The organism is Bacillus sp. AFS002410 (assembly GCF_002556365.1).
GTDB lineage: Bacteria > Bacillota > Bacilli > Bacillales > Bacillaceae_G > Gottfriedia.
In genome coordinates this window covers 115344-170680 of record NZ_NUEU01000033.1, presented here as the reverse complement: position 1 = coordinate 170680, position 55337 = coordinate 115344, and the positions used below count along the sequence as shown (strand labels likewise).

At 33.3% G+C, this 55337-nt stretch carries 38 protein-coding genes (1 of these 38 only partly in view); 26 read left to right on the top strand and 12 right to left on the bottom strand.

Annotated features, from left to right (window positions below):
* Both CN692_RS18565 and CN692_RS18560 read left to right on the top strand, forming a co-directional pair.
* Positions 1 to 7421 (top strand): InlB B-repeat-containing protein (locus CN692_RS18565; RefSeq protein WP_098120637.1); only part of this gene is annotated, 7421 nt, incomplete at its 5' end.
* 368 nt (positions 7422 to 7789) lie between these two features.
* The gene (locus CN692_RS18560; protein WP_098120636.1) at positions 7790 to 8689 is read left to right on the top strand and encodes a LysR family transcriptional regulator; all 900 of its coding nucleotides are present in this window, start codon (positions 7790 to 7792) and stop codon (positions 8687 to 8689) included.
* Positions 8690 to 8736: 47 nt separating this feature from the next.
* Here CN692_RS18560 and CN692_RS18555 read toward each other — a convergent pair whose 3' ends face one another.
* Genes CN692_RS18555 through CN692_RS18545 form a run of 3 tightly spaced genes read right to left on the bottom strand, consistent with a single transcriptional unit; the run spans position 8737 to position 12319 of the window.
* Complete coding sequence (locus CN692_RS18555; RefSeq protein ID WP_179874480.1) at positions 8737 to 9873, bottom strand: Ger(x)C family spore germination protein; 1137 nt, start codon at positions 9871 to 9873, stop codon at positions 8737 to 8739.
* Positions 9870 to 10940: a GerAB/ArcD/ProY family transporter gene (locus CN692_RS18550; protein WP_098120634.1), complete on the bottom strand. Its 1071-nt coding sequence runs from the start codon at positions 10938 to 10940 to the stop codon at positions 9870 to 9872. The genes CN692_RS18555 and CN692_RS18550 overlap by 4 nt, the downstream gene beginning before the upstream one ends.
* Positions 10937 to 12319 (bottom strand): spore germination protein, encoded by a 1383-nt coding sequence (locus CN692_RS18545; RefSeq protein WP_098120633.1) that lies wholly within the window; start codon positions 12317 to 12319, stop codon positions 10937 to 10939. The genes CN692_RS18550 and CN692_RS18545 overlap by 4 nt, the downstream gene beginning before the upstream one ends.
* Positions 12320 to 12623: 304 nt before the next feature.
* Between CN692_RS18545 and CN692_RS18540 the strand changes: the two genes are divergently transcribed.
* Genes CN692_RS18540 through CN692_RS18530 form a run of 3 tightly spaced genes read left to right on the top strand, consistent with a single transcriptional unit; the run spans position 12624 to position 16283 of the window.
* Positions 12624 to 14942, top strand: a complete 2319-nt coding sequence (locus tag CN692_RS18540; protein WP_098120632.1) for a xanthine dehydrogenase family protein molybdopterin-binding subunit — start codon at positions 12624 to 12626, stop codon at positions 14940 to 14942.
* A gap of 1 nt (position 14943) precedes the next feature.
* On the top strand, positions 14944 to 15777 hold the full coding sequence (locus CN692_RS18535) for an FAD binding domain-containing protein (RefSeq protein ID WP_098120631.1): 834 nt from the start codon (positions 14944 to 14946) through the stop codon (positions 15775 to 15777).
* Positions 15777 to 16283 (top strand): (2Fe-2S)-binding protein, encoded by a 507-nt coding sequence (locus CN692_RS18530; protein ID WP_098120630.1) that lies wholly within the window; start codon positions 15777 to 15779, stop codon positions 16281 to 16283. Before CN692_RS18535 ends, CN692_RS18530 begins: the two co-directional genes overlap by 1 nt.
* 12 nt (positions 16284 to 16295) lie before the next feature.
* Here CN692_RS18530 and CN692_RS26810 read toward each other — a convergent pair whose 3' ends face one another.
* Both CN692_RS26810 and CN692_RS18525 read right to left on the bottom strand, forming a co-directional pair.
* Complete coding sequence (locus CN692_RS26810) at positions 16296 to 16418, bottom strand: hypothetical protein (RefSeq protein ID WP_257144071.1); 123 nt, start codon at positions 16416 to 16418, stop codon at positions 16296 to 16298.
* A 13-nt stretch (positions 16419 to 16431) separates the two neighbouring features.
* Positions 16432 to 16869, bottom strand: a complete 438-nt coding sequence (locus CN692_RS18525) for a hypothetical protein (protein ID WP_098120629.1) — start codon at positions 16867 to 16869, stop codon at positions 16432 to 16434.
* Between the two features lie 604 nt (positions 16870 to 17473).
* Between CN692_RS18525 and CN692_RS18520 the strand changes: the two genes are divergently transcribed.
* Positions 17474 to 18511 (top strand): AI-2E family transporter, encoded by a 1038-nt coding sequence (locus tag CN692_RS18520; protein ID WP_098120628.1) that lies wholly within the window; start codon positions 17474 to 17476, stop codon positions 18509 to 18511.
* 500 nt (positions 18512 to 19011) lie between these two features.
* Here CN692_RS18520 and CN692_RS18515 read toward each other — a convergent pair whose 3' ends face one another.
* Complete coding sequence (locus tag CN692_RS18515) at positions 19012 to 19920, bottom strand: LysR family transcriptional regulator (RefSeq protein WP_098120627.1); 909 nt, start codon at positions 19918 to 19920, stop codon at positions 19012 to 19014.
* Between the two features lie 468 nt (positions 19921 to 20388).
* On the opposite strand from CN692_RS18515, the gene CN692_RS18510 reads away from it, so the two are divergent.
* The 5 genes from CN692_RS18510 to CN692_RS18490 all read left to right on the top strand — a co-directional run bounded on the left by CN692_RS18510 (position 20389) and on the right by CN692_RS18490 (position 26857).
* A complete protein-coding gene (locus CN692_RS18510) occupies positions 20389 to 21831 on the top strand; it encodes a spore germination protein (RefSeq protein ID WP_098120626.1) in 1443 nt (480 codons plus the stop codon).
* Between the two features lie 98 nt (positions 21832 to 21929).
* Entirely contained in the window at positions 21930 to 23924 is a 1995-nt protein-coding gene (locus CN692_RS18505; protein ID WP_098120625.1) for an alkyl/aryl-sulfatase, read from the top strand.
* Positions 23925 to 24656: 732 nt separating this feature from the next.
* The gene (locus CN692_RS18500; protein WP_098120624.1) at positions 24657 to 26144 is read left to right on the top strand and encodes an amino acid permease; all 1488 of its coding nucleotides are present in this window, start codon (positions 24657 to 24659) and stop codon (positions 26142 to 26144) included.
* Between the two features lie 257 nt (positions 26145 to 26401).
* Positions 26402 to 26590, top strand: coding sequence for a hypothetical protein (locus CN692_RS18495; protein WP_098120623.1), 189 nt, complete (start codon positions 26402 to 26404; stop codon positions 26588 to 26590).
* 12 nt (positions 26591 to 26602) lie between these two features.
* Positions 26603 to 26857, top strand: coding sequence for a spore coat protein (locus tag CN692_RS18490; RefSeq protein WP_098120622.1), 255 nt, complete (start codon positions 26603 to 26605; stop codon positions 26855 to 26857).
* Positions 26858 to 26892: 35 nt separating this feature from the next.
* Here the strand turns inward: CN692_RS18490 and CN692_RS18485 are convergent, their stop codons facing one another.
* The 4 genes from CN692_RS18485 to speB form a co-directional block, all read right to left on the bottom strand.
* A complete protein-coding gene (locus CN692_RS18485; protein WP_179874479.1) occupies positions 26893 to 27477 on the bottom strand; it encodes a TetR/AcrR family transcriptional regulator in 585 nt (194 codons plus the stop codon).
* A gap of 123 nt (positions 27478 to 27600) precedes the next feature.
* Positions 27601 to 29223 carry an amidohydrolase gene (locus tag CN692_RS18480; protein WP_098120620.1) on the bottom strand — a complete coding sequence of 541 codons (1623 nt, stop codon included), beginning with the start codon at positions 29221 to 29223 and terminating at the stop codon, positions 27601 to 27603.
* Between the two features lie 24 nt (positions 29224 to 29247).
* Positions 29248 to 30603, bottom strand: coding sequence for an APC family permease (locus CN692_RS18475; protein ID WP_098120619.1), 1356 nt, complete (start codon positions 30601 to 30603; stop codon positions 29248 to 29250).
* Between the two features lie 36 nt (positions 30604 to 30639).
* The gene (gene speB, locus CN692_RS18470; protein WP_098120618.1) at positions 30640 to 31584 is read right to left on the bottom strand and encodes an agmatinase; all 945 of its coding nucleotides are present in this window, start codon (positions 31582 to 31584) and stop codon (positions 30640 to 30642) included.
* A 253-nt stretch (positions 31585 to 31837) separates the two neighbouring features.
* Here speB and CN692_RS26230 point away from each other — a divergent pair, with 253 nt between their 5' ends.
* The 5 genes from CN692_RS26230 (at position 31838) to CN692_RS18450 (ending at position 37624) form a co-directional block, all read left to right on the top strand.
* The gene (locus CN692_RS26230; protein ID WP_172445460.1) at positions 31838 to 31987 is read left to right on the top strand and encodes a hypothetical protein; all 150 of its coding nucleotides are present in this window, start codon (positions 31838 to 31840) and stop codon (positions 31985 to 31987) included.
* Between the two features lie 275 nt (positions 31988 to 32262).
* Complete coding sequence (locus CN692_RS18465) at positions 32263 to 33591, top strand: spore germination protein (protein WP_098120617.1); 1329 nt, start codon at positions 32263 to 32265, stop codon at positions 33589 to 33591.
* Between the two features lies 1 nt (position 33592).
* A complete protein-coding gene (locus tag CN692_RS18460) occupies positions 33593 to 34672 on the top strand; it encodes a GerAB/ArcD/ProY family transporter (RefSeq protein ID WP_098120616.1) in 1080 nt (359 codons plus the stop codon).
* Entirely contained in the window at positions 34659 to 35729 is a 1071-nt protein-coding gene (locus tag CN692_RS18455) for a Ger(x)C family spore germination protein (RefSeq protein ID WP_257144070.1), read from the top strand. The genes CN692_RS18460 and CN692_RS18455 overlap by 14 nt, the downstream gene beginning before the upstream one ends.
* A gap of 362 nt (positions 35730 to 36091) precedes the next feature.
* Positions 36092 to 37624 carry a class I adenylate-forming enzyme family protein gene (locus CN692_RS18450; protein WP_098120615.1) on the top strand — a complete coding sequence of 511 codons (1533 nt, stop codon included), beginning with the start codon at positions 36092 to 36094 and terminating at the stop codon, positions 37622 to 37624.
* A 294-nt stretch (positions 37625 to 37918) separates the two neighbouring features.
* Here the strand turns inward: CN692_RS18450 and CN692_RS18445 are convergent, their stop codons facing one another.
* Entirely contained in the window at positions 37919 to 38530 is a 612-nt protein-coding gene (locus CN692_RS18445) for a TetR/AcrR family transcriptional regulator (RefSeq protein WP_098120614.1), read from the bottom strand.
* 208 nt (positions 38531 to 38738) lie between these two features.
* On the opposite strand from CN692_RS18445, the gene kynU reads away from it, so the two are divergent.
* From kynU to CN692_RS18410, 7 genes are all read left to right on the top strand, one after another.
* Positions 38739 to 40025, top strand: a complete 1287-nt coding sequence (kynU, locus tag CN692_RS18440) for a kynureninase (RefSeq protein WP_098120613.1) — start codon at positions 38739 to 38741, stop codon at positions 40023 to 40025.
* A gap of 38 nt (positions 40026 to 40063) precedes the next feature.
* The gene (locus CN692_RS18435) at positions 40064 to 41488 is read left to right on the top strand and encodes an amino acid permease (RefSeq protein ID WP_098120612.1); all 1425 of its coding nucleotides are present in this window, start codon (positions 40064 to 40066) and stop codon (positions 41486 to 41488) included.
* Positions 41489 to 42090: 602 nt separating this feature from the next.
* Positions 42091 to 42885, top strand: a complete 795-nt coding sequence (locus tag CN692_RS18430) for an alpha/beta fold hydrolase (protein WP_257144069.1) — start codon at positions 42091 to 42093, stop codon at positions 42883 to 42885.
* Between the two features lie 219 nt (positions 42886 to 43104).
* A complete protein-coding gene (locus CN692_RS18425; protein ID WP_098120611.1) occupies positions 43105 to 44406 on the top strand; it encodes a hypothetical protein in 1302 nt (433 codons plus the stop codon).
* A 171-nt stretch (positions 44407 to 44577) separates the two neighbouring features.
* Positions 44578 to 45768 carry a M20 family metallopeptidase gene (locus CN692_RS18420; protein ID WP_306659907.1) on the top strand — a complete coding sequence of 397 codons (1191 nt, stop codon included), beginning with the start codon at positions 44578 to 44580 and terminating at the stop codon, positions 45766 to 45768.
* A gap of 18 nt (positions 45769 to 45786) precedes the next feature.
* The gene (locus CN692_RS18415; protein WP_056473942.1) at positions 45787 to 45984 is read left to right on the top strand and encodes a DUF3311 domain-containing protein; all 198 of its coding nucleotides are present in this window, start codon (positions 45787 to 45789) and stop codon (positions 45982 to 45984) included.
* Positions 45984 to 47462, top strand: a complete 1479-nt coding sequence (locus CN692_RS18410) for a sodium:solute symporter family protein (protein WP_098120610.1) — start codon at positions 45984 to 45986, stop codon at positions 47460 to 47462. Before CN692_RS18415 ends, CN692_RS18410 begins: the two co-directional genes overlap by 1 nt.
* A gap of 54 nt (positions 47463 to 47516) precedes the next feature.
* Here CN692_RS18410 and CN692_RS18405 read toward each other — a convergent pair whose 3' ends face one another.
* Positions 47517 to 51644 (bottom strand): S8 family serine peptidase, encoded by a 4128-nt coding sequence (locus CN692_RS18405; protein ID WP_098120609.1) that lies wholly within the window; start codon positions 51642 to 51644, stop codon positions 47517 to 47519.
* A gap of 345 nt (positions 51645 to 51989) precedes the next feature.
* Between CN692_RS18405 and CN692_RS18400 the strand changes: the two genes are divergently transcribed.
* The 3 genes in view from CN692_RS18400 to CN692_RS18390 are tightly spaced (at most 9 nt apart) and all read left to right on the top strand, a layout consistent with a single transcriptional unit that may run on beyond the window.
* Positions 51990 to 53561, top strand: a complete 1572-nt coding sequence (locus CN692_RS18400) for a spore germination protein (protein WP_098120608.1) — start codon at positions 51990 to 51992, stop codon at positions 53559 to 53561.
* On the top strand, positions 53545 to 54738 hold the full coding sequence (locus CN692_RS18395) for a Ger(x)C family spore germination protein (protein WP_098120607.1): 1194 nt from the start codon (positions 53545 to 53547) through the stop codon (positions 54736 to 54738). The genes CN692_RS18400 and CN692_RS18395 overlap by 17 nt, the downstream gene beginning before the upstream one ends.
* A 9-nt stretch (positions 54739 to 54747) precedes the next feature.
* A protein-coding gene (locus CN692_RS18390) for a GerAB/ArcD/ProY family transporter (RefSeq protein ID WP_098120606.1) crosses the window boundary here: on the top strand, positions 54748 to 55337 show its 5' portion. The gene runs 508 nt beyond the window's last position; only the first 590 of its 1098 coding nucleotides appear in the window; its start codon is at positions 54748 to 54750; its stop codon lies beyond the right edge, outside the window.

Here is a 55337-nt window from a genome sequence, read left to right as displayed (position 1 = left end):
CAAATACGACGAATAATAATGATGCTTATTCAGCAAATGGGGTAGCACCTGATGTAGAGCTTCATGGTTATCGTGTTTTAGGACCAGGAGGACACGGAACAACGGAATCTGTACTAAGTGGTATCGATCAAGCTGCAAAAGATCACATGGATGTAATCAATCTATCACTTGGTGCAACAGTTAATGATCCACTATACCCAACAAGCATTGCGATTAACAATGCTACTTTAGCTGGAGTTGTGTGTGATGTTGCTGCTGGTAATAGTGGTCCTGGCCAAGCTACAGTCGGTTCACCAGGAACTTCAGCATTAGCAATTACTGTAGGTGCAAGTACAATTCCAGAAGATATTGCAACAATGACAATTAAGAATGGTTCTGCTTCATATAAAGCACGTTTATTTGGTAAAGACTTTTCTCAATCGGACGATGCGTATAAAGGTCAATCAATTCCAATCGTTGATGTTGGTCTAGGAAGTGAAGGAGATTATAGCGGAATTGATGTAAAAGGTAAACTTGTTCTAGTAAAACGTGGTGTTGATTATTTATCAACAAAAATGACAAATGCACACAATGCTGGAGCAGCAGGTATGATTATTTGGGATAATACGGATGATTCAGATACCCAAGGTTATATTCCTAGTTTCTTAGGTGTTAGCATGGATAATGTTTATTCAGTTTCTTTAACACAGGCACAGGGACAAGCTCTATCTGATGCAATTAAAAAAGACCCAAAAACGGCTAGCATTACGTTCCCTTCTACTCTGGATGCTCCTATTAGGAAGAATGGAGATGAACTGGCAAGCTTTAGTTCAACAGGTCCAGTGAAAGATTGGACAATTAAACCTGACGTTGTAGCTCCTGGTGTGGACATTTCTTCAACAGCCCCATACGATATTTGGGAGCCGCAAAACAATGGTACACATGATTATAAAGTTGCTTATCAGATTGAGTCTGGTACTTCAATGGCAACGCCGCACGCTGCTGGTATTTCAGCTTTAATTAAAGCTGCACATCCAGATTATACACCTGCAGATGTAAAAGCAGTGTTAATGAATACAGCTAAAAGTATTGATACAGATTCGAAGAGTTATAGTGTCTACCAAGTAGGTGCTGGACGTGTTGATCCTGCTCGCGCAATTGCTACAGATGTAAAAATTCAAGTGTTAGATAAAGCAGTTTCGGCGGATAATCCACAAGACGCTTCGACTCTACATGAAGTAGATAATCTTACTGGTAGCATGTTCTTTGGTTTTAAAGGAAGAGGAGAAGGTGCAACGAACGGATCAGATGATGTTGTTTCTTCAAAGGACTTTAACATTACAAATCAAGGAACTGGCAGTAAAACATTTAAAGTAAGTAGTGCGTTTATATCAACAAAATTTGCAGGATCAAATAAAGTTGGTCCAGGCACAGGAAATGATGTGAAAATCGATTTTTCTGTAGATGGCAAAAACGTAAATTCTATTAATGTTGGCGGAGGAAGTTCTGTTAAAGCAACAGCTAAAATTACAGTTCCGTCAAATTCATTAGATGGCACTTACGAAGGTTATATTAACGTAGTAAATGCAGCGGATTCGTCAGAGTCATATCGCGTTCCGTTTACAATTACAGTTGCAGAAAAAGGTATTAATAATTTCAAAGTCGCGATAAAGTCGACTGCAGTAGGAAATCTATCATCTTATAATTTCTCAGTAAATAACGAAATGGATAACTATTATATCCTAATAAAAGACAAAGACGGGAAATATATAGGGGTAGCAAATTCAATAGCAAACGGTAGTGATATCATCCCTGGTGTTCAATATGGCTCTCGTATCACTCTATTTAATGGATGGTACCTTCCATTTACAAAGGCATACGATGGAACGTATGATCAGTCTGGCATTTCAACAGACGTACAAGTATTACCAGAAGGCGCATACTCTCTTGAGATGGTTGCAACTGGTAAAGATGGACAACGTTACACATCGGAAGATACGCTATATGTCGACGGGACACCGCCAACTATGACGATGGATTCTGACTCTAAGGGCGGAATTTATGAAATTGATCCGACAGGGTATCTGCCTGGACAAGAAATTAAAGGATTCTCTGGTAAAGTATACGACTCGAACATAGATGTAATGAAAGCTAACGGAGAAACGTCAGTACCAAGTCCTCAGGATGGTAGCCAAGTTCCTGTTGATCAAGGCTTAAACAATGTTGTAGGGTATCAAGATAGTATGTTCCCAACAGTTTACTTTAAAACCGATGCGAAAGGTCGTTTCCATTTTGGTGTGACTGCTGAAGACCTTACAAATAAATGGGGAAGTCAATTTATTATTGATCCTGTTGATTATTCAGGTGAAGATGACTTGGATCTAAACAGTCAAACCTATTACTTTATTAAAAAAGGGAATCCATATGTTACTTTAACTGCATCTAATGGAGTAAATGCAGGACCAGGTAACGAAGACAAAGTGGTTGTTGATGCGGATAAACCTTTCAAAACGACAATTACAACTCACTACGGTGTTGGAATGACTGGCGGTAAATTTTTACTGAATGATAATAAGGTTTACAAATATAGTAATATCCGACTAACAGACGAGTATAAAAATTACCTTATTAGTAAAGGGATTGATCCAACTAAGGTTCTTACTGTAGGTCAGCCTTATGTTCATCCATATTATGGTGTTGGTTTAACAACAGATGTGACACTTTCTAATATAGGAGCAGCTGGTGCACTTGACCATGATATGCCAATAATTGAAGCGGATGTGACTTATTCAAGCCCTGATCCAATTACAGGACCATTCCCATATACAATGGTACAAGCGAATTTAACATTATCTGGTGATGATACAGAAATCGCATGGTTCCCAACGAATGTACCTACTGTAAGACAGAACATTTCTGTACTTAGAGGACGTTTAGCAGCGGAATCTTTCGCAAGAAATAATATAAACAATAACTATCCGCAATTCACAGTTGATTCAGGTGCAAAAATAACGGCGACGGATGATAAGGGTAATAAATTTACAACTGATCAACCGACATCTTTTAATAACACAATGGCCTATACGTTTATTAATCCATATTATGCTTTAACTATGGGTGTAAGTGACAAGCCATATTCTGTCGAAGCAAGTGTACCAGGACATTTTAAAGGATATGCAAAAACTCCGGTAATTGGAGAAAACAAATTTGGATATCAATCAGGTACTGTAAAAGATATTCCAGGTATGTTCCCAATCCTATTAGGTGGAGATGTAAATGGTGACAACGTCATCGATATGAAAGATTTATTGAAAGAAATCGATGTGTATTATCAATATAAAAACTTAGGTTATGTTGATAATCCAGACAATACTGTTGCTAAAAAGACAGCATTCTTAAACGATAACCGTGACGAGGATATTTACTGGATTAAACCAACCGGTTCAGGTTACGGGATTAATTATAACGATTTCTACTTCATCTTTAAAAACTTTGGCGTAAAAAATCAAAGTGCAATTGATGCAGGATTAACTGTTCCAACTGCGCAATTAACGGTAGATCAAGATACAACATTTAAAACTGCTTATGCAGGAGCCGCACCAACAATTACTTTAAATGCTGGAGATACAGTACAACAAGTACTACAAAAACTTAATTTCCCAGCTCCGGATATGAAAATCGAATCAACACCAAAGCTTCAAGACTTACAAAATGGTGCATCGATTTCACTTGTTCCTACAAATACAGTAATTGTAGATGATGTAGTATGGAGAAAAGCAATCACAAAAGTAATGTTAGGAACAACTGATGTGACAAATTTAGTGACAATTAACCCTGGATATATGTATGCTGACGCAAATGGTGCAGCACAAACAATGCCAGCTAAAATTACGTTCCCAGGATCGTTATTCCCAACGGCAACGAATTACACAATGACAGTGAAGGCAACAGGATATCCGGATGTAACAAAATCTCTAACAATCTCAACGGTTCCGATTCCGACACCAGCGATTCCAGTTATTACTGATCCAACAGTAGCGCATATCGGGAAGGATTTAGCTTTAAATTTCACAGAGGATGCGAAATGGAGAAATGGAATCAATAAAGTGATTGTGACGACAAATGGTGGAAAGAGTCTAGATATCACTAATTTGATCAATCCAGATACGAATCAAAAGTATTATGACATTAGTAAGCCTGGAAAAATTACGTTTAATGCGAAAACATTTATGACGAATTCAACTCTTAATCCGACTGATGGTTCGACATATAATAAAGCAACTGTAGACCCAGGTGGAACAAGTTATCTGCCACAACTTTACAAATTTACAATCAGTTCACAAGGTGCAGATGGCACTGTTTATCCAGATGTAATTGGTGGTTATGATCCTGCTTACACAGCTCAACAACCAGTTGGATATACGATTACGTTTGATAGCCAAGGTGGAACACCAATTAATCCAATAGCAGTAGGATTTAAAGCGGGCTCAAGTAGATCGAATGGTCCAAATAGTGATTTGATAAGTAATGTGACTCCTGCACCAACGAAACAAGGATATAAGTTCCTCGGTTGGTATAATGAAGCATCAGGTACAACATTATGGGATCCAATATCATTTCCTTCAACAGCAGACAAAACGGTTTATGCAAAATGGCAAATGAATACAACTCAAAATTATTCACCTGTCGATAAAGCAAACCCGAATGGATTGAAATTCGATGGAAGTAATGGAGGTATAACTGGAATTGGATGGGTGCTTGGAGAAGGAGATTTGAAAATCAACATCCCTGATTATTTAACAAATGTTTCTTGGTTAACAGGAAAAGATAAAATTGCAAATATTGAAACGACGTTCTATGCAATGAAGAGCGATGGTTCAACAGATGGAGTACCGACAAAGTATACGTTAGACCCAAGCACTTATGGCTTATCGTCTAACGGAAATAACGGAATCCTATCATTCACAACGGCAACACATGATCAAGCTGTTCAAGCAGGTCAAACTAAACTTGGTGAAAAGTTTGCTTTCAGTGAAATGCCAACTCTTGGGAATGCTGGCGCGATTAAAGGGTATAACTTAACGATCACTTCTACAACAGGAGAAACGGTTACAATTCCAAATATTCTTCTTAGTTATAGACGCCATATTGATTTAAATGGTGGTACGTTAAAAAATGCAACTGACACATTCTTTGCTGATGCGTTAATAAATGGAAAAACAAATGCGCCAAATATGTCTACAGGTGCAACACATGTAATTAATGGTAATTTAACTATTAGTCCAGACCTTTATTTGGATGCAGCAAATTCAAGTGACAAGAAGTCTGATATTACAACAAATCCGAAAGTCTTGACTGGTAATTCTATATTCTTTGTATGTTGGATGAAAGTTCCTCCTACAGTGAATAAAGACGTTGTTGGAAACATTGTTGGAAGCGACATTACTTTACCATTTACAGATGATGGAACATGGAAAAATAATATCAAATCTGTGAGCATAGGTACTAAAACTTTAGTTCTTAATAAGGATTACACGATCACAAATAATAGTATTATCCTTAAAGCTGCTCTTTTCACAGCTGGACAAAAAGTTAACGTAACGATTGTTTCAGAAGGTTATAAAGATGTGACAGTTGCTGACCAAGTAATTGGTTATACAGTGACGTTTGATTCAAATGGTGGAGATCCAGTTTCAGCTCAAATCGTAGACCGAAATGCGACTAAACCAGTTGATCCAACTAAAGTTGGCTACAAGTTCTATGGTTGGTATACAGATCAAAATTTAACTAATGCTTATGATTTTGATAACATTGTAACAAAACCAATTACCCTTTATGCGAAATATGCATTAGCTGGTTCAGTTGTAACAGCTGATACAACAGATAACGCTGTAGGAAACGATATGGTATTAGAGTACAGCGACAAAGATTGGGCAAATGCGATTACTGGCATTAACATCAACGGTCTTGCAATCGACGCATCGAAATACAATTTAGATAAAGAGAATCGTACGATTACTTTAGATAAGAGCCTGTTCTCAAGAGCTAAAGATTATACGGTTACAATAAAAGCTAAAGAGTACGCTGATGTGACATTAGTACAAAAAGTTCTAAATGGATATAATGTTCATTTCGTAATGCCAAAAGATGCTCCTGCAGTAGTGAAGGATGCAACGAAAGATTCAATAGTAGTACGTAGAATCACAGCACCAACTGCTCATGGTTATGATCTAGCTTGGTTCGCTGATGAAGCATGTACAATCCCTTGGGATTTCACAAATTCAATCTACTCTACAAAAACGATTTACGGTCAATGGAAACCAGCAAAATACACTATTATCTATGACACGCAAGATGCTGGACTAGCAGTTTCAGTGAAAGCTGAATACAATTCTTTACTTGATGAATCAAAACCAACAAGAACTGGTTACACATTTGTTGGTTGGTATAATGATGCAGAAGGTAAAACAGCATGGAACTTTGCAACAGATAAAGTAACTGATGACATGGTTCTATACGCTAAGTGGAATGTAAACTCTTATACAGTTCACTTTAATACAAATGGCGGCAGCCAAGTAGCTGACAAAGCTGCAAATTATAACACAGTTATCTCTGCACCGACAACAACGAGAACAGGCTACACATTCGTTGGATGGTACGAGGATGCTGCAGGTGATCTACCTTGGAACTTTACAAAAGATAAAGTTACAAACAACACTACTTTATATGCGAAATGGAAAATCAATTCGTATAAAGTAAGTTATGTAAGCAATGGCGGTTCTACAGTTCCTGCTCAAACTGCGAATTACAATAGCGTTATTAATTTACCAAAACCAACAAAAACGGGTTATACATTTGCTGGATGGTATAAAGATGCTACATTAAAAACAGCAGTAGGAAGTTCTGTAAAATTGGCAAGCAACATCACGCTTTACGCAAAATGGAACATTAGCACGTATACTGTTAAATTTAACAGTAACGGAGGAAGTTCAGTTGCTTCTAAAACAGCAATTTACAATGCAACAATTAGCCAACCGAAGTCTCCAACTAAAAAAGGATATGTATTCCTTGGATGGTATAAAGATGCTTCTGGTAAAGTAGCTTGGAACTTTGCGAAGGATCACGTTACAGCAAATACTACAATTTACGCTAAATGGGTAGCTATTCCAGCTAAACCATCACATGCGAAAGTATCAAAAGCTGGAAGTAGTTCTGTGAAACTAACTTGGTCAAAAGTATCAGGTGCAACAGGTTATGAAATTGTTAAAGCAACTTCAAAAACAGGATCATACTCTCACTTAACAAGTGTGACAACAACTGATTACACAAACATTGGATTAAGTAAAGGTAAAACTTACTACTACAAAATCCGTTCTTACAAAATGGTTGGATCACAAAAAGTTTATGGTGACTGGACAAGCGTAATGTCGATTAAGCTATAAAAAATGAAATAACAAGCAGTACAAATTTACTTAAAAAAATCAAAAAGGGTGCTTATGAAATCAAGAAGATTGATTAAACACCCTTTTTTGAAAGAACAACGATTAGATCTTTTTTCAAATTAAAAACTTTCCCTTAAAATATTAGAAGACAAGAATACGATTTCAGTAGTATTCTTGTCTTATTTTTTAGTTTAAATAAAAGTAATTTACTCAAAAGGGCTTTAAAAAATTTCAAATCAATTATTACGCATGTCGATGTTAAATATGTTAATAATAAGAAATAATTGATTTTTTTTAAACCGGTAATATAAAATTGAAATCATTACAAAAATAATAGATTTAGTATTCTTAAGGAGCAATTGTAAAAAATGAATTTTGAACAAATGGAGCATATAGTATATGCAGCAAGAGAAATGTCAATAACGAAGGCTGCTGAAAAATTATTTATCTCTCCTTCTGGTATGAGTCAATCAATTACTCAGTTAGAAAATGAGCTAGGTATAAAAATATTTAATCGATCAAAACAAGGTGTTTCACCTACTTTTGAAGGTAGAATCGTTATTTCAAAAGCAATTAATTTATTAAGTACAATTAAAGAACTTAATAAAGAAATTTATGAAATTAAAAATAGAAGTAATGATCATTTAAAAATCTTAACAGCACCTACTTTTACATATCCTCTTCAAGAAACAATGGTCAAGTTTAATGAGGAACAAGAAGAAGTTTCATTTGAAGTAGTGGAAGAAAATCCAGCTACAATGATTCAAAATTTTATAAAACAAGATTATGATTTTGCACTTATTCCAGCTACACAAGAAGAATTAAAAAAAGAAAAATTCATTGAATTTGAACACTTACATAACGGGCATATTTGTATTGCAGTTGGCAAGAAATCACCATTTTATCATTACGATTCGATATCTCCATCAGACTTAGTGAATGCAAAAATCGTAATGTACAAAAACTCGGATTATAAAAGGTTGTTAAAAATTACGAAAATGAATCCTAAAAATGTTGTTCTAAAATCAAATCGAAGTAGCTTACTGTTTGAATTAGTTAAAGAAAGCCAGGCTATTCTTTATCTACATGAATTTTCGATTCGAAATCGACCAATGGTTATTAATGGAGACGTAAAAATAATTCCTATGAAAGAAGAGGCAGTTTTCGATCTTGATTTTTGGTTGATTTATTTACAATCGAAACCATTGTCACCTTTAGCGAAAGAATTTATTGAGAAACTTAAAGAGAAATTTATTACTGAGAATTAAAAAAGATAGTGAAGGCAGATAAAATCTGACAATCACTATCTTTATTTTTATTCTTCCAGTTGAGACTCTTTACCTAGTGTACCTGTACTTAATACGGAAACGCTAATCTTTGGCTGGATTTTAATAGTTGGATAGACTTTTTCCCAATCAAGCTTTTTCCATTGTTCAGGTTTATGTTCCTTTAAATATCGACCAATGCCAATGACATCACTGTTAGCAAGTTGAATTTCTTTTACGACTTCTTGAGCCCTTTTATTTAAATCATCTTTGATACTCGACTCCATTTCTTTTTCTTCAATCATTTTAATTGTTGTTATTTCGTTAATTCTTACATATACATGTATTTTTATATTCGCTTTTATATGATTTTTAGATGTCGAAATGAATAATTTATTTGAAGGGCGTATAATTTCATATGAAATTGTATTATAAGGTTCTTTATGTTTTTTATTTAGTTTCGTAATAAAATTGCCTGTATTACCATATTTTCCCATCATCATTAAAAGTAGTGGTGATTGATCTGATGGGATGAAATGACCAGTATAGATATCATTATGTATTAAGCCAGTACCTATAACTTCTACACGATCATTTGGAGTAATATCTAATACAGGTAAAGTAAAGTCAATCCCGTTGTCGGTGGCATATGTGAAAACGTTATAAAGATCCATTTTTTGTGAAAGTGAAGTTGTTTCAGCATTATCAATTGTATCCTTTAACATAAATGATAAAGGTTGTGATCCAACCGTTTTTAAATTAATGATTTTTTTTGCAGGCATTTTGTTTGCTATTGCGACTGAAACATTTAGATTTGAAAACGGTCTTCGCCTGAAAGTACTTAATAGATGTATAAATTTTGTTTTTGAGAAATCTTCACCCAATATCAAAATTCTAGTTTTAGATGTTGTTATATCTCCAGGTAAAAATGATTGCAAATCCATTCCAGCATGAGATACGGAGTCTTTTATTGAATTGACAGATTCATTTTGAAAATCGAATACACCAGCACCTTTACCGATAATATCCAATATTAATGCATTGATCTCAATTTTCTTATCTTTATCTAAGTCAAAACTAATCCCATTTACTAATGATTTTTCAGTAATTGTTCTCGTATCCCAACAACCTGTAGCTAATAAAAGAAAGAAAAATAAATTAAATACAATTAAACATTTACGAATCAATTTAATAGCCCCCTAACTTTATTAATAAGTAACAATAGAAATGGGATAATGATAATAAATATAGGGTCCAAAAAAGATCCAAAATGAACGATTGTTTCTCTTTTTATAACACGCAAAGAGATTAGCGGATAAAAAGTAAATATCAATACTATGAGAATTAGTAGTATACTTTCCCTATTTTTTACAAGTAAAGATAAACGTTTGTGTACATCTTGACTAACGATATAGAGATAGTTAACAACTGTTGCGCAAATAACAATGGTCCAAATGCTTAAAAATATTGTATCTAGACTTTCAATCATATCGGAATGAAAGGTTTTAAAAATATAAAGAATTGGGTCTATGATATAACCATTTTCTTTATTACTTAATCTAATATAGGACGTGAAAATAATAAAAGTATACATAATTGTTGTAAAGAAATTTGCGAAAGTTAAAGTGAGCAATTTCTTTTTAGTATCTTGAAAGCTTGGCGATATAAATAAAAAGATTTCGAAACCTAACATTTGAAGAAATGATGAATACGCACCAGAGCCGATTTTTTTAATGGGATTGTGACCAATAGGTAATATTCTTCCAATATGCACATTGTCATAAGCAGATAGTAGAAATAAGATAAAGATCAGAAAGATAAAAGTACAGAGTATATACGTTCTCGCAATTGTTTGGATGTCATTTTTTGCGACAACATACGCTGTTACTAAAAATAAAATAAGAATTAGCCAAGAAGGACTTTTTGGAAAAATCCAGATAGTGATAATATCAGAAAATCTCATCGAAACTACGAGCACCACATACAAAAAATAAATGAAATAGCTAATATTTATACAGGTTCCTATGAATGGATTCGTAATTATTTTTGTGTAGTCAGTAAAGCTCATGTTAGGAAATTTCTTATATAAACTGTAATAAAGGAAGATTAAAATTTGAACAATTATGCCACCTATAAGCGTAGAAATCCATCCATCATGACCAGCTATTTTATAAATATTATTAGGGAAGCTAGTAATGGCGACGCCGAATTGTGTAAATATAATTAAATAGAATAGATGTTTATTATTAATCATGATGTTTTCCCCTTTTTATTTTTTAGCAAAATAAATTCGGAGAAACCTGGATTTTCTACATATCGATAACTAAATGCTTTGATTTTAGAAAGGTGAGCTAAAATCATAAAGACGCCTAAGCTAATGCCAATAAATCCAAATATTGATGCAAGAATTAAAAGTGGAATTCCCATAATTCTAGAAGCAACTGACATTTCCTTTGATGGAAGTGAAAATGATGCAACCGCAGTGACTGCAATTACAACGACCATAGAATTTGAGATTAAATTCGTTTGTACGATAGCTGTCCCAATGACAATCGCTCCTACAGTACCAATAGTTGATCCAATAGCATTAGGAAGTCTTAAAGCTGCTTCCTTCAATAGTTCTAAAATAATAATCATCGAAAATGCTTCGATTAATGGTGGAAGTGGGACATTTTCAATTGATAGCTTTAAAGTATAAAAAATTGAAACAGGTAAAATATTCGAATGATAAGTGGTAACAGCAATATAGATAGAGGGTAGTAATACTGCTATCCAAAAGGCGAATATTCTTAAACAATAGAAAAATATCCCAAAAAGCCATCGGAAATTAAAATCGTCTACAGCACGAAAATAGCCATAAATATCATGAGGAAATAATAGGGCATTAGGATCATTATCAAGTATTATGGCAGGTTTTCCTGATAATAAATGACGAACTGTACGATCAGGTCTTTCAGAGAACATCACTTGTGGAAAAGGAGATGAAGGATATTCTTCTATAGCATTTTGAATATGAACTGGCTCAATCATTTGCCCGGGCTCAACTTTCCCACTTGACTCAAGCTTTTTTATTTTCTGTTCAATCGTTTCAATCATTGATTGAGGTGTCTTGTCGTTTAAATAAAATATGGAAATTGATACTGGATACTTTTTACCAACTGTTATATTTTTAATGATTAGTTCTTTCGTTCGTAATCTTTTTCGAATTAAAGTGGAATTTATTTTAAGACTCTCAACAAAACTATCATGGGGACCTAGTGTTACAGTTTCAGAACCTGATTCTGAAATTGAACGCTCACTATTATTACTAGGTGCAGAATATGACTTTGCTTTATTTTTATTGTTATCATTAAAAACAATGACATTTCCAGATAAAATAGCTTCTACGCAATCTTCCAGTGTATATGTATCATTAGAATTTAATATAGTTGTTATAATTCGACCTGATTCATCTTTTGAAACAACCCGTTCTAAAATATGTGTTTGAATTATTTCTGAATCGATCATTGTATCTAAATAACATAAATGAAGTGTAACTTCCCCAATTGAATATTTTTTATATTTAAAATCTGAACTTGATTGAAATTCGCCTTGTAATTCTTCTAACATGGAGGTTTTTTCATTTAATTCCATTTAAACCAACTCCTTAAAAACTCCTCAAAGATATAAGTATTATTCCCTTCTGTAAATTGGATATGTATGGAAATTAATCCTACAAATAACAAAACGCTTAAAATTAAAGATTGTGAAAAAGAATGGTATTTATATAATTACAAATTTACTTATAGTCCCGATTTATAAAGATGCTTGATTCTCCAATCCGGGCATTTTTTTTGTCATTAAAACATAAATTTTAAAAGTATCTCATATAAAAAGACAGTTTCGATTCTTTATAATCATTGGGAAATGTTGTTTAAGAAAGGGGTTGAGAAACTTCGTGCACATAATCGGAAAAGGCATACCCCGCAAAGAATCTTTCGAAAAAGTTACAGGCTATGCTAAATATACAGACGATTTTGAAACGAATGATATGTTACATGCTCAATTAGTAACAAGTCCATATGCGAGTGCAATGATTAAAAGTATAGATTCAACAGAAGCACTTAAAATCCAAGGTGTGAGAAAAGTAATATGTGGCGAGAATTTACCTTTAGTAGGAGAAGGAATACTTGACCGGTATCCAATAGCATTTGATCGAGTTCGATTTTTTGGTGAAGTTGTGGCAATCGTTGTAGCAGATACAAAATATGCTGCAAACCAAGCTGCTAATTTAGTAAAAGTACAGTATGAATTATTTCCCGTTGTAAATTCTCCATCAGATGCACTTAAACAAGATGCACCACTTGTACACCCAAAACTAGGAGAATATGAAGTTACTGAAGGAGTTTATCCAGAACCGGGTACTAATATAGCTACTAGGATAAAAATTCGTAAAGGAGATTTTAACAAAGGCTGGAGAGAAAGTGAAGTAATGGTTGATGAGAGTTTTGCATTTAGGCCATCTGACCATTCTGCTATGGAGACTAGATGTTCGTTTGCCCAAATACATCATGACGGAACAATTGAAATTACTACATCATCCCAATCGCCATTTATGGTAAAAGACTTAATTGGGGAGTACTTTGACATAAAACCCGGAAAAGTTATTGTAAACACCCCGTTTGTAGGCGGAGGTTATGGTGGAAAAGGAGCAATCCAGTTAGAACTTTTAGCCTATATTGCTTCACGGGCTGTAAATGGTAGATTAGTCAAAATATATAATACTCGTGAAAATGATATGCTTTCATCACCTGGACATATCGGGCTTGAAGCGAATGTAAAACTAGGATGTACAAAAGATGGAATGCTTAAGGTTGCAGAGATTCAATATTTATGGGACGGCGGGGCTTATGCAGATAAATCGATTGATTTAACGAGGGCAGGGGCAGTTGATTGTACTGGACCTTACAATATTGAAAATATTTGGTGTGATTCTTTATGTATGTATACGAATCATCCTTATCCTGCACCTTTTAGAGGATTTAGCCATTCGGAAGTCCATTTTGCATTCGAAAGAGCGATGGATATTCTTGCTAAAAAACTAAATATGGATCCGATCGAACTACGCGAAAAAAATGCTATTAAACCTGGTGATACTACTCCGACTCAAGTTGTATTAAATTCTAGTACAGTTGGTAATCTACCAAAATGCATAGAAAAAATGAAGGAATTAATCAATTGGCAGGAAGGTCAAGTAATTGACTTAGGTAATCATAAAGTTAGAGCAAAAGGTATTAGTTGTTCCTGGAAAACTTCTACAATTACACCAAATGCAAGTTCAGGTGTCATATTAATCTATAATGCTGACGGAAGTATAAATTTACTTTCAGGTGTTGTGGAACTTGGCCAAGGTACTAAAACAATCCTTGCTCAAATGTTAGCTGAAATCCTAAGGATGGATGTGGATGATATACATGTACAAATGAATATCAATACATTAAATACGCCTGAACATTGGAAAACCGTTGCAAGTAGAGGGACATTTATGGCTGGTAGGGCATTATTAGCAGCAGCCGAAGATTTAATGAAACAATTAAAAGATTTAGCTTCATTTATATTGCGTGCTCCTGTTGAGGATTTAGAAGTTGGTTATGGGAAAGTATTTATAAGAAATGATCCAGATACAAATATCCCAATTGAAAAAATTGCTTACGGATACACATTTCCAAATGGAAATTCCATTGGTGGACAAATAATTGGTAGAGGACACTATATTTTAACAGGCTTAACCCGTATAAATCGAGAAACTGGGGCGGGAAAACCGGGTCCAGAGTGGACGGTTTGTGCACATGGTGTAGAAGTTGAAGTTAATATGAAAACATATGAATATAGGATTCTTAAAGCTGTTACAGCCGTTGATATTGGAGAAGTACTTAACATTAAGACTGCAACTGGGCAAGTGAAAGGTGCTATGAGTATGGGATTATCGTTTGCAGGACGGGAAACTTTTACATTTGATAAGCAGGGAAAAGTACTAAATCCGCAATTGCGTACTTACCGACCAATTCGTTTTGGGGAGAATCCTAAATATGATGTAGCATTTGTTAAAACACCACAAGTTGATGCCGTATTTGGTGCAAGAGGAGTAGGAGAGCATGGTTTACTTGGTATGCCTGCTGCTCTCGGAAACAGTCTTTCTACAGCACTGTCGGTTAACGTCAATAATTTACCAATTATCCCTGAACTATTATGGAAAGTAAAAGAAGGTGGGATATAGTTTGTTATCTTCTAATATAGAATACTATAAACCAGTGAATATTAAAGAGACATTGGAGCTTTTTTATTATTTGAAAGGTAATAATAAAAGGCCAATTTATTATGCTGGTGGAACAGAAATCTTAACACTTGGTCGTTTAAATTTGGTCGAAACAGATGCACTCATCGATATTAAAGATTTAAAGGAGTGCCAAATGTTTGAGTTTAATCAAGATTACTTAATAACAGGTGCCGCTATTTCACTTACTGATATTGAAGAGAAAAACCTATTTTCACTACTCTCTAAAGCGTCTATGGAAATAGCTGATCGCACTGCACGGAATAAAATAACGCTAGGTGGAAATTTATGTGGTCAAATTTTTTACCGTGAAGCAGTTTTACCATTTCTACTTTGCGAAAGTCAGGTAATCATTGCTGGGTATAATGGTGTAGAGGCTTTTCCAATCGAACAAATCTTCAATCAAACCTTACAACTTCAAGACGGACAACTTCTAATCCAACTATTAACAGAGAAGAAATATATAAATCTACCATATATGAACATTAAAAAACGTCAGCAATGGGATACAGGTTACCCACTACTGACGATTGCTTCTATTAAAATAGATAATCAATTACGTTTTGCTTTTAGTGGACTATGCCCTTTTCCTTTTCGCTCAAAGCAAATGGAAGCCGAGCTAAATAATACGAACGTGAGTATTGAAGAAAGAATATCAAAAGCACTTCAATTCATTCCTGGGGAAGTACTTGATGATGTGGAAGGGTCAAAAGAGTACAGATTATTCGTATTACGAAATACATTAGAAAAGATTATTTCTGAAATGGAGGTAAGGTAATGGACCAGTCTCCAATAAAAAAAATAAATGTTTCATTAAATATTAATGAAGAAATCCGACAAGTGGAGATTCGTCCAGCGGACACTCTCCTTTATGTGTTAAGAACAAATCTTGGTCTCACAGGTGCAAAGCCAGGCTGCCTAAACGGAGATTGCGGAGCTTGTTCAGTCGTTATGAATGGTACTGTATATAAATCATGTATAATGCTTGCCATTGAGGCAAGTGGGCAAAATATTACAACAATTGAAGGCTTAAAAGATTCACCTATACAAAAAGCCTTTGTTGAAAATTTTGCGTTTCAATGTGGATATTGTACTCCTGGATTCATCATGAATTGTCATTCCCTTTTAATGAATAACCCAAATCCAACATATGAAACGATGAAAAAATGGTTATCTTCGAATATTTGTAGATGCACATGCTATGAAGAAATTGAAGAAGCTGTTTTATCAGTTATCGAAAATAGAGAAAAAACAATGAATAATGAAACAGAAGAAGATGGATAGGTATCTACCTAATTATTTAGTTGAGTCACTAGGTTTTCGTTGTGTAAAGAAGAAAATAAACGAAATTACTGAAATTGCCATAAGAAAAACTTGGGTATCAGTAGGTCTTACCGTAGGGATATCTGTTAAAGACATAATCACCATTCCTTTATTTACTAAAGATTCGCGGGTCAATATCAAAATGTTTCGAAACAATTTTTTTACAAAAGTAATATGTTTTCTTTAGGAAAGGTAGTGTCGGTTCGCTAACTGGTGCACCAAAAATGGGACCACTCACATTTAGTGAGAATCTTCCAGGTCCTATGACGGAGCTTACGACGCGAACTTCATCAATTAATAATAAAGTAGCAATTATAATATCGATTACATCAATGAGAGTATTCGTTAATTGATCTCCAAATTTACTTTCTATACGTTCTCTACCTAATAAGGGGCCACTTAGAGAAAGACTAAATTCACCTGACGTTACAAAAACACCTATTATCGTAATTTGGCCAGTTAATAATAGTGCAGCAGCAGCGACATTTAAATCTCTTTGAAGAGTAGCAATAATTCGGAGATCTTCTTTAATCTTATAGTCATTCATGGCATCACACCCTCATGCCTATAGTATTCATTCAGTGCCCAAGTGTGAATGCAGATTAGTAGTAATATGATTCCTAGAAAAATCTTCATTTTTGAAGATTTTTTTTATTAGAATTTTAATTAGTACTAGGGTAAAATTATCGTTTTTTAGTTAAGCATAAGTAATAAACCAAATGAACGAAAAATAACTTCTTGAGTCGGTTCAATGATTCTTGAAGAATACGAATTTTTTCACTTAACAAGAGGGTTGATAAAATTTCATTCTTTGTTACTTTTTCGACTTCGAATCAAAAATATCTATTTCTGTTAAGAACAAAAATCGCCTTGTTTATATGCATTTGTAGCGAATTATTGTCCATTATGTATCAATAAAATCGGAAGTTTCAAAGAAAATGAAAAAGTTCATGTATTTCTATTGGAAACGATTTTGATTATTGTATATAATCATAAGAAGTGTCTTAATAAAATAAAAATTAAAGAGAGGGAAGTTTAATCTAACTTTAATAGAAAATATAAATGAAATAAAAGTATAAAAGTTAGTTTAAGTTTTTACTTGAAAAGACCAATCTACTACATAAATATAAAAGAAAGTGAGGGGGTGTGTAATGGAGGTCAAAAAATTTTTTCAAAGTAGTACGTTTAGGCGACTAGCGATGATTATTTTTATTGTTCTTGTTTTAATCCTAATTCGAAAAATAATAAATTTAGTCCTACTAATTTTCATTTTTACTTATTTAATGGATCGTGTCCATAAATTTATTGTGAATCGATTGAATAAGATTTTGCCGGTTAATCGGCTAGTAGTTGTTTATTCATTGTATATAGTTATTGTGGCAGCTTTAGTGTTCGGAATATATAACTACTTACCTATTATTACAACTCAAGTTGTTCAACTGATCGTGCAAATCAAGACGTTTTATATGAATCCGCCAGACGAGAAAATTATAAATTATATCGTTACTGCAATTAAAAAGGTTGAAATATCAGGGTATACTGAGCAAGGATTAGATTTTTTATACAAGTATGCTTCTAATATTAGTCAATGGGGAATTGAAGTACTAATTGCTCTGATTCTGAGTTTCTTTTTCCTACTTGAAAAGCCTCGAATTATAACATTTACAAGGAAATTTAAAAATAGTAAAATATCAGGCATATATGGTGAACTGGCTTATTTTGGAGAAAGATTTTCTCGTTCATTCGGGAAAGTGATTGAGGCTCAGTTTTTAATTGCGCTTGTAAATTGTTTCCTATCTGTCATTGCATTAAAATTCATGGGCTTCCCACAGCTAATCGGTTTAGGCTTTTTGATTTTCTTACTAGGACTAATTCCGGTTGCAGGAATGTTTATCTCGTTAATTCCACTTTGTACGATTGCATATACTATTGGTGGAATGACTCACATCATGTATATTATCTTGATGATTTTAGTTTTACATGCTCTTGAAAGCTATTTCTTAAACCCAAAACTGATCTCAGCTAAAACGAATTTACCAGTTTTTTATACATTTCTAATTCTTGTATTCTCTGAACGATTTTTTGGCGTTTGGGGTCTTATTATCGGGATTCCAGTTTTCATCTTCTTATTAGATGTACTAGACGTAACAAATAACGATGATCCAACAGAATTAGAAGCAAAAGAATAAATAAAAAAGATGATACCTAAAAATGGGTATCATCTTTTTTTGCGCTGATCAAACCTAAAATAGTCAATAGTCAATAGTTACTAAGTAATCTATTTAATGGTAAATTTTTTTAATGGTGTTATTGATTAGTTTTAATAAATAAATTGTTTGGAAATGCCATTAAACTTAAGGAATGACTCTTTTTCAGAAAATCATTATCTAAGATGCTATTAGTTTGTAGAACATATTCAATTATTAGTTTATAAATAGACGATTTACCGATATTACCCAAATAAATGATTAATTAATTTCTATTATTTACTATCTAAAAGGGATTAGTAAGGTTCTTTATTGCACACTTTTTTTATTTTGAAGAAGTTGATTGGAACGGAGGGGTTCTCGACTCCTATGGGATATGCGGGAAGGCTCAGGTCTCGCCCCATGGAAAGCGNNAGTGGAAATCAACTACATACTGCTTATTTTACATTGAAAATTTTAATGGATAATTGACAAGCTCATTTTTAACCGACATATTCATTCATTTCTGATTTAATATATTTAATTAATTGTTTTTCAATTGGAGATAATGACTTCTTTTTTAATCGTAAAAGTCCAAGGGTCACATTTAAAGGTCCATAATTTTGTAAGTCAACTTCAACAATTTTACCTTCTAATAAAGCAGGATTATTTTTTAAAATAAAATTTGGTGCAAGACTAACTGCCATTCCACTAGAAACTGTTCGAATAATTTCATCGGAGTGAGTGGAAGAAAATAATATATTCATATTTCCGTATTTGTGCTGGAAATTGTTACTAAACCATTTAATATATTCACCGTTGTAGAGGATCATTTTTTGCTGAAGTAGTTCTTCGGGCGTTATCGTTTTAGTAACTGCAAACAATGAGTCCTTGCTTACATATACTTTCATATTACCTTTTTGCAAGGTATCGCAAATTAACTCATCATTTTCTTCTAAAAATTCACCGTATAAACAAATAACTCCGAAATCGATTTTATTTTGAATGATATTATCCATCGTGCGAATTGCAATATTTTCTTCAATTTCAATATTAATATTTAAATGTTTGTTTTTAAATGCTAATAGAGGTGTCATCAAATAATTAGTAAAGGCTGGGAGTGCTGATACACTTACATTACATATTTGCTCAACAACGCTTTTCCTAGCTTCCTCTCTTAATTCTTCATATTTTAAAAGGACTTCCTTCGATTTTTTTATTATATTTGCTCCTTCTTTTGTTACTGTTACACCGATCCGTGAGCGGTCGAAAATTTTTAAGCCAAGATCTTCTTCAATAATTGCAATCGCTTGGCTAATGCCTGATTGACTCACATGAAGATTTTCAGCGGCGGCTGAAATTGAGCCTGTTTTAGCAACCTCAACTAAAAATTCTAATTTTTGTATTTGCATGATTGTCACCACCTAATGTAAAACATTCTACTATTAAAATGGTGGAATTTATTGAAATCCCTCTAATTTCTTCTATTAGAATTTTGGATATTACTATTAGAAAATGTGAAGCATTGTAAAACTATGTTGAACTAAGAGGGAAAATCACTGGGAATGATTAAACCTTGTGATTTTTACGTTTTTCATGAATTACGGCTTTGTTTACTCAAATTGTGGGGTGTTGATGATTGCACTTTAGGCGTTTATGAACAATTTTCAGTGTTTTATGAACAAAAATCCAGATTTTATGCACGAAAATCATGACCTTATGCACGAAGTTCACAACTTTATGCACAAACTACACAAAGCGTTCGTATTATTCGATTTGAATCTCCTTTTTCATAACCTCTTCCTAAATCCAAAGTTTATTTAACATAAATTGGATAGTCCCGGACAAACTAAACAAAAATATGTTTAAGGTGATCTCGATTGAATAAAACAGAACAATCTACTTTATTAGTAAGTTTAGAAAAGAATATTCATTATCTAAAAGAAAAATTTAATAACTCTACTGATTTGAAAATTAGACCATTAACAGTTAATGATGAGGTGATTCGTGATGCTGCGGTTCTATATTTAGATGGCATAACGAATACACAAACTATTCAAGAGAATGTTCTTTCCCCGTTGCTAAGAATTATAAAATTCGATAGTATCGATGCCATTATTACTCGTCATCTTTTAATTGCGGATGTAATCAAGGTGACGTCATTAGAAGAGATTCTGTCAGGATTATCAAGAGGGAAGACGCTTATTTTAATTGATGGTTATGATGAAGGAATACTGGCCGACACTGCAGATTGGCAGATGCGTTCGGTCACTGAGCCAGATACGCAAAGAACGATGAAGGGTTCTTTAATAGGTTTTAATGAGCAACTTAAGGTAAATGTTAATGTTCTTCGTAATATTGTACAGTCCCATAAATTATCTATTGAAAACCTACAAGTTGGAACTGAAGTAAAAACGGATGTTTCAATCGTATATATGGATGGTTTTGTCGATCAACGGATTTTAGAAGAAACACGTAAAAGAATAAAAGAAATAGATGTTATTTATTTATTAGAAGCGAGAGTAATTGAAGATGCGCTCGAAGGTAAGAAAACGTTATTTCCTACGGTCTTTACAAGTGAACGTCCAGATGTAACTGCGTCTGCATTATACGAGGGACGTGTTGCAATTTTCGTTAACGGAATTCCATATAGTCTAATTGTTCCAGCACTTTTTCTTCATTATTTCCATCAACCAGATGAATACAATCAAAAGTCAGGTCGCTTCGGTTACAGATTTATGCGTTTATTTAGTTGGTTATTTTCAATTATTTTATTAGGGGTATATGTCACAATCATCCGTTTCCATCAAGATTGGGTATCTCCTCACTTTGCAAAACTCTTTTTTAAGAAATCAGATACTCTGGTACCTCCTTTTGTTGAAATTATATTCGTCATGTTACTATTCCAATTATTAGTGGAAGCGTCGTTACGAATACCTAAGTCGACTGTTATTATTGTTTCACTTATAGGAGCGATTGTTGTCGGACAAACCGCAGTAACAGCAAAGCTTATTCATTCAATGACATTAATAGTCGTAGGTATTAATTTTCTAGCGAATATTTCGATTTCTGCTGGTGGACTATATGGATCGGTTTTAATATTACGATTTATATTTTTAGTATTAGGTTTCTTTTTCGGATTAAAAGGCCTACTTGTTGGATTTATTCTTATGATTGTTTATATGGCGTCAATTAAATCAATGGGTGTTCCATATTTAGCGCCATTTATCCCATTTAATGCTAAAGAAATGAAAGATGCACTAATTAGGGGAGATTTAAGAAAGTTAATTAATAGTAAACATACGTACCCTCATAAAAAATGAATTTGGAACAAAGAGTAACGCTTTGGAATTTTTTACGTTGCTTTTTGTTCCAATTCTATATGCCTATATGCTGATGACGAATAAATAGGAGTAAAAACATGTTAGAAAAATTAATTTCAAAAAAATGGACCACTTTTTTTATATTACCAATGTTTATGTTAGGTAGCTTTCATACAAACAAAGTATTTTCACAGGCCATGCCACCTACTTTGGATACTATTAAACTAAATGAACAAATGTATAGTGAACTAAATTTCAACAATAAACAAGATTTCAATGACGCTCATAAAGGCTTCATAGCACCACTTAAGCAAACTCAAATTAAAAGTTCAGAAGGTGCTGTCATTTGGGATAGCAGTCAATATTCAATCATAAATCAAGGTACTGCACCATTAACTGTTAATCCAAGTCTATGGAGACAAGCCAAGCTATTAAATACTCCCGGACTTTATAAAGTAGTAGATGGTATATATCAAGTTCGTGGACAAGATATATCGGTAATGACAATCGTAGAAGGGAAAACAGGTTTAATCATCTTAGATACTTTAACTACTACTGAAACTGCTAAAGCTGCAATGGATTTATACTATGCCAATCGACCTAAAAAGCCAGTAAGTGCAATCGTAATTAGTCATAGTCATGCTGATCATTTTGGCGGAGTTAAAGGAGTCTTACAATATGCTTTAGATTCTAATAAAGTACCGATTATTGCACCGTTAAATTTTTCGAAGGAAGCAGCAAGCGAAAATTTACTTTTAGGTAATATCATGTCACGAAGAGCAGGCTATATGTTAGGAATCTTACTACCTTCAAGTAAAAAAGGATACGTAACAAATGGGATTGGTCCTAGAATAAGTGCTGGTACAATAAGTTTTTTGCCACCGACAATTGAAATAAAAGATAAAATTAAATCGATGGAAATAGACGGCATCAAGTTTAAGTTTTTACTAACTTTAAATACAGAAGCTCCATCGGAAATGCATTATTACATAAATGATTATAAAACATTAATGGTCGCTGAAAATACGGGGCATTCGATGCATAATTTATACACATTAAGAGGTGCTAAAACGCGAGATGGTTCAAAATGGGCAAAAGCATTGGATGACACAATCAAACTGTTTGGTAACGAGGAAATTGAGACATTAGTTACAGCTCATAGCTGGCCTTTATGGGGGAAAGAAAGAGTATTAGAACAACTTTCAGTTCAACGAGATTTATATAAATATATTCATGATCAAACAATTCGCCTAGCAAACCATGGATACACAGAGGATGAAATTGCAGAACAAATAAAATTACCTAATCGACTTAATCAATATTGGGCGAATCGAGGTTATTACGGAAATTTGAAACAGAATGCAAAAGCGGTTTACAATTATTATTTAGGCTATTTTAATGGAAATCCATCTGATTTGGATCCCCTCCCACAAGAAGAGACTGGAAATAAATACGTTCAATATATGGGAGGAGAAAAGAAAATCTTAAAGCTTGCAAAAGCAGATTTTAAAAAGGGGGAATATCGTTGGGTAGCACAGGTTTTAAAAAATGTAATCATGTCTAATCCGAATAATAAAGAAGCAAAAGAATTACTTGCTAAATCTTACGAACAGTTAGGATATCAAGCGGAATCAGCATCGTGGAGAAATTTTTATTTAACAGGGGCGCAAGAATTGAGAAAAGGTGTAGAAAAAAAGGCAGTTACACAAACAATCAATACTGTAGACCAGCAAACACTATTAAATATGGATGTAAATGACTTCCTGGATTATATATCAGTTACTTTAAATGGTCCAAAAGCAGAAAATAAAAGCTATACATTTAATATAAATTTTACAGACTTAAAAAAGAATTACTCAATTGATATAAGAAATTCTGTTTTTTATTATGATCAAGATGCACAGGTTCCACATCCAGATGCATCTTTAAGTTTAGATAAAGCAACTTTTTATTTAATAATGACTGGAAAACTTAATATTGATCAAGCGATTGCAAATAATAAGCTAATGATGAGTGGTGATAAATTGAAATTTAATGAAATGTTAGCTTTGTTTGACCACTTCAATGTGTGGGTCAATATTGTTACTCCTTAAGAATAAAAATGAAAAAACATCCTTCCTATACATAGAAAAGGATGTTTTTTTTTGGGTTTTTTATTCTAAAAATTCAGAAAAATAACTTGAGCATTTTATTCATTTCTTTGCATAGAGCGAATTATTTTTAAAGGTATGATTCTAGGAAAATAAAAACTGAATAGTGATGATTTTCAGATCTCATTTAATCTCATTTAGAAATCAAAAATAGGTCTAGGTACTTATTATTAAAGGAAAACCAAAATTACAAAATAACGAAGCGCTTTCAAAATGTGATTTTTCTAATCTAAAAATTAATCCTTGTATTAACTATAACTTAGGATTTAATATATATTTATTGTCTCAAATAAATATACGGTTTTTGGAAAATATACTATTCTTAAATAACTCCAAATTATCTAAACAATGAAAAAATTCCTGTTATTTTTCGTCATATTATGATAATTTAAATTAAGTACAACTTTATGACGTAAGCAAAAAAAATGAAAACGTTATCAATAGTGCAGGTATAAGATTTATTGATTCGTTAGGTTTAGAAGGGAGTATTTACATCTTTACACTGCTCGCCTTCAAGGATTAGTATTAAAATAGGTAATTTAGACTGTGTTTTGCAAAATATTAACAGAAGTACACTCTATTCAACTGTGGATCGACTGGAACCTGGGCTCTTAAAATGTTAACAGTCTTATTCGTCTTAGGAGAAATTTCAATTTAAAATAAAGAGGTGTATTCATGCAAAATACAAACCGAAAAAATGATTTCACTATTGAAAGTAACGCGCCTAAAAAAGAGCAATTAGAGAGAAAACTAAAAACAAGACATTTAACAATGATCGCTATGGGCGGTACGATTGGTACTGGGCTATTTTTAGCAAGTGGAGCAACGATTAGTCAAGCAGGACCCGGTGGTGCACTTGCTGCATATATGATTGCTGGTATCATGGTTTATTTCCTTATGACAAGCTTAGCGGAAATGGCAACTTTAATTCCTATTTCTGGTTCTTTTAGCACATATACTGCAAGATTTGTTGATCCGGCACTAGGCTTTGCTGTCGGTTGGAATTACTGGTATAACAATGCGATTATCCTTGCATTAGAATTATCAGCTTCGGCGTTAATTATGAAATATTGGTTCCCGCATGCCCCAGGAATTATATGGAGTGCAATATTCCTATTTTTAATATTTGGTTTAAATGTACTTTCCGTAAAAGGATATGGAGAATCTGAGTTTTGGTTTTCTACTATTAAAGTAGCAACAATCATCATTTTTATTGTAGTTGGATTATTAATGATATTCGGCATTATGAGTGGTCATACTGGTGGATTTGATAATTTCACAAAAGGAGAGGCACCATTTAAAGGTGGTTTCTTATCGATATTTAGTGTATTTATGGTTGTAGGATTTGCTTTCCAAGGTACTGAAATGGTTGGAGTAACTGCTGGTGAAAGTGAAAATCCTCAAAAGAATATTCCTAAAGCAATTAAGCAAATTTTTTGGCGTATTTTATTATTTTATGTATTAGCGATTTTTGTGATTGGTTGTTTAATAAGCTATAACGATCCTAATTTATTAGGAGGAGATGTAGATGCTATTGCGATTAGTCCATTCACATTAGTATTTAAACATGCTGGACTTGCGTTTGCTGCAGCTGCGATGAATACAGTAATTTTAACGTCAGTTTTATCAGCGGGTAATTCAAGTTTATATGTTGGTTCTCGTGTATTATGGGTATTGGCTGAAGAAGGAAGAGCACCAAAATTCTTACGAAAAGTAAATAAAGGTGGAGTTCCTGTTACTGCCTTAATTGCGACAACTTTGATTGGTATGCTTTGTTTCTTAACTTCATTATTTGGTGATGGTACAGTATATTCTTGGCTGTTAAACGCAGCAGGGTTAGCAGGATATATTTCTTGGCTAGGTATTTCTATTACACATTACCGCTTCCGTAAAGCTTATATTGCCCAAGGAAGAAAATTAAAGGATTTACCTTATTTAGCGAAATGGTTCCCACTTGGTCCAATTTTAGCGACAGTATTATGTTTAGTTGCAATGCTAGGTACGAATTATGAAGCATTTACTGGTGGGAAAATTGACTGGTATGGAGTTTCAGTATCTTACATCGGATTACCATTATTTATAATTGGTTATATAGGCTATAAGGTAATTAAGCGAACTAAAATGGTTAAATTAGAAGAAGCTGACTTTAGTAGTGAGTTATAATTTAAGATAAGAATTTTTAAGAGGGTATCCGAAAAGGGTGCCCTTTTTTTATTTGTAAGTTTCAAATTGAAGAAGAAGTCCCTTACTTGGGAGGTGCGAGGAAGTGCAATTTTCTAAGCGAATGCTCAGCAATAGTAGGTAATGAATAAACAGTAGTTAATCTTACTTAAGATTAAAACTGATATTTTTAATGTATTTTTTTACAGAATTTAGGAAAATTAATAAGGTAGTTTTTTGATCGAAAGGAGAGATTAGATATGAGCAATTCATTAACAGAACTTGAATTAGAAAATCTTCGTCATATTATTGGAGGGCATAGTACGATTGCTAATAAATTAGAGGCGTATGCTCAAAATTGCTCTGATCCTGAATTAAAAGCATTATTACAAAGAGATGCACAATCAGCACAGCAATCTAGACAACAACTTTTAAATTTTTTAGGATAAGGAGGTACAACTATGTTTCAAGATAAAGATATGGTAAATGATTATTTAGCTGGACTAAACGCTAGTTTAACAGCTTATGCTGGATTCATTAACGAATCTAATAATAATGAATTAAGACAAACATTAATTCAATTACGCAATCAAGATGAAGCACGTCAACGTGCATTGTACAATTATGCACTTCAAAAAGGGTTTTACAAGCCTGCTGCACCTGCCTCAGATGATATCGTAGATCAATTTAAAGCTGAATTGACTTCAAATCAGTAAAGTAAAAAAGGCATTCGAGTCTTCGAACGCCTTTTTTATTGTTCATTTTTAAAGCCGTACCAAAAATTTCTCCATATATTCGATATTCTTGGTTTCATCTTTTCAGCACCATAATAAGAAAGTTCAATAAAAATCCCATCAATTAAACAGTAAAAAGACATGACGAAATCTTCAACATTACCAACGCGAATTTCCCCATCTTTAATTCCTTTATCGATCACTGATCTTAAAATTGTGGACATTGCTTCTTCAGATTCCATGAACTGAGTATGTAATTGTTCTTTTAAAGATTCAGGTGAAAAAAAGACAGCTCGATTTAGGAAAGTAGACTGTTCTTCAAACTCAATATAATATTTAAATGTTACATTAAGAATTTGATAAAGTTGTTCTTTTGCTGATAACTCATGGATGTTTTCCATTAACTCTTCTACTTTTTTCACATGAAGCCATAAAATATTTTCATAAATGGTAAGAAAGATTTCTTCTTTACTTTTAAAATGGTTATAAATCGATGGCTTTTGAATGCCAACTGCTTTTGCAATTTCAGTCAAACTTGTGCCTTCATAGCCATTTTTGGAAAATAAGGCGAGTGCTGCTGCGATAATCTTATCCTTTGTCATATTCATCCTCCGAAACTAACTGTTGTTAGCTAGATTATAAACTGGAATCACAGTTAAGTCTAAATAATGTTGATATTTAATGCAAAAAAGCTCTGCTTCAAGATGGCAGAGCTTTTGTTTTTACTAATTTTTTGAATAGGCCTTTTGCTTAGAGTAAACAATCTTTCCGTCACAAATCGTCATTAGAACGGAAGCATCTTTGATTTCTTCGGGATGAACTTCGAACAGATTTCTGTCTAATACAACAAGATCAGCAAGTTTTCCTTCCTCAAGTGTACCAAGTTCATGTTCTCTAAAAGTGCCAAAAGCAGGGCCAAGAGTATAGGCTTTTAGTGCATCAGTGAGCGAGATTCTTTCTTCAGGATGCCAAACTTCCTTTCCACTACTGTCGATTCGAGTAATCGCTCGGTAAATTTGAAGCATTGGATTTAAAGAATCAATCGGAAAATCTGTTCCGAAAGCAAGCTTTGCGCCAGCATTTTTTAAAGAGTTGATGACAAACACATATTTTTCACGTTCACTACCAATTCGTTCAGTATAGGTCGATCTTTCTGATAATGCAAAATGGTCTGGTTGCATCGAAGCCATCACGCCTAAAGAAGCAAATCGAGAGATATCATTTGGGTGAATTACTTCGATATGTTCTACCGAATGGCGTGAATCTCTTTTTCCGTTTACTTTTTGTGCATTTTCATATGAATCAAGCGCTAAGCGAATTGCTGCATCACCAATTGCGTGGAAACGAATGCTAAAGCCATATCGGTCTGCTTCAATTACCCAATTTTTTAATTCCTCAGGTGAATGGGCTGGTAAGCCAAAGGTATCAGGAGCATCAGAGTACGGCTCAAGCATATAAGCAGTACGACTTGTTACTACACCATCGATAAATTGCTTTAAACCAGAAACACGTAGTTTATCAGAGCGATATTTATCTCTTAAACTTAAAGCTTCATCCATATCACCATTTAAGGCAGGGTAGAGATGCATTCTTACTGAAAGTGCTTCTTCGTTCTCAAATTCTCTAAATACCTCGAAGTCATCTAATCCGCTTAATGTTTCAGTTCCGTATAAATTGTTTATCGATGTAACTCCATTTTTACCTGCTTCAACTAAAAAATTTTCAAATAAATCTCTTTTTTTCAACTTGGAAAAATCGTAAGCAAATTTAGTAATGAGTGCTGATGCTTCTTCAATCAAAATTCCTGTCGGTTCACCATTTTTATCTTTTTCAATCAAGCCGTTAGGTGGATTTTTAGTTTGACTGTCTATGTTAGCTATTTGCAATGCTTTCGAATTAACCCATGTATAATGCCCTTCTGCGTGAAATAAAACAACAGGGCGATTTGGAAATATTTCATCAAGAGAGAAACGAGTTGGGAATTTTTTATTGTCCCAATAGCTTGAGTCCCACATGAAACCGATAATCCACTCATTTTCAGGTATAGTTTGTGCATACTCCTGTACTATTTTGATAGCTTCATTTTCAGATCGTGCAGAAAAGAGATTTGCACATTCTAAAGAGAGGCTCCCCATCATTGCATGGACATGGAAATCGTGGAAACCAGGCATAATCATTTGATCACCGAAGTGTTGGACAATTGTATTTTCACCAATTAACGATTCAATTTCTTCAATCGGTGAAACTGCAATTATACGATTATCTAAAATTGCGATTGAGAGTTTTCGCGGTTCTTGATCATTTCCAGTAAAAACAGCGTTACTCGACAGAACAATATCAGCTTTCATACTAATCTCCTTCACAAGTAAATTTTATATTTGTACGTCTAAATTTGCTTCATTAAAGTCAAATTCAGGAGGGCGTTGTCTGAAAAATTTCGTTAAATAGAGCAAGTAAACAAGACCGATAACTAACCAGACTGAACCTAATACCATTGAATGAACGTCTAGTTTTGTCCAGAATATAGCAGTTACAATAGCTCCTATGAATGGGACAACTCCATATGAGATGATTGCCTTTATACTACGTTGTTTTTTTCTCACGATAAAATGAATCATTACCGAGATATTAACGAATGTAAAAGCAAATAATGCTCCAAAGTTTATAAACGCAGCAGCTGTATCTAAATCTAAGAAAAGAGCCGTTAATGCAATAAAACCAATGATAATTATGTTGAAAATAGGTGTTTTAAATTTAGAAGATAAAAAGCCAAAAATACGAATAGGGAGGATATTCTCTCTACCCATTGCATATAAAACTCTAGCACCGCTTCCACCAGAGGCTACTGCTGAGGCAATAGCTGCGACAACTGTTACACTTAGGAAAAATGCATTTAAGAAATTCCCACCAACATAGATAAATAATTCTACTGTTGCAGAGTCTGAATCTTTAAAGGAAGAGAAATTTGGAAAAATAACCTGTGCGAAATAAGTAGATGCAACAAATAAAATTCCACCAATGATTGTAATTAAATAAATCGCTTTTGGTAATGTTTTTTTCGGATTTTTTGTTTCTTCAGCCAATGTCGTTACTGCATCAAAGCCAAGAAAACTAAAACATAACAATGGAACAATTGATAAGATATTTGAAAAATGAACTTTAGGATCAAAGAAAGGAGTAGTTGATAAAATTTGTCCAGTTCCTTTCCCAGCCATTAAGCCTTTTATGCTAAAAAGACAGAATACAACGATAAAAAGTATTTGTAACGCTAGTAATATAGCGCTTACATTTGTAGCAAACTTAATTCCCAAAATATTAATGAATGTAATGATGACTACAAATGTAATAATACAAACTGATACTGGAATAATTGGTAAATACGCGTGAATAAAAATCCCAAATAATAATGCACTAATCATCGGGCTAAGCAAATAATCTAATAAAATAACCCAACCTACAAGAAAACCCATTGATGAATTGATTCCTTTTTGGACATAAGTATAAGCCGAGCCAGTCGTTGGAAATTCTTTCACCATTTTTCCGTAGCTATACGCGGTAAATAACATGACAACTAGTGAAATAATGTATGCTGTAGGAATCATTCCATTTGTTGTTTTAATTGCGATACCATAAGTTGTAAATACTGTGATGGGTGCCATAAATGATAGTCCGAATAAAATAACATGCCCTAATGATAATGAACGATTTAATATAGGAGGCTTATTCATTCAATTTATCAACTCTTTTCGATGATATAGTTATTTTTACTTTAGTTTTTCTTTATTGATTTTCAATGTTGCTAAACTAGCAAATTCATGAACAAGAGTTGCAGCTAAAAGTGATGTAATTTGAGTAGGGTCATATGATGGAAGTACTTCAACAACATCAAAACCAATAAAATTAAAGTCAGTTAATGAACGAATCATTTTTAATGTTTCCATACTATTGTAGCCACCTACTTCAAGAGTCCCAGTTCCAGGTGCACAAGAAGGATCAACAAAATCAATATCAAATGTTAAGAAACATGGTGTATCACCAATTACTTCTTTTATTTCTTTTAAAATATCCTCAAATCCACGTTCATACATTTCAGGAGTTGTAATTACATTGTAACCAAGCTCATGGCTAGCATCTATATCTCCAGGATGGTTCAAAGTGCCTCGAATACCTAATTGGAAAACTTTATTTGGTATTAAAAGTCCTTCTTCGTGAGCACGAATGAAAGGTGAACCATGCCAATATTTTTCGTCGTAATATGTATCCCATGTGTCCGTATGAGAATCAAAATGAATCATTGCAACTGGACCATATTTCTTAGCAGCAGCTCTTAAATTCGCTAAAGTGATCGAGTGGTCCCCACCTAAACCAATTGGAATAATGTTATTATCCATCAATTCAAACATTGCGTCTTCCATTATTTTATAGCTTCGATGAATATTATGAGGAATGACCGACACATCTCCAATATCGATCGCATTACTGTCGTCAAAAGGGTATACCTTATGAATTGGGTGATATGGAAATAGTGTCATAGAAGATTGACGGATTGCCTGAGGTGCAAAACGTGCACCAACGCGGAATGAAGCCGCAGTATCAAATGGCATACCGACAATTGCAATTTTTGCATTTTCTCGTGCAGATGGTAATCGCATAAACGTTCCAGTTGTACAAAATTCAGGTTTTACATCAGGTGAAAGTGGATATTTCATAAAAAATCATCTCCTAATTTTTAAGTTTATTATTTATTAACTACCGGTAGTTAGTTTAATATGATTATAGTTCTGTAAATCTGAATAGTCAAACTATTTTGTATTTATTTTTTTAGTTTCTGATAAATATAATCTTAATCCGAATAAGAAAGACCTTTGAATCTTAATATGAAAATACATAAAATTCTCGGGATACACTTATCCTTTTTGCAAATAATAAAATTGTTAAAACAACAAAAATAGGAGGGGTATTATGCCAAAAAATCAACAAGGTAAGCAAAATATGGGTTCTAATATGCAATCAGGAACTAATCCACAAAAAGTAAAACAACAAATTCAAACTGATGTAGCCAATGGACAAGGAGCAATGACTTCTCGCGAGGCAGGGGCTATGCGCGATTAAAAAACCACTTAGTGTGGTTTTTTTGCACATTAATAAAGTATAAATTGGCAGCGGTGAGGATTAGTCGACGTAGATGCCAATTTTAGGTATAAGTATAAGTGCAACTACCCCTCTGTCTTCACCTAAAGGCTCGCCAATCGGCGAGTTTTCTTTATTTTTTGAAATTATCATGCTCCAAGATTAAAACTTTAGTTTTCCAGAAAATGTATATAAAGAATAAAAATAACAGAAAGGGAAAATTTATAAATATGTGCTTTTTAGGAGGAAACTAAGGTATGCAATCAATATTGGAGGAAATTAAAGATCATTTTAAAAATGACGATGATTTCTTTATTTTGAAAGAGCATTTTGTTAATGCACCGGTTGTCCTGTTAGGTTTTAAAAGTCTAGTTGACATTCCAAATACATTAGAAGCAATTCAAAATAAAATAGAATCTATTTTTCTAATCGATAAGACCTTTGATCAATTAATGCATTGGATTGGGTTAGTAAAGGAAAATAATTTGAATGAAGCAATTTCAGCATTAGTAGAAGGGAATTTATTAATACTTCTCCAAACAGAAAACGATAAATATGTAATTGTAGAACCAGTCTCACAATCTCTAAATCGTGCAGTAAGTTTACCTACGAATGAAAATGTCATTCAAGGACCATTAAATTCATTCACAGAAGATATTAATACAAATATTGGGATTGTACGGAAACAAATTTCTTCAGAGAAATTGCATACTAAATCGTATTCTGTTGGAACAAAGAGGAAGAGGAATCTATCAGTTTTATATTTTGAAAATAATGCTAGTATGGCAATTTTTAATAATATTGAAAAACAGATTGAGAAGAATCTTAATATTGATATTAACAATCTCCAAGATTTTTCAAAAATGTTAGGTTTCTCTCCTTGGATAGCTGTCTCAAAATTTAACTCAACTGAATTACCCCAAGAGGCTACAAATGCCTTATTAAAAGGAAGAGTAATTGTATTTGTAGATAGAATAGCATTAGCACTAGTGCTTCCAGGATTATTTTGGGATATGTTTGCACTTGAAAATGATCGGAATTATCCAATTCCTCTAACAATCACAATGCGTTCTTTAAGAATAATCGGTTTTTTATTAGCACTTATTTTACCAGCCCTTTACGTGGCTTTAGTAGCCGTTAATCCAGAAGTGTTAAGAATTGAGATTGCTTTATCCATAGCTCAAAGTAGAAATGGTGTCCCATATCCAGCCCTAGTGGAAATTATATTAATGCTCATTATTCTGGAACTAATTATTGAGGCCAGTATAAGATTACCAAAGAGTGTAGGGCCAACGATCACAATGGTTGGAGGGATTATAATCGGACAAGCAGTTGTAGAAGCGAAACTAGTAAGTAATCTCTTAATTATTATTCTTGCTGCTACAACGATTGCCAACTCTACGATCGTTGGATTTCAAAATTCTTATTCGATTCGATTGTTTAAGTATGTAGTAGCCATTTTAGCAGCTTTCTACGGTATATTGGGCATTATGGCAGGTATTGTGTTGGTTTGCACTTACTTATCTGGAATTAGTACATTCGGAATCCCATATCTTTCTATAAATTCGGCAAAGGAAGAAAATTAAAATGGATAGAAGTTGGCAAGTGGTCGTTATGTATATTATGACTCATCTAAGTCTTATTTTCTTTTTATATCCAAGAAATATAATTGCAAGCAGTAATGAAGGTCACTGGATGTTAATAGTCGTAGGGCTGATTATCCATTTTATTATTATTACCGTATATACGAAAGGTCTTAATTACTGTCCAAATAAAGACATAATTTCGATCTATCTTGGAGTTGGTAAGGGGGTTGCTGTACTATTTTTGCTGCCAATTACTGTTTTTTTTATCGCGATCAGTATCATTACTGTTCGTGCTTATTCTGAAATCATATTAATAACGTTTTTATCGAAAACTCCATTATGGTCAATTTTGACTTTATTGTTTTTAGTATCGGCATATTTAGCGTCTAAAGGAGTAGAAGTTATTTTCAGAACCGGCGTTTTAATTGCTTGTTTATTTTTTCCGCTAATCATTCTAATTTTCTGTAGTTCATTTCAGAATACTGATTGGCACTATGCTTTCCCAATTATGAATAAACAATTTTCATTTTTTACTAATTCTTCATTTTATGTTAGCTTTTTTGCGATTGGAGGAAGCTTTTTGTTTTTAGGTTTTATTCAACCGTTTTTAACCTTTCAACGTAAAAAAATATTCTTAGGGGCCATAATACTTATACCTTGTTACATCCTTGCAGTATATATTCCACTTCTTACATTTGGACAAAATACTGCTTCCACTTTAATGTATCCATTAGTAATGGCATTGGATACAGTGGAATTGAATTGGTTAATGTTTGATCGAGTTACTTCTTTTTTCTTGTTGAGCTTGATAACTTTTACTATGCTATTTATCTCCTTATTTCTTTGGAATACAGTTAGAATCTTCAATACATGCTTTCCGTCAATTAAACCTATATATTTTATTCTTTCAATTACGATTTTTAATTTTATCATTAGTTTATTGATCCCAGATTGGGATACAATTGAAAAACTTTTTGTATGGAACTCCTTTTTACGATTTTTTGTCATGTTTGCAGTCCCAATTTCAGTCTATTTTTGTGGTAAACGGTTATGGAGGGAAGGTAATATTGGAAAGATTTAAACAGTCTGCTAAATTAATATGTTTAGTGCTATTCATCTTAACACTTAGTGCTTGTTGGGATAATAAAGACATTAATCATAGAGTACTGCCTGTTATTTTAGGCGTTTCTAAAAAGAGCAATAATTATATGGTATACCTCCAAATTCCACAACCATATCAAGATACTATGAAAACGAAAGTAGTTATTGGAGAAGGTAAAACAATTACACACGCAATAGATAATATAAGTACGAATATGGAAAGTAGTGTTGACCTACTCCATTTAAAGGTAATCGTTATTGATAGGAAATTAGCGGAAAATGGGATGAAGGATATTATTTCGGGTTTTGTAAGATCAAGGGATGTATCGCCAAAAACGTTAGTCGCAATTAGTGAAGGCGATATTGGTACGTTTTTTTCAAAAATGAAAGAATCATCAGAACCAGGTGGAACTGCTCTTTTGGATTATTTTGAAAAAAGTGCTGGGTGGACTCCTCAAATTGCACTAACTAGCGTATGGAAGACTTACCGAAGTTTTCATACTACCACTCAAGATGTTGCCATTCCAATTTTAAGAGTTGGCAAAACAACGTTGATTGAAATTAATGGTGCAGCAGTCATTAAAAATGGAAAAATGATAGACCAAATTACTCCAGATGAAACACTTTTATTTAATGCATTTAATGATGAAAGTACGACAGGAAAAGTTGAAATCACTGATGATGGAAGTGTATTGATTTTAACTAATACGATGAAGCATGATAGTAAATTTAGGAATCACAGGCCTTATTTGGAGAGTAAGATTAATCTAAAGGTGAGTATACTTGAAATTAAAGATCATGTATCTGCAAATTCAATTCGAAAAGATATGGAGAAAGTTTTAACCGAACGATTTAATAAAATGTTTACTAAATTACAGGAAAATGAATCTGATATTTTAGGGCTGGGACAGTTCTTTAGAAATAAACTTTCTAGAAATGAGCTAAATCATTGGCGTACAAAATACTATCCAAATTTAACATTAGATTTTAAAGTTCATGTAGTTGTCCAAAACGGAGGGAATTTAGTTACTCAATAAGAGGAAATCTTTTTAGCAGTACTTACTTCGACATTGCTTCTTAATTATTTTAAAGTCATCCTCACCTGAGAATGGCTTTTTCTTGATTGCCGTATTTTAATTAGAATCAAATCATCTTGCAAATATAACTATTAATACTCCATAATAATTCCCCTGTATAAAGGAGAGAGAATGATTAACCTAGAATACATAAAGAAACTAAAGAGATGGAGTGAGGGAATGTATTAAATGGTAGAGAAACTATCTGTTTAATAAATTGAAAATTCTGTATTTTAAGTCCTTTTACAACTATGATTCACTTATATTAAGAGTTTTAAGGTCCATTGATTAAATTCTAAATTATTATAACCGGGGGTAAGTAAATGAGTATCGGAAACGTATTATCGTTAAACGCACAAAGACACCCAGATAAATTAGCATTAGTCTATCAAGACCGTACATACACATATAAGGAATTCAATAAAATTGTTAATCGTTTTGCATGGGGTTTACAGAAACTAGGCTTAAAAAAAGGTGAGAAACTAGCACTTATGATGGCGAATTCTGACTTGTTTGCGATTAGTTACTTTGCTGGAGTAAAAATAGGTGCGGTTGTAGTTCCTGTTAATTTCAGACTCGTATCTCGTGAAGTTGAATATATTTTGGAACAGTCGGATAGTGTAGTGGTAATTTGTGATGCCGAATTAGAACAAGTCGTTTTAACTGCTTCAAAATCAGCAACTAAAGTAAGAAACATAATTACTGCTCCAATAAGCTCATCGCCGAATTGTTTAAACTTTTTTGAGGTTATGACATCAATTGATGGGGATCCACAAGTAGAGATTTCAGCCGACGATGATTTTCATTTACTTTATACTTCTGGAACAACAGGTCAGCCAAAAGGTGCACTTTTCGACTTTAAAAGAATTGAAAAATTAATAAATGGTTTTGGTGCAATAATGGGACAGAGCTGCGATGATCGATTTTTGCATGTTGCTCCATTATTCCACTGTGCTCAACTTGTAATCTTCCTTTTACCAGGTATCTATTTAGGTATGACAAATATTGTTCATCGAGAATTTAACCCAGTAAATGTTTTAAAGGATATCGAAAAATACAAAATTACTTTATTTTTCGGTGTCCCTACAATGTATAACTACTTGCAGCAAGTTCCAAATGCGAAATCTTATGATCTGTCATCCGTTAAAAGATGCGCATACGGTGCAGCCCCAATGCCACCAGAAATTTTAATGAAAAGTATGAAACTATTTAATACAAATCAATTTTTCAGTTTATGTGGACTAACAGAAGGAGGACCTACAGGCTTTTATCTTTCTCCTGATGATCATGAGCAACACTTTGGTAAAACAGGAAAAACACCTTTTCCTTACACAGTCATTAAAGTAGTTAATAAAAAGGATGAGGAAGTTGTATCTGGTGAAGTTGGCGAATTAATCTTAAAAGGTGAAACAATTATGAAGGAATATTATAAAAAGCCAAAAGAAACAGCAGAAACGATTAAAGATGGTTGGTTGTATACTGGAGATTTAGCTGTTGTTGACGAAGAAGGATACCTCACATTAGTGGACCGTAGTAAAGACATGTTAATTTCAGGTGGAGAAAATATATACTCGGTTGAAATTGAGAATGTTTTATACGAACATGATTCTATTTTAGAAGCGGCAGTAATCGGTACTCCTGATTCTAAATGGGGAGAGGTCGTAACAGCCATTGTCGTATTAAAACCAAACCATCATTTATCTCTTGAAGAAATTCAAGCTTTTTGCCGTGAGCGGGTAGCAGGTTATAAAATTCCTAGACAAGTAGAATTGATTAATCAACTTCCTCGTAATGCTTCTGGTAAAGTTCAAAAGTTTATATTAAGAGATACGTATTGTAGCGCTAAATCGAAATAGTTTCTCGTTTGTGGTAATAACCTGCGAGGAGGTTCGGCTTCCTTGCGGGGTTTTTGTGCTGTTCAAACAATATCAACAAAAATCATTGTTATATCAACAAAAATCGGTCATATATCAACAAAAATACCTACTATATCAATAAAGTTCACAGCTTTATCAACAAAATACATAATTTGTTCGTATTTCTGTTAATCCAATCAGAGAATTCGAGCACTAAGAAGGGAGTAGTTACTCCACACGCCAAACAATAAAAAAACTGCCTTCAAAGTACATCAACTTTAAAGACAGCCACTACTAATAAAGACCAGTAGTATATAGTGATGTGATTGTTTTTGCAATTTCATCTATCGAATAATGCTGCTCATTTCGAACGATTTCCCATAAGTACATCTCATTTGTAAAAAACCAAGCTCTTGCGACAAGTTCAGGGTTTAACTCTTTTCTTGCTAACCCTATTTCTTGCGCGTAAGAAATATCTAATGATATGCGATTAATAAATTTTTCACGGATCGTTTTCCACTTGTCAGAGATTACATCAGATATTCCAATAGCTTGTTCGAAAATTTGCATCATATTTCGCTCATCTTCTGCCATTTTTAGAAATAAAGTAGCCTGTTTATATATGATCGATTCTGCTGATTCTTTCGTTTCCGGAAAAAAAGAAGTTTCAGCAATTGTATAAAATCTTTCCATAACGCTTTCCATTAATACAATCAAAAGATCTTCCTTACCTTTAAAGTGAACATACGCTGTTCCATATCCGATATCAGCTCTTTTTATCATTTGTGTAATAGTTGCTTTTTGAAATCCTTCTTCAAGAAATACTTCATTAGCAGCTTCTAAAAGTTTCTGTCTTGTCATTAATGAACGTAATTGACGCTTAGATTCTACTTTGTCATTACTCATACTTACAATCCTCCAAGATATATTACTTCTAGCATATAGGTAAATTAATCAAAATGGAAGAAATGTAAGAAAAAACTGAACTTTATAAGCTAGTATAATATTTGAATCGTTTTTATTATCTGAAAATATGACATCATGTCATTGACATAGTGTCATTTGTTTTGTTATGATTTTTTCATAAATAGTAGATTGATAGAGGAGGAGCAAAATGGATACGAAAGTTATAGATAATACATTAGATTACGCAAAAAAAATGGACAGTGTTGATTCACTTAGAAAGTTTAGAGATGAATTTTACTTAAAACCTGGTTCAATCTATATGGATGGTAATTCATTAGGACTTCTTTCTAAAAGGGCTGAGCGCACTTTACTAGAATCTTTAGATGATTGGAAGAATTACGGAATAGATGGTTGGACAAATGGAAATCATCCTTGGTTTTTCATGGCCGAAAAATTAGGAGAGAAATTGGCTCCATTAGTAGGTGCTTCTTCTGAGGAAGTAATTGTAACCGGTTCCACAACAGTTAACTTACATCAGTTAGTTGCCACATTTTTTCAACCAAATGGTAATCGAAAAAAGATTTTAGCAGATGAGCTTACATTCCCATCTGATATTTATGCTCTTCAAAGTCAACTACGTGTTCATGGATTAGATCCTGAAAAAGACCTTATTTGTGTAAAGAGTAAAGATGGACGTTATTTAGAAGAAGACGATATTATTAATGCAATGACGGATGAAATCGCTTTGATTATTTTACCGACAGTTTTATATCGAAGTGGTCAAATTTTAGATATGAAGCGTTTAACTGAAGAAGCTCATAAACGAGGAATTTTAATTGGCTTTGATGGATGTCATTCAGTTGGATCAATTCCACATTCATTTAGTGAGTGGGATGTTGATTTTGCATATTGGTGTAATTATAAGCACTTCAATGGCGGGCCAGGTGGAGTAGGTGGCTTATTTGTTAATCGTAAACATTTTGGAGCAATGCCTGGACTTGCAGGTTGGTTTAGTTCAAGAAAAGATAAGCAATTTGATATGGAGCACACTCTAACACCTGCTGAAACGGCTGGAGCTTATCAAATCGGTACACCTCATGTATTAAGCTGCGCACCATTAATTGGTTCATTGGAGATTTTTACAGAAGCTGGAATTGATGCAATTCGCGAAAAATCACTTCGTATTAATCAATTTTTAATGGATTGTATTGAAAAAGAATTACCTGACATGGGATTTTTCATTGGGTCACCTAGAGAGGATGCACGTCGAGGAGGACATGTAAGTCTGGAGCATGAAGAAGCAGCACGAATTTGTAAATCGCTGAAAGAAAACGGTATTATCCCAGACTTTAGAGCACCGAATATTATTCGTCTTGCACCTGTAGCACTTTACACTTCTTACGAGGAAGTTTGGGAAGTTGTGCAAACACTTAAGAAAATCATGATTGAAAAGCAGTATGAAAAATTTAAAAATGAACGTGAAGTTGTGGCATAAGATTAGTTGGCTATCGAAGGGGACAAGGGGATGAGATCATGAAGAAATCCACCACTAATTATAAAATTGAAAACGAGCAAGAAAAAGGCTTAAAAAGAGAGTTAAAAACAAGTCAACTGACGATGATTGCAATGGGGTGTGCGATTGGGACAGGTTTATTCCTTGGAAGTGGACTTGCAATAAAAACTGCTGGACCGAGCGTATTACTAAGTTATGCAGTAGGTGCGTTCATCGTTTTACTACTAATGGGGTGCTTAGCTGAGATGACTGTTGCACATCCTACAAGTGGCTCGTTTGGAACTATTGCCGAAAAATATATTCATCCTATGGCTGGTTATCTTGTCCGCTATTCATATTGGGTTGCACAAGTACTTGCAGTTGGAGTAGAAGTAAGTGCAATTGCAGTCTATATGAAATATTGGTTTCCAACAGTGCCAGGAATTGTTTGGATTACGTTTTTTGCTGCAGTTTTAATTTATATAAACGCTACAAGTGTTAATACATTTGCAACATTTGAGTATTGGTTTTCAATGATTAAAGTAAGTGCAATTGTTGGATTTATCCTACTTGGATCGTATGTTTTATTTGGGTCATCTAACCACGGAAATATAGGTGTAGAGAACTTGACCAATGATGGAGGATTTATGCCATTTGGTTGGTGGGGCATGTGGGTAGCTGTTTTTATATCATTATTTAGTTTTCTAGGAACAGAAATGATAGCGGTTACAGCGGGTGAAGCGAAAGAACCCGATATTGCTGTTCCAAAAGCGCTCAAAGCAACGGTTTTCCGTTTATCGATTTTTTATGTATTAACAATCGGAATCATGCTGATTATCGTTCCATGGAAGTCAGCAGGAGTTGATGAAAGTCCATTCGTAAAAGTAATGGAAATATTAAATATTCCTTTTGCATCTGGCGTTATGAATTTTATTATATTGACTGCTGCTTTATCTGCGATGAATAGTCAATTATATGCTTCGACAAGAATGGTGTATTCACTTTCAAAAAGCAATCATGCTCCGAAGATTTTAGGGAAAGTCAGTAAAAAAGGTGTTCCAGTAAGCGCGCTTTCAGTTTCAACGATCGGTATTATTGTTGCTGCTATTGTCAATGCCGTTCTTCCAGATTCTTCTTATGCTTTTATGATGGGAATTTCAATGTTTGGTGCCATGTTTACATGGATGACAATCTTTATATCTCATCTATTTTTTAGAAGAAAATGGGAAAAGTCAGGCGGTAGAAAATTACCAGTAAAAATGATTGGATTCCCTTATTTCACGATTTTAGGAGCAATTTTATTGTTAGGATTAACAATTACTTCGTGGTTTACTGGCTTTAAAATTATGCTCCAGTTCGGTATACCATGGTTAATTGTATTATCTGTAGCGTATCTATTTATTAATAAAAATCAGAATCGTACTATTCAACGAAATGATTCGGTATTTAAAATAGAGGATCGATAAGTACTGTATTATAAGGAGATGTCTCAAGTTATTGTGAGACATCTTTTTTTGCTTAGAAATACGAACAAAATATGGACTTTATTCATAAAGCAGCTATTTTTGTGCATAAAAGGCTGGTTTTCGTTCATAATTTTTTTGACAGATGTGATCGTTGAACTAGCCAGGACTGAAGATTGAAAAATGCGAACATAAATTGAATAATATTGATAAAGTTGTGAACTTCGTTGATATATTACCAAAACCCGTTGATATAATACCAAAACTCGTTGATATAATACCAAAACCCGTTGATATAATGCCAAAACTCGTTGATATAATGCCACAACCGGTTGAAATAATACTGATTCTCATTGAAATAGTATAAAAATCAGCAAATAAATTCTGGAATCAAATAAAATAAGCCCAATATCCAATAGTTAATATTCAAATTAATAAAGGTTTCATAGAAATGATAATCATTCAATTTGCTCAATAGAAAATTAAAAATATAAAATACATAAATTGGTATATATTTTTAAATAATGGTAATTTATATTTATAGTGTGATTAAAGGGTAGACGAAAATAGTCTACTATTTATCGAATAAACTAGAATGGAGTTGAATGATCATTAATAGTAAAGTAGAACTTCAAAATTTAACAATTGCGTATAAGGATCAAGGTAAAGGTAAGACAATTGTTTTAATTCATGGTTTTATGGGAAGTCATGCATATTGGGAAAAAGTAATACCAAAGCTTGCAGAGAATTATCGAGTAATCGCAATCGATTTACCTGGACATGGAGAGTCTACTTCTATAAAGGAAGAACATTCAATTGAAGATTATGCAGATGTAATGAAAGATCTACTTGATCAATTAAACATTAGCCAAATAACTATGTTTGGGCACTCTTTGGGAGGCTATGTTACACTAGCATTTGCGGAAAGATATGAACGGTATTTAAATGGATTTTCATTAATTCACTCTACAGCTTATCCAGATAGTGATGAAGCAAAAAAAGGTAGAATGGCAAATGTTGAAAAAGTTAAAAATGAAGGAGTTAAAAATGTAGTGGATGGATTGATTCCAAAACTTTTCTCTCCAAAAAACATCCAAAAAAATAATTCGGAAATAGAATCAGCAAAGGAAATTGGTTATAAAACTTCAGTCGAAGGTACGGTTAAAGCACTAATTAGTATGAAGGATAGACCAGATCGAAATCATATACTTAACGATACGAATTTACCAGTACTTTTATTAGCAGGGAAAGACGATCAAATCATTCCGACAGAAAAAACTTTTTCAGTCAAAAAAGAAAATATAAAAACTGCTACTTTAAACAGTGCGGGGCATATGAGCATGTATGAGTCACCTGAGGAGTTAGTTAATGAAATGAAGGATTATTTAAATTCATTTTAACAATCAGGAAACCATTATAGAAAATTTTTAAAAGAATTAAAGAGACTTTCCATTAAGAAACACTTCTTGATGAAAAAGTCTTTTTTTTTGTTTAACTAATTGTAAATAACATGGTAATTTAAAGGGAAATACTGTTAAGATTATTAATAAGCATATAAAGTACAAGAAATATAAAAAAACATAGTTTATATAAATATAGAGTAATTGGTGGGTGTAATAATGTATCGTATTGGACTCGTAGGCCCTGCGTGGTCTTTAGAAAGAATTTTAGGTTTTTCTAAAGAATATGAAAAGGAATTTGAATTTTTTCCATTCGCATATGATGAGCCGGTTGAGACAAAAGAAATTGTAAAGAAACATGATCGAGATGTTGATGTCTGGCTGTTTTCAGGGCAATTACCATATAATATTGCAAAAAAAATTCTACATTCTAGTGAAAAATTATTGTATATTCCACACACAGAAGCTACTGTTTATAAAAGTCTGCTAAATATTATGTATTTTACTGGTAAGTTAATTAGGAAATTAAGCGTTGATATGCCAATGTATTCTAATCTCTTAGAGGATGCTTTATTGCAGTTAAATACCCCTTTTGAGCAGCTTTATATAAAAAAGTTGGAAGAAGAAGAGATAAATTTTGAGCAAATATTACAATTTCACCTTGAATTATGGGAATCAAATAAAACTGAAGGTGTTTTGACTAATTTTCCATTTGTTTTTGAGGAATTAAAAAAACGTGAAGTTCCAGTTGAATGGATCTCTACTAGTAGAGTTGATATTCAGCAAACATTAAAGCTATTAACTGAAAAAGTCAAAGGTCTTTATTTTAAAGATTCTCAAATTGGGGTAGAGTTAGTTGAAATAGAGAATTTTGAGAGTATTATTAAGAAATCAAAATCCCCTTATCATTTACAGCACATCGAACTTCGTATTAAGAATGTACTTCTAACACTATGCGAACAATTAAATGGTTCTTTAATTGAAAAAGGGTACGGTAAATATTTAATTTATAGTTCTCGAGGTGCAATTGAACGAGAGATTAAAATGTTAGAAAATACGATTGAGCAGTTATCTTTAGAATCAGATTCTAAGGTTTCGGTAGGAATTGGATTTGGTGAGACTGTTTTTTCTGCAGAGAAAAATGCGATTGAATCAATTCAACAGTCAAAAGAGATGAATAAACGAAAAATATTAATTGTCCAAGGTAATGGTGAAATCATTGAGTCATTTGGTAGTGAAGAAGAAATCTCTTATGCTTACCGAACAGATGACCAAGAATTGTTGCAAAAACTTAAGTTAGGAAATATTAGCGTGAAGACATTTCATAAAATCGAAAACCTTATAAAAAGAATGGGGTGGAGTGATTTTACGACAAAGAACCTAGCGGAGCAACTGAATATGACAGAGAGAAATGCAAGGAGAATCGTAGCGGATTTATGTGAAGTTGAATTACTAGAATGTATTGGTGAGGAATCATTATCCTATCGTGGAAGACCTAGTAAAATATATCGCTTTAAATAAACATTTCAAACTGGAATGTTTATTTTTTTAGGTTAAATTTTTATAATATTTAGAATTTTTGTCAAAAAAGTATTGTGGAAACCGTTTTCAAGTAATAAAATCAACATATAAGGAAAAAGACCGTAAATGTTCCTTAAAATGATTTTAATAAATCTCGGAGGTGTATTGATCGTGTACGAAATTTTTTCTGAATTAAATTTAGATGAATTGGTTAGCTCGATAAATGATGAAGTGATTGAATGGAGAAGATATTTACATGAAAATCCTGAGTTATCTTTTCAAGAGGAAAATACTGCTCTATTTGTGTATGACAAACTAAAATCATTTGGTAAATTAGAAATTTCTAGACCGACTAAGACTAGTATTGTTGCTAGATTAATAGGCGATTACCCAGGGAAAGTGCTGGCAATTCGAGCAGACATGGACGCACTTCCGATACAGGAAGAAAATATAATGAAATTTAGTTCTAAAAATGATGGAATAATGCATGCATGTGGTCATGATGGACATACTGCAATGCTATTAGGTGCTGCGAAACTACTATGTAACTTTAAAAATCAAATAAAAGGTGAAATCCGATTTATTTTCCAACACGCAGAAGAATTACCTCCTGGTGGTGCAATTGAGATGGTGAATGCAGGAGTGCTTAATGGTGTTGATCAGATTATCGGAGCGCATTTAATGAGTAATTTGGAAACCGGTAAAATTGGTTTGAAATACGGCCCAATGATGGCTGGTGCAGATATGTTCAAAATTACGATTTTTGGCGAAGGTGGTCACGCTTCTCAGCCGAACCAGACAATTGATCCAATACTAATTGGAACTCAAGTAGTAACAAACATCCAGCATATTGTCTCAAGGAAGATCGATCCAATTGATACGGCTGTTATTTCAGTTACGCAATTTAACGGAGGTACAGCAGTAAACGTCATTCCAAACTTTGTTACAATCGGAGGTTCTGTTCGTAGCTTTAAACCTGAAGTTAGAAAACGTATACCAGCGTTAATCGAGCAAGTTGTAAATGGGGTCACCAATGCTCATGGTGCAAAATATGAGATTGAATATCATTTCGGTTATTCTCCGGTCATTAATGATCATGAGACAACTAGTTTAATAGAGAAAACTGTTTGTGAACTATTTGGAGAAGAAAATCGTGAATTAATTAAACCAATAATGGGTAGTGAAGATTTTTCAGCATTCCTTAATGAAGTTCCTGGGACTTATTTTTTTGTAGGTGCAAGAAATGAAGAAGAGGGCATAGTGTATCCACATCATCATCCGAAATTTAATATTGATGAGAGAGCTTTAAAGGATGGAGTAAAGATTTTTGTTCAAGCAGCTTTTAACATATTAAATAATTAATATTAAGGAGAGTAGAGAATGAAGAAAATCTATTTACTTGGTTTTATTCCGATTATTGGTTTTGTAATAGGTGCGTTGTTTTCGAATAAAGTTACACCTTATGTACTTGGAATGCCTTTTTTTCACTTCTCAATCGTACTGTGGTCTTTTCTTACTACTGCATTTTTAGGATTAATCTATTTATTTGATCCTGCTAATAAAGAGGAGGAAATATAATGAATACCGGCATACTATTTATATTATTATTTTTTGTTGTTTCAATTGTAATTGGTTTATGGTCAAAAAAAGGTAAAGAAATGGATTTAGAACAATGGTCTGTTGGTGGCCGTGGAATGGGGACGCTTTTCATCTTTTTACTATCAGCTGGAGAAATGTATACCACTTTTACCTTTTTAGGCGCAAGTGGTTCGGCATATGGTGAAGGAGGTTCGATTTTTAGTATCGTTTCTTACGGTTGTATCGCATCGATCATATCTTATTGGGCATTTCCTAAGATTTGGAAATACTCCAAAAAACATAAGCTCATTTCACAGTCAGATTTTATGGCTAAGAAATATGACAGTCCGATACTTGGAGTACTTGTAGCTATAGTTGGAATCGTCGCTTTAATTTGCTACCTAGTACTACAATTCAAAGGCTTAGGCTATATTGTTGAAATTACTTCTTATGGCGTTATTTCTTCAAAAATAGCAATTTTATTTGGTGCATTTGGTGTTACTTTATTCGTCATGCTATCAGGTATACATGGTTCTGCATGGACTTCTGTTTTAAAGGATTTTTTAATTCTTGCTATTATTCTATTTTTAGGTATCTATTTTCCAGTGCATTTTTATGGTGGTATTAAGCCAATGTATCAGGCTATTGAACAAGCAAAGCCTAACTTTACGATTCTTCCTAAACATGGTATGAATCTAACCTGGTATATTTCTACTATTATATTAAGTGGGATTGGGATGTATATGTGGCCACACTCTTTCCCACCTATTTTTGCAGCGAAAAATGCTAAGGTATTGAGAAAAAATGCAATCATTATGCCACTGTATCAATTAATCTTATTATTTGCGTTTTTCGTAGGCTTTGCAGCAATCTTACAAATTAAAGGTGTGCAAGGTAGTGACGGTGACAAAATTTTATTACTTCTTTCAAAAAAGAGCTTTGATCCTTGGTTTGTAGGATTAATAGGAGGGACAGGAGTATTAGCAGCGTTAGTGCCCGCATCGATGATTTTAATGGTAATCTCTACCTTATTTGTAAAAAATATTTATCAAGTAATAGTACCTACTAAATCAGAAAGTCAAATTGCAAAACTAATAAAATTTCTAGTGCCGTTCATTACTCTAATAGGAGTGTATTTTACATTTAAAGGTGGAGACTCGTTATTTAGTATTGCAATAGTTGCTTATAATTTTATCACGCAGCTTGCTCCACCATTTTTCTTAAGCTTAATGAAGAAAAATTTTGTAACGAAATACGGTGCTTTTACTGGGATTATCTTTGGTGGGGCGATTGTTTCAATATTTGATTTAGGTGAAAAAACATTCGCTCAAACTTTTCCTCACCTTCCACAGTTAATGAAAGACCTAAACGTAGGGATTGTTGCACTTGTTATTAATGCACTTGTTATGATCGTTGTAAGTCTTATTACAAAAAATAACATCTCTGCGAAAAAGAAGGTTGACATATTAGCTGGATAATAAAAAAACGTCGGGTCTAGTGATCCGACGTTTTCTATTAATCTTTTGAATCGTTTATTGAATAGCTAAATCCTTCAAAATATCCTCTAAAGTTTCACCTTTAATTTTCTTTTTACCTTTTGGAACGTCTTGTATATCAGGATTTGGCGTTAAATAATTCTTTTGAACAAAGCTCATATCCTTTGCATCAACGATCCCATCGAAATTAATATCAGCTGCGCGCTTGTTAGTACCCCAATATGTTTTAATATAATCCGCATCTAATACATCGATTACATCGTCGTTATTAACATCTCCACCCATAACTGGTGCGTACAAAATATAAGATAATCGTCCAACAGTATCGCCATTCGTAATGTCGTATAAATCATTAATGGTTACATGTCGGTCGAAATGTCCTGGAATTTTGACAGTTAAATCATAATCTTCATTTGAAGCTGGAAGATTTTTAACAAAATAGCGTGCACTGCTATTAAATTCTCCTGTATATGTCTTGCCACTTTTTGAAACTAATTTTAAACTCATACCAGCTTTAGAAAAGTCCTTTTTGTAGTCTAACCAAATACCCCAATCATCTAAAAATCCGTCCGCAAGTATACCACCTTCAAGCTGAGAGTAGGTTGGAACAATATTGATTCCTTGACCAAAGCCTTGAATTGTCGCAGGTGCTTGATTTAAAGAAAATGCTGTAGATTTTGTAATATCAATGTTTTGAATCCATTTAATATATGTGCTTGGTTTTTCCTTCACTTTAAACGTAATATCAATTAATGGCATAGCGGTTTGAATTGGCTGGATTGAATCACCAGTTAATTGTGTATTAAGTGTGATATTACTTGCAGTCTGGTTAATTATTTTTAGATCAGCATTTAAACCATGAGACTTAGCATAATTTGTAAAATCCTTATTTAATGATACATTTGCGATGTCATATGTCGTTGAAGGGTATGATAAAGTAAATTCTCCTCCTGTTAAATCTTTAATATTATGTGCACTAAGTGATAGCGTTACATTTTCGCCGTATTTTACATCATTTTTGCTTGCTACTAGTTTTGCATATGGAAGCCCTTTTTTTACAAGTGTATATGAGAAATCAGGGTGATCTTGCATACCATTCCCGGCATAGTCATAGGCATCTAGAGTGATTTTTGTGAAATCTTTACCGTCTATTAGACCTGTATTAAATTCAAAGTCACCATTTTTTTCAATTGCTAAAGGTGTTGAAGAGTATTTTGTTTTATTAATTAGGTTAACCATGTTAGAAGACTGATCCCAATTAAATCCGTTTTGATTCATGATATCTACTTGTTGATTATAGATGTTACCCTTTACAGTCATACCGTCTTGAGTTACTTCATATACTCCGCCTGGTTGTTGCATTTTTACGATAGGGTTCGTATTTTCAATATAAAAGATATCAGACTTTTTAAATGTTTTACCTTCTCTGTTTGTTGCGATTAGTTCCAATTCATATTTTCCTGGAGGTGCAAGCTTTTTTGAATAGGAAATTGGATGTTCTTTATGACCTGTAAATGCACTATAAAGTCCGTTAAATCCGTACTCAGTTTCAAAAGGAGTATCCTCTGTGAAAAGTCCTTCGTATGAATCAACCAGTCCGAGTTCTTTCCCAGTTTTCGCATCTTTTAATACAAGATCCACCGTTTCCATCGAACTATTAAGTGAAAATTCAATACCTGTTCCAGATGGGAAACTATGATTTAAGTCTCGGCGTGTTGTGAATGCGTCTTCATATGCATTGATATGATTAATGCCTTCTTGTAAGTGCTTGAAGCCAAATGGTAATTGATAAACTTCATCTGGATTACTATTGTCTGTAATATAAATATAACCTTCGTAATTACCAAATTCTGCAGTAGCAGGAATGTGAATCGTTGGTTTAATTTTTATTGTTTTGTTTGCATTAAGTGTAATTGAATCAGGTGCATCTAACGTAACATTATTTGCTAAAGCATCTTTAGCACCTTTTACATTTTGATTAAACTTTACTTGAACTTTATATGTTTTCTTTTTGTTACTAGTATTCGAAATAGAAACTACTCGAGAGTCTATTTTTTCTTTGTCCTCAGTAACTTGTGGACCGAAGCTTAAAGCTCCTGTAACGTCTGGTATTGTTATATCATTACCATCTTTTGTACTGATTGTTTTATCTAGTACTTTAATATGCAAGTTTGCATGCACTGCTTCATATACATCAATTCTTCCTGCACCTACTTCGAATACACTGTAATCTTTTTGTAGCTTATCTGCTGTATTCATTAGAGCGGCTTTGACATCTTCTGGTTTGTATTCTGGATGTTTTTGAAGAAGGAGCGCTACTGCTCCAGCAACATGAGGTGTAGCCATTGATGTTCCAGATGCACTCATGTATGCGTTTGTATAATCAGTTAAATGATTTGGTCCATTTTGATAAGCTGGTACACTTGAGAATACAGCAACTCCAGGTGCAGTAACTTCTGGCTTAATATCATAAAATCTGGTTGATGGACCACGCGAACTAAAATCAGCTAATGTATCTCCACCAGTTTTTATTTCACTAAGAGAGTTTAAAGTAAATGTCGCATTCCCTTGATTTACTTGATCAACAACTTTTAATCCTTGTTCATTCGTAAGCGTAAATGAAGGGATAAAGTCAAAGCCGTTTCCAAGATAATGAGGAATTTGGCCTTCTTCTGGGTTATTATTGTACATTAAAACTGCTTTTGCACCGTGTTTCTTAGCAAGCATCACTTTTTCATTTAAAGAAAGTATTCCACGTTCGATCAGTGCGATTTTTCCATTTACATCCTTGCCGTTATAATCTCTTTCACTATTTCCTAACCCAACAAATACGATTGGTAGAGACTGATTTTTTAATGTATTTAAGTCGTCATCAAAGCTTTTTGCTAGAAGTCTTAAATTCGAGAGTGATAGATTATCATTTGAACTAACCGTACCAGTAGCTGTAGGGATCGTCATAGAAAAATCACTTGCACCAACTGTTAAAGCTAGTGGGGAAGTACCAGGCGAACCAAGTGAATACAAATCACTTCCAGAGTTACCAGCCGCAATAACAGCAGTCGTTCCAGCTAAAACAGCATTATTTATTGCGATTGCATTTGGATCAAGAGGATCATTATAATTTGAACCTAATGATAGATTAATAACATCCATTCCGTCTGCTACTGCTTTGTCGATTCCAGCGATTATGTTACTTGAAGATCCAGATCCATATGGACCAAGCACTTTGTATGCATATAAATCAACTCCCGGTGCAACTCCGGTAACTGCATAATCTGTTTTATTTTTACCTTGACCCGCAATCGTTCCAGATACATGAGTTCCATGGGAAGTATAGTATGTAGATCCAGCTAACGCATTAGTTTCAGGTTCTCCAGATTTTTTCCAGTCATCGTAAGTTGTTTCCATTGGATCAGAATCATTATTTACGAAATCATATCCGCCTTTATAAACATCTTTTAAATCAGGATGGTTATAATCAATTCCTGTATCTATTACAGCAACCTTAACACCTTTACCAGTAATACCTTCTTCATGAAGCTTTGTTGCACCAATATTTTCAGTGCTATCATCTGCAGGGGAATGACTAATTGATTCACTTGATTGTGTCTCGGATGGAGATGGATCTATTTGGATAATTTTATCTTCAAATATTGCTTTTACTTCATCCATCGCGAGAATAGTATGTACTTCATTAGCGGGTACAGTCATCGCAACACCGTTAAATGCTTGACGGTACTCTTTACGAATTTGAATGGTTGGAATGGATTTTTTTGCTTGTCCGATTATATTTTTAAAATTTTGATGAGATTTTTCTACTTTATTTTTAGCATCGTCTAGGGAAACTGCTATGCCATTTTCTTCGTTTTTCTTTACATCCGTTTTAGCCGGGTCCTGTGCAAATTGAACGATGATGCTCACAGGTTTATTACTAGTCGTATCGAGTTTAGGTGATAAATATTTATCTTGGTCTGCTGTTTCAACATTTTTATGGACTCGATTGCGATCCTCTTTTGTTAAATTTTTCAAGTATTGCTCAACGTTTGATATGCCACTCTGAGAAGTAGAATCAACCGAAGCAAAAGTGTGACTAGAAAATAGCAAACTAGCTGCTATAAAACTAGTAGAAACAACCTTGAGTGGCATGACTAAATTACTCTTCAAATACAATACACCCCTTCAAATTTATCTTAAGGAATTAACCTTATATTCTGATTATTAGAAATATTTAATTGGCAGTCAATTGGGTTATTTATCCCTTATAAAATCAACGTTTTTCCACTCTTGTATTAAAATCTCTCTAATTTTTTCAAAAAAATGTTCTAAAACATCAGATAACATAGTAAAAAAATGAATTTTGTCGTTTTTAAACGTTTCCTAAATTTTGAAGGAAATAAGAGAGTTTTCACTTTAAATGAAACATTGGAATTAAAAATGGTAATAAATAGCATAATTTTTCTACATTTAACAAATTTTAAATAGTAATAAATAAACTGATAGGTGATTGGTATGCGATTGGGTTATCCAAAGAGAAGTAGACAATCAGACAAAGGTAAAGCTCAAGTTGTTTTATCATCCGAATTACAAAAAAATTTACAAAATATAAATAGTGAACTGCAATATTGTGCGGATTTAATTACTAGAGAGTTTGAAGTTGGAGAAACCAAAAAAAGAAAAATGGCACTAATCCATTTGCAAGGTATCTCAAATGGTGACACGATAAGTCAATTTGTTGTTGATCCAATACTGCATAAATGGAAAAACACGAATGTAGATCATTTAAGTGATCTTAATTTCTTCAATGAACTGAAAGATAATACGTTTGATGTTCCACAAGTTAAAACTGAAACTGAATGGAATAACATCATGATGTCGCTGTTAAATGGTGACACTGCGATCTTTCTTGATCATCAGCAAAAAGTATTACTAATTGATACGAAGGGTGGGCAATTTCGTTCGGTTTCAGAGTCTACTGGGCAAACGATTATACGTGGTCCAAAGGATAGTTTTACTGAGTCGATCGCAACGAATATGTCGCTTCTTCGTTATCGTATTAGAAATACTCAATTTAAGATGGAAATGTTGAAGGTCGGCGATATTACAAATACAAATGTCGTCATTTCCTATTTAGATGACAAGGTTGATGAAGAATTATTGAAATCAATCAAAGAAAAAGTTGAAAATATTAAGATTAATGGCGTTTTAGAAACAATTAATATTGAATCGCTTATTGAAACAAAACCATATAGCCCATTTCCAACAGTTCTGGATACTGAAAGACCTGATGTTATTGCAGCAAACATACTAGAAGGGAGAATTGGGCTTTTTGTGGATGGTAGTCCAATAGGGCTTATTCTACCAGCGACATTACCAATGTTTTTTCAGTCACCAGATGATTATAATCAGCGTTATATTGTTGGTACATCTTTACGTTTATTACGGTTAGTAGCCTTTTTTATTTCTTTACTATTTTCGGCTTGTTTCCTTGCTTTAATTACCCATCATCCTTCTATGATTCCGACACCTTTAATGGTTAGTCTTGCTGCTCAAAGGGAAAGTGTTCCGTTTCCAGCAATTGTAGAGCTATTATTATTAGAATTTGCGTTTGAGATTATAAGAGAGGCAAGTATACGTAGTCCAAGAGTGCTTGCTTCAACAGTTGCAATAGTAGGTGCACTAGTAATTGGTCAAGCGGTTGTACAAGCAGGTATCGTTTCTACCGCAATGATTATCGTTGTTTCGATCACTGGAATTTCTAGTTTTACAATTCCAAATTATAGTATTGCTGCTTCAGCTAGATTAGTAAGATATTTATTTATAATAAGTGCTGGAGTTGCTGGATTATATGGTATTGCATTAATGTTTTTATTTTGGTTAGTTCATTTAAATACGATTGATTCATTTGGAGTGCCATATTTAATGCCAATATCTCCATTATCAATTAGAGATAATGAAGATACATTGATCCATATTCCTAAGAGATTATTAAAGACTGCAAATGAGGATTTAGTGCCAGCTTCATCTCAGATACGAAAAAAACAAAAAAATAAAATTGGTGAAGAAAATGAATCGAATTCGTAAGATTGTATTAATTATTCCGTTATTATTATTTAGTTCAGGATGTAGTAATTACACAGAATTGAACGAAATTTCATTTATATTAGGGCTAGGAGTTGACTGGTCAGAAGAATCAAATTATAAAGTTACATTACAAATCATTAGTCCAACTGACTTATCAACAGGAGGATCTGGAGGTGGAAACGCATCACCTGTTTTTGTTTTTACAAGCACTGGCGACACAATTTCTGCAGCAATTAGAGATGCAGCTAAAAAAATTACAAGAAAAAAAGATTTTACTCATGTTGCATTAACAGTAATTGGTGAAAAAGCAGCTAGACACGGGATTGAAGAAATTGTGGATAGTATTATTAGAGAACCACGTGTTTCAGCATATATGTCCGTACTTGTAGCCAAAGATTCAACTGCAGAGTATGTTCTAAATACGTTGACACCTATAAAAAAAGTTTCAGCGGTTGCAATGGTATCAAAGCTTGAAAATGTAAATTTTTCACTTGCTGAAGGGGTAAATCCAAATGTATTTCAATTAGCAGAAAACCTATCTTACGAAGGCAAAGAGATTGCAATTAGTGGTGTGAAAATTATTGATAGTACTAAGGAAAAAAATAATTTAACGAACATTCAAAAGATGACTCCGGCACAAACTTTTATAGATGAAGTCGCAGTATTTCGGGATAATAAACTCGCAGGGTGGCTCGATGGGCGGGATGTTAGAGCGATTTTGATGGTTCAAGATAAAATTGAACAATCAAATTTTTCAGTACCATGTGGGGATCGAAAATTTACTTCACTTCGTTTTTCAGAACAAAATATTAAAACGGAAGTAGATGTTAATGGAGATGTACCTGTTATTAAGATTAAAAATATATTATTGAGTTTAGTCGATGAAACTGGTTGCAATATAAAACTAGAAAATGTAAGTGACTTAATTAAATTAGAAGAAGAAGCTGCAAAAGTTGTCAAAAAGCAGATTGTAGAAAGCATTAAACATGCTCAGAAGTATAAGAGTGATGTTTTTGGATTTGGTGATATCGTTCATACGAGTAATCCTAAAAAATGGAAAGAAATTGAAAAAAATTGGCCTGAGGAATTTTCAAAAGCCAAAGTTAACGTAAAAGTTACATTTATTATCAAGCGAACTGGCCTATTGGGCAACCCAGTTAACTTGAAAAGGGAATAAGGTGTGTTTATGTTAAATATGAAATTTAATTCTGAACAATTTTTTAGTTTAATGGCTATTTACCTAATAGGAAGTGCTGTTGCAATAGATCCTGCAAAAGATGCAGGGAGGGATTCCTGGATTGCCATATTAATTAGTTTATTAATTGGATTAATTCTCTTTAGACTGTATATGGAAATCTATACAAATAATCCTTCAATTTCTTTAATTAATTGTTTACAAAAAGCATGGGGTAAATATTTAGGGGGATTAATCGGTTTATTATATATCGTTTATTGTATATATATTGCTTCAAGAGTGTTGAGAGATTTTGCGGAGCTAATTCTAATTATTGCGTTGGATAGTACGAGTTTATTTACAATATCGATTTTAATGATGTTTCTTATGATTTACACAGTAATGAAGGGCTTTACAAGTTTTGCAAGAACAGTTTGGATTTGTTTTCTTTTATGTGGATTTTTCGTATTTATATTATTACTTACACAAATATTAACTCAGTTTTTTACGTTATCTCATTTAAAACCAGTTCTTGATCACGGCTGGAAGCCCGTCTTAAGGAGCGTCTTTCCAACAACTGTAACTTTTCCTTTTGGTGAATC

Bases quoted from the DNA above. Each gene is read 5' to 3' on its own strand.
- CN692_RS18560 (WP_098120636.1), top strand. From the start codon at position 7,790: ATGAATTTTGAACAAATGGAGCATATAGTATATGCAGCAAGAGAAATG.
- CN692_RS18550 (WP_098120634.1), bottom strand. From the start codon at position 10,940: ATGATTAATAATAAACATCTATTCTATTTAATTATATTTACACAATTC.
- CN692_RS18545 (WP_098120633.1), bottom strand. From the start codon at position 12,319: ATGGAATTAAATGAAAAAACCTCCATGTTAGAAGAATTACAAGGCGAA.
- CN692_RS18530 (WP_098120630.1), top strand. From the start codon at position 15,777: ATGGACCAGTCTCCAATAAAAAAAATAAATGTTTCATTAAATATTAAT.
- CN692_RS26810 (WP_257144071.1), bottom strand. From the start codon at position 16,418: ATGTCTTTAACAGATATCCCTACGGTAAGACCTACTGATACCCAAGTT.
- CN692_RS18525 (WP_098120629.1), bottom strand. From the start codon at position 16,869: ATGAATGACTATAAGATTAAAGAAGATCTCCGAATTATTGCTACTCTT.
- CN692_RS18520 (WP_098120628.1), top strand. From the start codon at position 17,474: ATGGAGGTCAAAAAATTTTTTCAAAGTAGTACGTTTAGGCGACTAGCG.
- CN692_RS18515 (WP_098120627.1), bottom strand. From the start codon at position 19,920: ATGCAAATACAAAAATTAGAATTTTTAGTTGAGGTTGCTAAAACAGGC.
- CN692_RS18505 (WP_098120625.1), top strand. From the start codon at position 21,930: ATGTTAGAAAAATTAATTTCAAAAAAATGGACCACTTTTTTTATATTA.
- CN692_RS18500 (WP_098120624.1), top strand. From the start codon at position 24,657: ATGCAAAATACAAACCGAAAAAATGATTTCACTATTGAAAGTAACGCG.
- CN692_RS18495 (WP_098120623.1), top strand. From the start codon at position 26,402: ATGAGCAATTCATTAACAGAACTTGAATTAGAAAATCTTCGTCATATT.
- CN692_RS18490 (WP_098120622.1), top strand. From the start codon at position 26,603: ATGTTTCAAGATAAAGATATGGTAAATGATTATTTAGCTGGACTAAAC.
- CN692_RS18485 (WP_179874479.1), bottom strand. From the start codon at position 27,477: ATGACAAAGGATAAGATTATCGCAGCAGCACTCGCCTTATTTTCCAAA.
- CN692_RS18480 (WP_098120620.1), bottom strand. From the start codon at position 29,223: ATGAAAGCTGATATTGTTCTGTCGAGTAACGCTGTTTTTACTGGAAAT.
- CN692_RS18475 (WP_098120619.1), bottom strand. From the start codon at position 30,603: ATGAATAAGCCTCCTATATTAAATCGTTCATTATCATTAGGGCATGTT.
- speB (WP_098120618.1), bottom strand. From the start codon at position 31,584: ATGAAATATCCACTTTCACCTGATGTAAAACCTGAATTTTGTACAACT.
- CN692_RS26230 (WP_172445460.1), top strand. From the start codon at position 31,838: ATGCCAAAAAATCAACAAGGTAAGCAAAATATGGGTTCTAATATGCAA.
- CN692_RS18465 (WP_098120617.1), top strand. From the start codon at position 32,263: ATGCAATCAATATTGGAGGAAATTAAAGATCATTTTAAAAATGACGAT.
- CN692_RS18460 (WP_098120616.1), top strand. From the start codon at position 33,593: ATGGATAGAAGTTGGCAAGTGGTCGTTATGTATATTATGACTCATCTA.
- CN692_RS18450 (WP_098120615.1), top strand. From the start codon at position 36,092: ATGAGTATCGGAAACGTATTATCGTTAAACGCACAAAGACACCCAGAT.
- CN692_RS18445 (WP_098120614.1), bottom strand. From the start codon at position 38,530: ATGAGTAATGACAAAGTAGAATCTAAGCGTCAATTACGTTCATTAATG.
- kynU (WP_098120613.1), top strand. From the start codon at position 38,739: ATGGATACGAAAGTTATAGATAATACATTAGATTACGCAAAAAAAATG.
- CN692_RS18435 (WP_098120612.1), top strand. From the start codon at position 40,064: ATGAAGAAATCCACCACTAATTATAAAATTGAAAACGAGCAAGAAAAA.
- CN692_RS18430 (WP_257144069.1), top strand. From the start codon at position 42,091: ATGATCATTAATAGTAAAGTAGAACTTCAAAATTTAACAATTGCGTAT.
- CN692_RS18425 (WP_098120611.1), top strand. From the start codon at position 43,105: ATGTATCGTATTGGACTCGTAGGCCCTGCGTGGTCTTTAGAAAGAATT.
- CN692_RS18415 (WP_056473942.1), top strand. From the start codon at position 45,787: ATGAAGAAAATCTATTTACTTGGTTTTATTCCGATTATTGGTTTTGTA.
- CN692_RS18410 (WP_098120610.1), top strand. From the start codon at position 45,984: ATGAATACCGGCATACTATTTATATTATTATTTTTTGTTGTTTCAATT.
- CN692_RS18400 (WP_098120608.1), top strand. From the start codon at position 51,990: ATGCGATTGGGTTATCCAAAGAGAAGTAGACAATCAGACAAAGGTAAA.
- CN692_RS18395 (WP_098120607.1), top strand. From the start codon at position 53,545: ATGAATCGAATTCGTAAGATTGTATTAATTATTCCGTTATTATTATTT.